The organism is Hydrocarboniphaga sp. (assembly GCF_965279055.1).
GTDB lineage: Bacteria > Pseudomonadota > Gammaproteobacteria > Nevskiales > Nevskiaceae > Hydrocarboniphaga.
In genome coordinates this window covers 2906299-2961561 of record NZ_OZ257125.1, presented here as the reverse complement: position 1 = coordinate 2961561, position 55263 = coordinate 2906299, and the positions used below count along the sequence as shown (strand labels likewise).

Here is a 55263-nt window from a genome sequence, read left to right as displayed (position 1 = left end):
CTCGGCGCGATCACGCTGCTGCTGGCCGGCTTCACCGCGCTGATGCAGACCGACATCAAGAAGATCCTGGCTTACTCGACGATGAGCCAGATCGGCTACATGTTCCTCGCCGAAGGCGCGGGCGCCTACCAGCCGGCGGTGTTTCACCTGATGACGCATGCCTTCTTCAAGGCGCTGCTGTTCCTGTCGTCGGGCTCGGTGATCCTGGCGATGCATCACGAGCAGGACATCTTCCGCATGGGCGGCCTGCGTAAAAAGATTCCGTTCGTGTTCGCGTGCATGCTGATCGGCACGCTGGCGCTGACCGCTTTCCCGTTCACGTCGGGCTATTACTCGAAGGACGAGATCCTGCATCAGGTCTATCTGAGCGGCCATCACGGCCTGTGGCTGGCCGGCCTGTTCGGCGCGTTTCTGACCGCGGTCTACAGCTTCCGCCTGATCTTCATCACCTTCTTCGGCCCGGAGCGTTGGCGCACGGCGAAGCCCCAGGGCCACGCACATGACGATCACGCCGCGCACGACGCACACGGCGGCGAGCCGCATGGCGCGCACACGCTGGATCATCACATTCCGCTGGCGGTGCTGATGGTTTTCGCGCTGATCGGCGGCTTCATCCATCTGCCGTTGGCGGGTGTTTTGCCGGAGGCGGCGATCCCGGAAGGCGATCATGGCCCGGCTTACATCGAGCATCTGCCCCTGGTGGTGTCGCTGCTCGGCATCTTCGTGTCCTGGCTGCTGTTCCTGAAACGGCCGCAGATTCCGGCGGCGCTGGCGCGCGGCGCGGCGACCGCCTGGATCGGCAAGCTGTGGAAGAACGCCTGGGGCTTCGATTGGCTGTACGACCTGCTGTTCACGCGGCCCTTCGTCTGGCTGGCCAGGGTCAACCGCAATGATTATGTCGACAGCTTCATCGGCCTGATCGCGGCCGCCCTGCGGGGTTCCAGCAGCGTGCTGACCGCGACGCAAACCGGCGGCCTGCGCTGGTACGCCGCGGTCGCCGGCGCCGGTATGTGCGCGCTGATCGCCGTTGTGGCGTTCCATTGATGCGCGCGGACACGGACTGCGTTTGCCTTCTCCCGTCGGGGGAAGGTGGCCCGAAGGGCCGGATGAGGGCGTCCGACTGCGGTGCGGGCTGCCAGGCCCTCACCCCTGGCCCCTCTCCCGAAGGGAGAGGGGAACAATTCGATAGGGCTTGCGCATGATTCTCGTCTGGTTGATTTTGATTCCCTTCATCGGCGGTCTGCTGAGCTGGCAGAGCGAGCGTTTTTCGACGCGCGTGCCGCGCTGGATCGCGCTGCTGACGATGCTCGGCGTGCTGGCCACCTCGATCTGGCTGTGGGCCACCGGCGACTACTCGATTACCGGCACCGGCTTCGCGGCAGTCGCCGGGCAGACGCCGAAGTGGACCGTGGAGTTCCAGGCGCAGTGGATTCCGAGCATAGGCGCGAGTATCCACCTCGGCCTCGACGGCCTGTCGCTGATGCTGGTGGTGCTGACCAACCTGATCGGCGTGCTGGCGATCACCTGCTCGTGGAAGGAAATCGAGCGCAACGTCGGCTTCTTCCATCTGAACCTGCTGTGGAACCTCGGCGGCGTCGTCGGCATCTTCGTCGCGCTCGACATGTTCCTGTTCTTCTTTTTCTGGGAAATGATGCTGGTGCCGATGTTCTTCCTGATCGCGCTGTGGGGGCACAACATCCCCGGCGGCAAGGGCAGGGTCTACGCGGCCATTAAATTCTTCATCTTCACCCAAGCTTCTGGTTTTCTAATGCTGATCAGCATCCTGGCGATGGTGTTCCTGCATCACCAGGCCACCGGCAAGCTGTCGTTCGACTATCACGACCTGCTGAACACGCCGATGAGCGCGCAGATCGAGTGGTGGCTGATGCTGGGCTTCTTCGGCGCGTTCGCGGTCAAGATGCCGATCGTGCCGTTCCACACCTGGCTGCCAGACGCGCACGGGCAGGCGCCGACCGCGGGCTCGGTCGATCTTGCCGGCATCCTGCTGAAGACCGCGGCTTACGGCCTGCTGCGTTTCGGCATTCCATTCTTCCCGCATGCCTCGGCCGCGTTCGCGCCGGTGGCAATGTGGCTGGGCGTGCTCGGCATCATCTACGGCGCCGTGGTCGCGTTCTCGCAGACCGACATCAAGCGCTTCGTCGCCTATACCAGCATCAGTCACATGGGCTTCGTCGTGATCGGCATTTACGCCGGCACCGAGCAGGCGCTGCAGGGCGTGGTGGTACAGATGATCGCGCACGGCCTGTCGGCCGGCGCGCTGTTCATCCTTTGCGGTGAAATCTACGAGCGTCTGCATACGCGCGACATCACCAAGATGGGCGGCCTGTGGTCGCGCTTCCCGAACCTGCCGCCGATTCTGATGTTCTTCAGCGCCGCCTCGCTGGGCCTGCCGGGACTGGGCAATTTCGTCGGTGAATTCCTGATTCTGGTCGGCAGTTTCGAAGCCGCGCCGCTGGTGACCATCGTCGCCGCCAGTGGCTTGATCCTGGCCGCGGTGTATTCGCTGTACCTGGTGCAGCGTGCGCTGCACGGCGCGCCGCAGCCGCTGCCGGAAGGCGCGCACCTGGACAAGCACGGCATGCTCAAGGATCTGTCGAAGCGTGAACTGGTGATGATGTTTTCGCTGATGGCACTGCTGCTGGGCCTGGGCCTGTATCCGCAGCTGGTGATCGACACCGCACATGCGCCGGTGCAGGCGGTGCACGCGATCTATCGCGGCGTCACCGAAACGAGCGCGATCGCCGCCACCGGAGTCGCGCCATGACCGGCACTCAACTCTGGGCGCTGCTGCCGCTGCTGCTGGCCACTGGCGCGATCGTCGCGACGATGCTGGCGATCGCGATCTATCGCCATCACCGCTTCTGCGCCAGCGTCACCGTCGTCGGCATGAACTTCGCGCTGCTTGCGGTGGCCTACGACATCTTCTTCGGCGGCAACCAGACCGTGGTCGTCACCGGCCTGATGACCATCGACGCCGCCGCGCGCCTCGGCATGGGCCTGGTGCTGGTCACCTCCCTTGGTGTGCTGACGCTGTGCCACGCCTATTTCGAGGGCTACAAGAAGAATCGCGAAGAGGTCTACCTGCTGATCGGCCTCGGCACGCTCGGCGCGCTGACGCTGGCCTGCGCGACGCATGCCGCGACGCTGCTGGTCGGCATCGAGCTGCTGACGCTGCCGATGATCGGCGGTGTCGCCTACGCGATGAACGAGCGTCGCTCGATCGAAGGCGGCATCAAGTATCTGATCCTGTCGGCTGGCGCATCGGCCGCGCTGTTCTTCGGCGTCGCGCTGATCTACGCCCAGGTCGGCGCGCTGGATATCGCCAGCCTGTCGAAGGCACTCGCGGTGGCCAGCGTCGATCAGCCGCTGGTGCTGGCTGGTGCGGCGATGATGCTGGCCGGACTGGGATTCAAGCTGTCGCTGGTGCCGTTCCACCAGTGGACGCCGGACGTCTACGAAGCCGCGCCGACGCCGATTACCGCGTTCCTGGCCACCGTGTCCAAGCTCGGTGTGTTCATCATCGTGCTGCGCCTGTTCCACTACGGCAGCAGCCCGGTGTCGCCGGTGATCCTGACCGCGGTGGTCGGCCTGTCGCTGGCGTCGATGCTGGTCGGCAGCCTGCTGGCGCTGCGCCAGAACAACCTCAAGCGCCTGCTCGCGTACTCGTCGATCGCACACTTCGGTTATCTGAGCATCGTGCTGGTGGTGCCCGGCGACGATGCGTTGCGCGCCGCCGGTGTCTACCTCGCGACCTACCTGGTGACGTCGCTGGGCGTGTTCGGCGTGATGGCGCTGGTGTCGAGCCCGATGGGCGAGCGCGACGCCGAGCATATCGACGACTATCGCGGCCTGTTCTGGCGCCGGCCTTACCTGACCTCGATCCTGACCGCGATGATGCTGTCGCTGGCCGGCATTCCGCTGACCGCCGGTTTCATCGGCAAATTCGCGATCATCGCGGCTGGCGTCGGCGACGCGCAGTGGCTGCTGGTCGGCGCGCTGATCGTCAGCAGTGCGATCAGCATCTACTACTACCTGCGCATCGTCGCGGCGCTGTTCGCCGCGGTTGCACAGGGCTCCGAGCGCGTCACCGAATCGCTGGGCTGGGCGCAGAGCTTCGGCGGCTTCATGCTGCTGTTCGCGATGATCGTGATGCTGTACCTGGGCGTGTATCCGCAGCCGCTGTATCTGCTCAGCGGACAGCTGGCGGTGCATTGATCAGCTTTCGACGCGTTGGCGCACCGCGCACACTCCGTTCGTCCCGAGTAGTCGCGCTAGCGGCGTATCGAGGGACCGGATCTCGGTCGGATCCCTCGATACGCCGGCAAGCCCGCTACTCGGGACGAACGGAGTTTCGTTGAAAGTTTTTCAGGGACGGGAATAAAGCATGGCCACCACCGCCGCCGCCCTCGAAGCCCGCGAGAACAGCGAGCTGTCGCGCATCCTGCACCAGTTCGACATCCCCGAATCGCTGCAGGTCTGGCTGGAGCCGGCGATCCGGCTGATGCTGGTGCTGGTGATCTGGTATCTGCTGCACAAGCTGGTCGGCCTGCTGGTGCGGCGCCTCGAAAAGCGGCTGCTCGACACCACCGATCTGACCACCGAATCGCAGTTCGACGCACGCAAGCGCGTCGGCACGCTGATCAGCCTGCTCAAGCAGGTGATCAACATCTTCCTGTTCGTGCTTCTGGCGTTGGTGCTGTTGACGCAGCTCGGCGTGCAGGTCGGCCCGCTGATCGCCGGCGCCGGCATCATCGGCGTCGCCGTCGGTTTCGGCGCGCAGTATCTGGTGCGCGACATCATCACCGGGTTCTTCATGGTGCTGGAGAACCAGATCCGCGTCGGCGACGTGGTCACGATCAACGGCACCGGCGGCCTGGTCGAGGTGCTGAGCCTGCGCACGATCGTGCTGCGCGACGGCACCGGCACCGTGCATGTGTTTCCCCACGGCAGCGTGACCACGCTGAGCAATTCCACCCGCGACTGGTCGGCCTACATCTTCAACGTGCAGATCGCGTACAAGGAAGATCCGGCCGCGGCGATCACCGCGATCCGCGAGGTGTTCGCCGAGCTGGGCAGGGACGAGTTGATCGGCGCCAAGATGATCGCCGACGTCGAGATCTGGGGCGTCGACAAGCTCGATGGCTCCGCAGCGACGATCCAGGGCCGCATCAAGACACGTCCCGGCCAGCAGGCCGACGTCGGTCGCGCCTTCCTGCGCCGCCTGCGCGAAGTGTTAACCGAGCGCGGCATCGACATGCCGACCACTGCTCCTGCGGTGCAGATCATCAACCCGACGCTGCAGCAACTCGAAGCGCCGAAGCCGTAGTCAGTTGGCCAAAGCCAGGTGCGCCAGCCCGAGCAGCGCCGGGTTCGGATGACGGATGCGGTACACCGGCACCGCGTTGATGTCGGCCGCTAGCGGCGACTTGTCTTCCATGCCCTTGCGGAATGCGGGCTCGTCCAGTGCCATGCCGAGCTGGTCGAGCACGCTGCCGATCAGGTACACGCCATTCCAGGCGCCGTAGGCCAGTACCAGATTGCCGACCGCGCGGCCCAGCCAGGTCGAAAACACGATCATCGTCTTGCGCGCCTGCGCTTCGCCGGCTTCGGCGCGCTCGGCGATGCTGGCGACCTCCACGTCCGGCACGCCGCTCAAAACTTCGTAGAGCCGTGCCAAGCCGCTGGCCGAGATCAGCGTTTCGATCGACAGCCGTCCCAGCGGCGCCAGACGATTCAGCCACTGTCGTTCGTCGGCACTGACCGCCGCCAGATCGAGTTGGCCGGCTTCGGTTTCGAGCAAGCTACCGTCGGCGGTCAGCACCGCGGCGCCGAGCGCGCGGTCGATGCCGATCACCAGGCGCACGCCGGCGCGCAGCGGCCGCGGTACGCCGATCGCGGCCAGCTCGTCGCCGCGCAGCAACGGCAGCGCGGCCGCAATGGCGGCCAGATCGTTGAGCAGGAATACGCGCGAGGCGCCGGTGGCTTCCTCCAGATCGCTCAGATCGATGGTCAGCGCTGACGAACTCATGCGCACCGATGTTCGCTCGGGCATGCGCAGCACGCGACCGGCGGCGGCAACCGCGCAGGCGCCGACCGAGTCCAGACCGGCATCGCGCAGATGCTCGCTGAGCGTGGCCTGCAGGCGTCCGTTCGGTGTCGCCTTGATGCGCAGCGGCTGTAGGTGAGGGCGGGCGTCGCCGTTGATCCAGGCGAGCGCCGCTTGTAGTTGCGAGCCGCCGACATCGGCGACCAGTGCGACGGATTGCGAAGCCTGCCGGGATGACGATTCCAAGTCCTTTTGTCCTGTCAGTCGTTCTGCTTCAGCGCATCGAGAAAACGCTTGCGCCAGTGGGCCACGTCTTCTTCGAGCAGGCCGCGCATCAGGGCCTGATGGCGGTTGCGACGTTCTTCGACCCCCATCGTGCGCCCGCGTTCCAGGGCGCCGGCGACTTCCTCGGTGTCGTAGGGATTCACCAGCAGCGCTTGCTTCATCTGCTGCGCGGCGCCGGCGAAGCGCGACAGTACCAGCACGCCCGGATCCTTTTCGTCCTGCGCGGCGACGTATTCCTTGGCGACCAGGTTCATGCCGTCGCGCATCGGCGTGACCAGGCCGATGCGGCTGGCGCGGTACAGGCCGGCCAGGCGGCGCCGCGGTATCGCCTCGTTGACGTAGCGGATCGGCACCCAGTCGACCTGGCCGAACTTGCCGTTGATGCCGGCCGCGTGCTGCTCGAGCTCGCGGCGGAAGTCCTGGTAAGCCACGACTTCGCCGCGCGAGATCGGCGCGATCTGCAGGTAGGTGATACGACCGTGCGCGTTGGCATGCGAATCCAGCAGCAGCTCGTAGGCGTTCATGCGCCGCACCAGACCCTTGGTGTAGTCGAGTCGGTCGACGCCGATGATCTGGTCACGCCCGCGCAGGAATTCGCGCAGCCGTATCCATTCGCGCTGGCCGTGCGAGGAGAACGCAAACTCGTGATAGCGCGCGGTGTCGATGCCGACCGGGAAGGCCTCGATGCGCAGGCGCTTGCCGAAAGCCTCCATCCAGCCCGGACCGACCTTGCCGCCGAGGTCCTGCTCGACATAGGCGGCGAGGCGCTTGACGTCGTCCTCGATCTGGAAACCGACCAGGTCGTAATCGAACAGCGCCCGTACCAGGGTTTCGTGCTGCGGCAAGGTCGTCAGCAACTCGCGCGGCGGAAACGGGATGTGCAGATAGAACCCGAGCCGCTGCTTCGCGCCGAGCTTGCGCAGCGCGCTGCCCAGCGGGAACAGATGATAGTCATGCACCCAGATCAGGTCGTCGTCGCGCAGCAGCGGCAGCAGACAGCGCGCAAAGCGCGTGTTGACGCGCTGATAGGCCTCGAAGTGCCCGCGGTCGTAGCCGGTCAGGTCGAGCCGGAAGTGGAACAACGGCCACAGCCCTCGATTGGCGAAGCCCGAGTAATAGGCCTCGTGATCGTCATGGCTCAGGTCGACCGTGGCGAGCGTGACCTCGCCTTCCTGCGTGACGGTGGGGATCTCCGAGGTCTCGGCTACGGTCTTGCCGCTCCAGCCGAACCACAGGCCCTGGTTCTCGCGCAGCGCGTCGACCAGGGCTACCGCGAGGCCGCCGGCCAGCGGTGCGCTGCGGATCGAGCTGACCCGGTTGGATACCGCAACCAGCCGGCTCATGCCGCCGCTCGCAAATGATCGACGCTGGCCTGCAGCCAGCGATGCACCGCGGCGACATCGGCGAGCCGGTGGCACGCGGCCGAATGACCGTCGCCGACGCGAATGCCGACGCCACCCAGCGCCTGCGCCACCAGGATCGCGTCCTCGTCGGTGGTGTCGTCCCCGGCGAACACCGGCCGGCGGCCGGCGAACGGCCGGACTTCGTCGAGACGATGCAGGCCGACGCCCTTGTTGATGCCGCGCGGCCGCGCCTCGATCACCGCGTGGCCGTTGACCACGTCGAGCCCATGGGCCGCCGCCAGCCGTCGCATCAGCGCGCTGCATTCCTCGCTGCGCTCCGGCGCCAGCCGGAAATGCAGCGCGACGGTGCCGACCTTGTCCTCGACCAGGATGCGCGAGTCGCCGCCATAAGTGGCGCGCAGTTCGGCGACCAGTCGGGCGACTTCGGCGATGGAACCGGCCTCGGCCAGCTGATCCGGCTTCAGGCGCATCTGCGCGCCGTGCAGGCCGGCGCCGCACAGCTGCAATGGCGCCAGCCAGCGGTCGACCGACTCCAGCCGGCGGCCGGTAATGATCGCCAGCGCCCCGCCGAGCAGCCCCTGCAACTCGGTCAGCAGCGCCATCAGGCCGGGTGCCGGGCTCAGCGCGTCCGGCGTCGGCGCAAGGTCCACCAGGGTGCCGTCGAAATCCAGATACAGGGCGCTATCCCGGCTCAGCAGCGGCGGTTGCGTCTGGGGAGTCACATCGGCGGCCGGGGTCTCCCCGGTCGCGACCATCCTGTCGTCTAAGCAGTCCATTGCCCTGACTGTAACGTCGGTCAGCCGGCCCGGGCATGAATCCGCAGGCCTCGGGCGAAGGCCCGAACGCCGTCGATTCCGACATCGCAGCCTGCGCGGCTTGAGCTTTGACAGGGCATTACCTAGAATGCGCGGCTCTGAGCAGACCTTAGTGGCTGGCTCATGTCGCCCAGCCGGGGGTCCGGCGGGTCCAATGGAGAGAGCAGCATCGCGCAAGAACGTGAAGATCGACGCAACGACCAGATTTCGGCGCTGCGGGTTCGAGTGATCGACGAGAACGGCGAACAGGCCGGCATCATGCTGACGCGTGACGCCATTGCCCGTGCCGAGGAACTCTCGATGGATCTGGTGGAGGTCTCCCCGAATGCGGAGCCGCCGGTCTGCAAGATCATGGACTACGGCAAGTACGTCTACCAGAAGGACAAGGCTCAGCACGCTGCGAAGAAAAAGCAGAAGCAGATCCAGGTCAAGGAAATCAAATTCCGACCGACCACCGAGAAGGGCGACTACGAGACCAAGTTGCGTTTCATGCACGAGTTCATCGAGGAAGGCGACAAGGTCAAAGTCACGGTGCGCTATCGCGGTCGCGAAATGGCTCACCAGGAACTCGGCATGGCACTGATGGACCGCGTGCGCAAGGATCTGGAAGAGGTCGCGCTCGTCGAGCAGTACCCCAAGATGGAAGGTCGGCAGGCCGTCATGGTCCTGTCGGGCAAGAAGCGCTAGGCGTAAAGCCTGGACGCGAACCGGCCTGGTTGGCCGGTTCCATAAGAAGTCCCACTTAAGTTTTTTAGGTGGGCCCGGTCAGCTCGGGTGGTTCCGATGTGAAGCCGGCAATATCAAAACTGGAGTTATCAATGCCCAAGATGAAAACCAACAAGGGCGCGGCGAAGCGTTTTTCCAAGACTGGAAAAGGCGGCTTCAAGCGCAGCCACGCTTTCAAGCGTCATATCCTGACCAAGAAGAGCCCGAAGACGATCCGCCAGCTGCGCGGTGAGACCCAGGTGCATTCCTCGGACGTTAAAGAAGTGAAGCAACTGCTTCCCTACGCCTAAGGAGACTGACTAATGGCTCGTGTAAAACGTGGTGTGACCGCTCGCGCTCGTCACAAGAAAGTCCTCAACAAGGCCAAGGGTTACTACGGCGCACGCTCACGCGTGTTCCGGGCTGCCAAGCAGCAGGTCATCAAGTCAGGCCAGTACGCCTACCGCGATCGTCGCGTCAAGAAGCGTGAGTTCCGCGCTCTGTGGATCCAGCGCATCGGCGCCGGCACCCGCGAGCATGGCCTGTCGTACAGCCTGTTCATCAACGGTCTGAACAAGGCCGGCATCGCGCTGGACCGCAAGGTTCTGGCCGATCTGGCGGTTAACGACAAGCCGGGTTTTGCGGCGCTCGTGGCGCAGGCCAAGGCCCAGCTGGCGTAAGCAACCCGAGAGGCGGGATCGCGGCGATCGAGAGATCGCGCGATCATGCCGAGTAACAGAAAGGGGAGCGCCGCAAGGCTGCTCCCCTTCTTTTTTGGCGGTGGGGAACACAATGAGTGATTCGCTGGACGATCTGCAGGCCCAGGCCCTGCGCGACATCGAGGGCACGAGCGATGCGCGCGTGCTCGAGCAGCTGCGCGTCGATTACCTCGGCAAGAAAGGCCGCATCACCGAGCGCCTGAAGCAGCTCGGCACGATGTCGCCGGAAGATCGCAAGTCCTTCGGCGACCTGGTCAACAAGGTCAAGGACGCGGTCTGGCGCGCGATGGAAGCGCGTGCGGTGCTGCTCGCGGAAGCCGCGATGCAGGCGCAGCTCGCTGCCGAAACCATCGACGTCAGCCTGCCCGGCCGCGGCGATGGCGCCGGCGGCATTCATCCGATCACGCGCACCATCCGCCGCATCGAGCAGCTGTTCGGCGAGCTCGGTTTCGAGAGCGTGGAAGGCCCGGAGATCGAGGATGATTTCCACAACTTCGGCGCGCTGAACATTCCCGAAGCGCATCCGGCGCGCGCGATGCAGGACACGTTCTACGTCAAGAACGGCGAATACGTTTTGCGCACGCACACGTCTCCGGTGCAGATCCGCACGATGGAGCGTTATGCGCGGGCCGGTATCAAGCCGCCGATCCGCATCATCTGCCCCGGCCGTGTATATCGCGTCGATTCCGATCGCACGCACAGCCCGATGTTCCATCAGGTAGAGGGCCTCTACGTCGCCGAGAACGTCGCCTTCAGCGATCTGAAGTACGACCTGATGACTTTCCTGTCGCGCTTCTTCGAGCGCGACGCCGAGGTGCTGTTCCGGCCGAGCTATTTCCCGTTCGTCGAGCCCGGCGCCGACGTGCACATGAAGCTCGAAGGCCGCTGGCTGGAGCTGCTCGGCTGCGGCATGGTGCATCCGAAAGTGTTCGAAGCCGTCGGCCTCGATCCGGAGCGTTACAGCGGCTATGCCTTCGGCATGGGTGTCGAGCGCCTGGCGATGCTGCGTTATGGCATCAACGATCTGCGCCAGTTCTTCGAGAACGACCTGCGCTTTCTCGAAGCCTTCAAGTAGGGGCACACGCAATCATGAAAGTTTCCGAAAACTGGCTGCGCGAGTGGGTCAACCCGCAGGCCACGACGCAGCAGATCGCCGAGAAATTGGTGATGGGCGGCCTCGAACTCGAGATCGAGCCGGCGGTGGCCGAGCCCTCGCACAACGTCGTCGTCGGCCGCATCGTGTCGATCGCGCCGCATCCGAATGCGGAGCGTCTGCGCGTGTGCACGGTCGACGCCGGCGCCGCCGGTGCGCCGACCATCGTCTGTGGCGCGGCGAACGCGCGCGTCGGCTTGCTCGCGCCGGTGGCGTTGCCGGGTGCGAAATTGCCGGGCGGTGTCGAGATCAATGTCGGCGAGCTGCGCGGTGTCGAATCCCAGGGCATGCTGTGCTCGGCCAAGGAACTCGGCCTTGCCGAAAAGTCCGACGGCCTGATGGAGCTGGATAACGACGCCCGCGTCGGTCAGAGCATCGAGCAGTACCTCGCGCTCAACGACAACATTCTCAATCTGGAACTGACGCCGAACCGCGGCGACTGCCTTTCCGTGCAGGGCCTGGCGCGCGAAATTGCCGCGCTGTACGGCCTGCAGCTGACGCGGCCGCGGATCAAGCCGGCGGTGGTCGTCGGCGAGCGTCGCTTCATGGTCGAGATCGAGAATCTGGCGGACTGCAGCAACTTCGCCGGCCGCGTCATCACCGGGCTGAATCCCAAAGCGCGCACGCCGGACTGGATGCGCGAGCGCCTGCGTCGCAGCGGCATTCGCGCGATCCATCCGCTGGTCGACATCACCAACTACGTGATGATCGAACTCGGCCAGCCGATGCACGCCTACGACGCCGACAAGCTCAGCGGCGCGGTGCGCGTGCGTCGCGCGAAAGCCGGCGAAAAGCTCGTGCTGTTGAACGAGCAGGAAGTCACGCTCGAAAAAGCCGAACTGCTGGTGGCCGACGACCAGGGGCCGCTGGGCCTGGCGGGTGCGATGGGCGGCGCCGCGTCCGCGGTCAGCGGCACCACGACCAAGGTGTTCTTCGAAGCCGCGTGCTTCGGCATGCAGGCCGTTGCCGGTGTCGGCCGCCGCCACAAGCTCAGCTCGGACGCGCTGTACCGCTTCGAGCGCGGCGTCGATCCGGAGCTGCAGCGCATGGCGATCGAGCGCGCCACCGAACTGGCGACGCAGATCTGCGGCGGCGACGTCGGCCCGATCACGCATGTCGGCCGCACCCAGCCGGAGCCGGTCAGCGTGCGGCTGCGCCGCGCGCGCCTGGTGCAGCTGACCGGCCAGGACATCCAGCCGCGCGAGATCGAGTCGTTGCTGTCGCGCCTGAGCATCACGCTGGTGCACGGCGACGTCGGCACCTGGACCGCGAAAGTGCCGAGCTATCGCTACGATCTACGCATCGAGGCCGACCTGATCGAGGAAGTCGCACGCCTGTACGGCTATGACCGGATTCCGGCCAGGCCCTACGCGGCGCAGCTGGCGCCGTCGAAGCCCTCGGAGACCCGGCGCAGCCGCATGCGCGTGATGGACGCGCTGGTGGCCCGGGGCTGGCAGGAAGTGGTCAATCTGGCGTTCGAAGAACGGCGCCTGCACGAGGCGCTGACGCCGCATCTGAGCGCGATCCCGCTGGACAATCCCATCGCCGAAACCCATTCGCTGATGCGCAGCACGCTGTGGAGCGGCCTGATCGCGAGTTGGCTGCACAACCGCGCGCGCCAGGTCACGCGCGTGCGGCTGTTCGAGTCCGGCGTGTGTTTCAGCGAAGTCGATGGCAAGGTGGTCGAGAACGCGCGCCTGTCCGGCATCGCCGCCGGCACGCTTGCCAGCCGCCAGTGGGGCCAGAGCGCTCGCGCCGTCGATTTCTTCGACATCAAGGCCGACGTCGCCGCGCTGCTCGACGGCTGTGGCGGCGACCTGCGCTTTGAGGCAGCAGAGCATCCGGCGCTGCATCCCGGGCAGAGCGCGCGCCTGCTGCTCGACGGCCAGCCGGCCGGCTGGCTCGGCCGCTTGCATCCGCGCGTCGCCAAGGCGCTGGATCTGGCCGAGCAACCGATCCTGTTCGAGCTCGAGTGGTCGGCGCTGCTGCAGGCGAAGATGCCGGTGCTGGCGCAGCTCAGCGAGTTCCCGTCGTCGCGACGCGACCTGTCGCTGACGATGCCGAGCAGCGTCGCCGCGCAGGCGCTGTGCGATGTCGCGCAGGCTTCGGCCGGCGCGCATCTGCAGCGCGTCAACGTGTTCGACGTCTACCGCGCGGCCGATGCCGAGGCAACGACCAAGAGTGTCAGCCTGGAGTTGCATTTTCAGGACGCCTCACGCACCCTAACCATCGAGGAAGTGGATGCCTCGATTGCAGAAATTGCGCGGTCTTTGCAGGAACGTTTGGGGGCGGTCGTCAGGGCCTGATGGGTTCATCTGACGGGCCGGAGCGGGCAGGGGAGAGTGGATCGTGGCGTTGACCAAAGCGGAACTCGCGGAGGCTCTCTTTGACGAGTTGGGCCTGAACAAGCGTGAGGCCAAGGAGTTCGTCGACCTGTTCTTCGAGGAAATTCGCGGCCGTCTCGAAAGTGGCAAGGAAGTGAAGCTGTCGGGTTTCGGCAACTTCGAGCTGCGAAACAAAAATCAGCGTCCGGGACGCAACCCCAAGACCGGCGAAGAGATCCCGATCTCAGCGCGCCGCGTGGTGACGTTCCGTCCCGGGCAAAAACTGCGGTTGAGGGTAGAACTTGATGCGACCGGCTGAGCTCAAGCTTGAGCTGCCAGAGATTCCACGCAAACGTTATTTCGCGATCGGCGAAGTCAGCGAGCTGTGTGATGTAAAACCGCATGTGCTGCGTTACTGGGAGCAGGAGTTCCCGCAGCTCAAGCCGATCAAGCGGCGCGGCAACCGCCGCTACTACCAGCAGGACGATGTGCTGATGGTGCGCCGTATCCGCAGCCTGCTGTACGAGCAGGGCTTCACCATCGGCGGCGCGCGGCTGCGCCTGAAAGAAAATCCCAAAGGTCTGGTCGAGGCCGTGGTGCGTCCGACTGCGGCAGTGGCCGTGGCCGAGCAGCCGATCGCGCGCGCGCCGGCTGCGCCGCCGGCGCCTCGCCGCAACTCCGAGATCAAGAACCTGCGCACCGAACTCGAGTCGCTGCTGAAGCTGCTGCCGGAACGCTAGCCCGCTCCCGCGCTGTACCGGCCGGCCGGCTTCGGCTAACATGCGCGGCCTTGCAGGCACCCGGTGCGGCCACCTCCAACCGCAGTAGTACCGGCGCCATATCGCAAGTCAGCAGCATCCGGTCGGGGCGTAGCGCAGCCTGGTAGCGCATTTGCCTGGGGGGCAAAGGGTCGCAGGTTCAAATCCTGTCGCCCCGACCAATTCTTCTCGCGATAATCCGGTGACGACACGGCTTGCGGCGCGCCCGCAGCCCAACAGCTCGGCCACACAGGACCTATGAAACTCGCAAACTGGCTCTCGATCCTAGGCCTGGTCATCACCGCGGCTGGCCTGCTGGTGAACCTGGGCAATCTTCGCGGCTGGTTCGCGCAGGCCGATCGCGTGACGATGCTGACGACTCTGACCGCAACCGGCGCGATCCCGGCGAACGCGGCGGCATTCCCCGAGATCCTGGCAGCTTTTCCGCCGCCGGCACGTTTCGATCTGAGCAAGCTCAGCGGGCTGCAGATGCCGATCGGCATCGCCAGCGACGACGCATCGACGACCGTCCCGCCGCTGCAGTACCGCTTCGCCAATGGTTTCACCGAGCCGGCGATGTCGTTCGAGCAACTGCAGGTCTGGTCGGGCATACAGGGCCATGCGCTGCTGTCGCTGCTGATCGGTTTCAGCGGCTTGCTGATCACGCTGGTCGGCGTGTTGTCCAGTGCCAAGAGCGCACGCGCCGGCTGAAAAGCAAGGTTGCCGTAGCCCGGATTTCCTTCGTTGATTCCGCGGCGAGCGTCGTATATTTCCGCACCGTCGATAGCTCGGGGCAGCGCTTGAACACTCGTATTGCCGTGATGCTCAGTGCAATGCTGCTGGCGAGCGTCGACTGCCCCGCTGTCGCCGGCCACACGGTGTACGGCGTCGGCAGCAAGAGCTGCGAAGAGTGGACCGCGATGCGCAAGCTGCCTGGCCAGACCTTGCTGTTCGAGTCCTGGCTGTCGGGTTATGTATCCGGCGCCAACGGCGCCGGTTTCGACATGGCGCCGAGCGAGGTTCGCGAAATGGTCGAGTTCGTCGACCAGCGTTGCCGCTCGCATCCGCTCGACATGATCTACGAGGCGGCGGCAACTCTGATCGAAACGCTACGCGCCGTTCCGGCGGCGCCGACGCAGTAAGCGCCCGCGCAGCGCGAATCAATTACGGTGATCCGATCTCGGCGAGCTTGGCGATGCTCCAGCCTTCGGCTTCCGGATGCGCGCGGCATTCGATCTGGCGCGTGACCACCCCGGTTTCGTTGCGCGCGCGTACCGCGATCTTGAAGCTGTAGTCGCCGTTGTCTTCGGCGACGAAAGGCGTGGCGTCGAGTTCTTCGACGAACTCGGCGGTGGCCGGATCTTTCAGGCTCTGCATGACGCCGACGCGGCAGGCCGACGCGGCCTTGCGACGATCGAACGCAACTTTGTCTTCCGCGCTGGCCGGTGCCGGTTCTTCGACGACCACGGCGCCCGCCTCGTTCTTTTCGACCTTGATACCGCGTGGCCAGAAGACGATCGCCAGAAACGCGAGCACCAGCAGCACTGCAATACCGATCAGTAATTTCTTTCCGCCGCTCATGATGAACTCCCTTTCGTTCCAGGCGTTGTCGTTGGCCGACACGTTATTAGCCGCAACCAACCCGCAACTGAACACCGCGCGGATGTCTCAGCCATCGCCCGGCGATTTCATGATTTCGCTGACGCGCGTCGCCAGCGTGCTCATGGCGAACGGCTTGGTCATCAGCTGCATCCCCGGCGCCAGAAAGCCGCTGGAAACCGCGGCATTCTCCGCATAGCCGGTCATGAACAACACTTTCAGGCCGGGACGTTTTCCGCGAGCGGCATCGGCGACCAGGTGGCCGTTCATGCCGGGCAGGCCGATGTCGGTCAGCAGCAGATCGATGCGTATTTCGCCGTCGATCAGTTTCAGTGCCGAAGGCCCGTCGGCGGCCTCCAGCACGCGATAGCCGAGATCGCTGAGCACTTCGACGACCAGATTGCGCACCACGCGCTCGTCCTCGACGACCAGGATCGTGCGCCCCGGCGCGGCCGATACCTGCGCGTCGGCGACCGGCTCGGCGGCGGCGGCGCCGGCTTCGCCGAGAAAGCGCGGCAGATACAGCTTCACCGTCGTGCCCTGGCCGGCGTCGCTGTAGATCCTGGCGTAGCCGTCGGACTGGCGCGTGAAGCCGTAAATCATCGACAGGCCCAGGCCGGTACCCTGGCCGATCGGCTTGGTGGTGAAGAACGGATCGAAAGCGCGCTCGGCCACGTCTGGTGCCATGCCGATGCCGGTGTCGCTGACGCAGATGCAGACGTACTGCCCCGGCGCCACGTCGCGCTGCCGCGCGAGATGGGCCTGGTCCAGATGCGTGTTGCAGGTTTCGATGGTCAGGCGTCCGCCCTGCGGCATCGCGTCGCGCGCATTGATCGCCAGATTCAGAATCGCGTTCTCGAGCTGGTTGGCGTCGCAGCGCGTCATCCACAAACCGCCGGCGAGCACCATCTCCAGCTCGATCGCCACGCCCAGCGAGCGCCGCAGCAGATCGTCCATCGACGCGATCAGCTGGTTGACCCCGATCGGCTTCGGATCCAGTGGCTGACGCCGCGCGAACGCGAGCAGGCGATGGGTCAGCGCAGCAGCGCGATTGGCCGAGCTCATCGCGCTGTGCACGAAGCGGTCGGCCTCGGTGGCGCGGCCGCGCGCGATATAGGTCTGCACCAGATCCAGCGAGCCGACGATGCCCTGCAGCAGATTGTTGAAGTCGTGCGCGATGCCGCCGGTGAGCTGGCCGACTGCTTCCATTTTCTTTGCCTGGCGCAGTGCATCTTCGGCGCGCGAACGTTCGGCGATTTCGCTGGCGACGCGCTGCTCCAGCGTGTCGGCGAGCACGCGCAGTTCGTCTTCGATGCGCTTGCGATCGGTGATGTCGAAGCAGGCGCCGACATAGCGTTCGGACGCGCCCTGGGCGCTGCGCAGCACTTCGCCGCGGCGTGCGATCCAGCGCGACTCACCGGTATCGGCGCGGCTCACGCGGTACTCGGTGTAGTCCAGCGGGTTGCCCTCGGCGAGGCGGTACGGGCCGGTCTTGTCGCGATCCTCGCTGTGGACCAGATCCACCAGCAGCGTGTCGGTGACGTCGATATCCGCGGGCAAGCCCCACAGCTGGCGGAATTCGTCGGACACCGTGAGCTTGCCGGTCTGCGGATACCACTCGAAAGTGCCGATACCGCCGGCGCGCTGCGCGATCTGCAGGCGCTCTTCGGCGGCGCTGCGATCGGTGACGTCGGTGCCTTCGACGAAGATGCTGACGATCTCGCCGCTGCGGTTGCGGATCGGCTGATAGACGAAATCGAGCAGGCGCTCATGTGCACCGGATTCGGTCTGCAGCAGCACCGGCATCTTGCGGCCGATGAAGGCCTCTCCGGTGGCATAGACCTGATCGAGCAGATCGGCATAGCCCTGGTCGCGAATCTCCGGCAGGGCCTGTAACAGCGGCTGGCCGATCACGTCGCGGCCGCCAACCAGCCGGCGGTACGGCTCGTTGACCAGTGCGAAAACATGATCCGGCCCGCGCAGCACGGCCATGAAGCTGGGCGCGTTCTGGAACAGCTCGCGCAGCGACTCGGTTTCGGCCGCGAGTTGCCGGTTGGCGGCGCGCACTGCCTCGCGTTCGACGGCCAGGCTGTCGGCCAATTCGCGCAGTTCGTCTTCGTTCTGCCGCTGGCGGCGTTCGCTCAGCACCCGTTGTGTGATTTCTATCACGGTGCACAACACGGCCCAGACCTGCTGCTGTTCGTCGCGTACCGGCGTGTAATAGAGGTCGAACCAGACCTCCTCCTCGACGCCGCTGCGCCTGACCTGCATGCGCTGGTCGGTATGCGACACCACCTCGCCGCGAAAGCCGGCCTCGATGATGCCGCGGTTCCAGTTGTCCCAGATTTCCGGCCAGATGTCCGGCACGGTGCCGCCGAGCGCCTGCGGATGCCGCGGACCGGCGATCAGCGAGTAGGCGTCGTTGTAGATCATCACGTGATCGGGTCCGCACATCAGCACCATCGCGATCGGTGAGTGGAGCACGATGTCGACCGCGGTGCGCCGGCTTTGCGGCCAGCTCCGGATCGCGCCCAGGCTGGTCTGGGCCCAGTCGAATTCGCGCACCAGTTGCGGGGTTTCACCCGGGCCCTGCGGCCATCCCTTGCTGTTCATTTCAGTCGCTGGTGTGGGGGCAGCCACGGCGTCGTCGCGGCGGGTTAGCGGGCAGGCTGCATGATGCCAAAAAGCCGTTCCTGTCGCGCCGGCATGGCCGTCGTATCATGCTCGGTACTCAGACGGCCTGCGCAGACAGCGGCCGCATCCACGCGACACAGGGAGCGCTGTGAAATCGATCCGCGTCCTTCTGGCCGACCCGCAGCCGCTGGTCCGTGCCGGCTTGCGAATGCTGATGGAGCAGTTCCGCGGCGTCAGCGTCGTCGACGAGATCGGTTCCGGCCCGGAGTTGCTGGAGATTCTGGCCGAGCGTCCCCCGGACATCGTCGTCACCGAGATGACCCTGCAGGGCGGCACCGCGCTCGACATCGCGCGGCGCATCAACCGTCATCTGCCACAGGTGAAAGTGCTGTTGCTGTCGGCGCAGATCGACAACGCCCAGGTCCAGGCCGGGTTGCGCGCCGGCGTGCTCGGCTTCGTCTCCAAGGCCGCCGAGCCTGCCGAACTGGAGATCGCGCTGCGCGCGGTCGCGGTAGGCAACCCGTACCTGAGCCCGCAGCTGGCACGGTTTGCGATCGATCGCCGGCGTAGTAGACAAGACGAACCCAGCGTCATTCTTCCGACGCGCCAGCGCGAAGTGCTGCAACTGCTGGGCCGCGGCAAATCGACCAAGGAGATCGCGGCGCTGATGGGGCTGTCGGTAAAGACCGTGGAGACCCATCGCTCGCGCTTGATGCAGGCGCTGGAGCTGAGCAATATCAATGCCTTGCTGCATTACGCAGTGCGCCATGAGCTGCAGGCGGGAGAGCGCTGAGCGCGTTTGTAAAGAACGGTGTCCAAACTTGTAACCGGCTGTTTCTGACGTAAGGTTTAACCTTACAAGACGTCAGGCATACTCCGATGGGCCGCCCTGGCGATCGCAGCGAGTATGGCTTCCATTAGAGGCCGTCTGGTCTCGGTGTGGAGGAGTTGCCATGAAAAATCTGAAGCCTCAGATGAAGATCCAGGTCGGGCAGTCCCAGGTGATGACGCAGCAGCTGCTGCAGTCGATCCGGCTGCTGCAGCTGACCTCGCAGGAGCTGGAGATGGAAGTCCGCCAGGCCTTGGACTCCAACCTGATGCTCGAGGCCGAGGAAGTCGACGACATGGAGTCCGACAGCGACTTCGTCGTCGGCGAAACCCAGGCCCCGGCCGCCGCCGAAGTCGAGCCGGCGGCGCTGGAAGTCAGCGGTGCCGACGCCGGCGCCCACGAGCAGGTCGAGGCCGATTTCGACTGGTCCAGCAGCGAAAGCTGGACCGGCGGCGAGCCGATGGACGAGGACGGCGAATCCGCCGCCTCGCGCGTGCCGGACGTGCTGCCGACCGATCCGCGGCTGATGGCTCTGTCGCAGTTGCAGCTGGTGGTCAGCGACGCGCGCACTGCCGAGCTGGTCGCCGCGATCATCGACGCGGTCGACGACAGCGGCTATTTGAGCGAAACGCTGGAGTCGCTGCTGGAAAAGCTGCCCCCCGAGGCTGGCTACACGCTGGCCGAACTCGAAGCCGCGCTGACCCTGGTGCAGAGCGTCGAGCCGACCGGCTTCGCCGCGCGAAACCTGAGCGAATGCCTGTGCCTGCAGCTGCAGGCGCTGCCACGGCAGACGCCGGGCCGCAGCCTGGCCCTGCGCATCGTCGCCGACTACCTGCCGCAACTGGGCGAGCTCACCGAACACGCGCTGGCCGAAGTCGTCGATCACCGCGTCGCGCAGGTACACCAGGCGCTGGGCCTGATCAGGGCGCTGGATCCAAAGCCCGGCGCGGCCGGGGCGATGCCGGCGCAGGCGGTGGTGCCGGAAGTGATCGTGACCGGCCAGCGCGGCGCCTGGCGCGTCGAACTCAACCCGGGCACGCTGCCGCGCGTGCGCGTCAATCGCGGCTACGAGAAGGCCATCGGCGGCGCCGGCCAGCATCGCGCGCTGCGCGACCAGCTCAACGAGGCTCGCTGGCTGGTGCGCGGCCTGGAAATGCGCCAGGAAACCTTGCTGAGAACCGCGCAGGTGGTGTTCCAGCGCCAGGCCGGTTTCCTGAAAAACGGCGAAGAGGCGATGGCGCCGCTGAACCTGATGGACGTTGCGGAGGCCATCGGCGTGCACGAATCGACCGTTAGTCGCGTGGTTGCCAACAAGTACGCTTTGACGCCTTGGGGTGTATACCCATTGAAGGCATTCTTCCCGGTGCAGATCGCGGGACGCGATGCGGACACCTCGGGCACCGCGGTCCGCGCGATGATCCGCAAGATCATCGACGGCGAAAATCGGATGAACCCTTTGTCAGATGGCGATATCGCCGCACTGCTGGCGCGCCGCGGTGTAAACGTTGCGCGCAGAACGGTGGCAAAGTATCGGGAAGGGATGCGGATCGCCGCAGCGCCAGCTAGGGCGCAGCGGGTTCAGGCCGTGGCGGGTTGAATGATTACGGCGACGTCGCGCAGCGACGTGAGCCACTTGAGGGACGGAAGAGGGATATGAAATTGCGCACTTTGCTCGTCGACGATAACCAGGCATTTTTGGCTTTGTCCAAGCACCTGTTGGCGCCGATGGCGACGGTCGAAGTAGTTGGCTTCGGCTACGACGGTTTCGACGCGGTGCGTCTGGCGGAAGAACTCCACCCCGATCTGATCATCATGGATCTGGTCATGCCCGGCATGGGCGGCCTGCAGGCGACGCGGCTGATCAAGGCGCAGGAGCGCGCACCGCACATCGTCATCGCCAGCTACTACGACGACGCCGAACATCGCGAGCACGCGGCCGCCGCCGGCGCCGACGGCTTCGTTGGAAAGAACGCTTACGAGCATCAGATCGCGCAATTCCTGGCGGCACACAGCGGCAAGGCGGCCGGCTAGCTCAAGCCAAGCTAATATCCCGTCATGTCCGAATCGCGTGTACTGATCATTGACAGCGACGCCGAACGCTCGGCCGCGCACGCCGCCATCCTGCAATTTATCGATTACCGCCCGGTCGAAGTCGCCAGCGCCGCCGAGATCCGCCTTAGCGAGCATCGGCCGCAGGACTGGATTGCGGTCATCATCGGCAGCGAGCCGGAGTTCGAAACGCTGGAGCGCTTCGTCGACTGGCTCAAGCGCGATCGCTATCACCCGCCGCTGCTGGTGCTGCAACCTTATTTCGAGCGTGCGCGCGAGCGTTTCGGCCTCGACGAATCCGCGCTGTTGCCGGTGGAAGCACCGGTCAAATACACCCAGCTCAACGAACTGCTGCGCCGTGCCGGCCTGCTGCGCATGGATCGCGAAGCCGCGGCGGTGCGCCGTTCCGGCCCGACCGGAAACTCGGCGCCGATGCGCCGCGTGCGTCAGATGATCGCGCAGGTCGCGCCCTTCGATTCCACCGTGATGGTGACCGGCGAATCCGGCACCGGCAAGGAAGTCGCCGCGCGCGCGGTGCACGATCAGTCGGCGCGCCGCGACCATCCTTTCGTCGCGGTCAACTGCGGCGCGATTCCGTCCGAGCTGCTCGAATCCGAACTGTTCGGCCACGAAAAAGGCGCGTTCACCGGCGCCATCACCGCGCGCAAGGGCCGCTTCGAAATGGCCGACGGCGGTACGCTGTTTCTCGACGAGATCGGCGACATGGCGCTGTCGATGCAGGTGAAGATTCTGCGCGTGCTGCAGGAGCGCACCTTCGAGCGCGTCGGCGGCACGCGCAGCCAGCGCTGCGACGTGCGCATCATCGCCGCGACGCATCGCAACCTCGAAGAATCGATCATCAAGGGCAGCTTCCGCGAGGATCTGTACTACCGTCTCAACGTGTTCCCGATCGAGATGCCGCCGCTGCGCGAGCGGCTCGAAGATCTGCCGCTGCTGATGGACGATCTGACCAAGGTCATGGAGCGCAACGGCCACGGCCAGGCGCGCCTGCTGCCGGACGCGATCCACGCGCTGCGCTCCTACCACTGGCCTGGCAACGTGCGTGAGCTGTCCAACCTGTTCGAGCGCCTGGCGGTGCTGCATCCGGGCCGCGAGGTCAGCGCCGCGGATCTGCCGCGCCAGTATCGCGGCACCGTCAGCGCCGTCGCAGCGCCGCCTTCGGGAACGCGCGACGAGGCGCGTCAGTCGCAGCCGGCCAACGCGAACGCCGAACTAAGCGCGCTGCAGGCGTCGCGCGCCGCCTCGCTGACCGAGCTGCCGCCGGAGGGCATGAACCTGAAGGATCACATCGAGGCCATCGAGATGACGCTGATCCGCCAGGCGCTGGAGAAATCCGACGGCGTCGTCGCGCATGCGGCCAAGCTGCTCAACACGCGCCGCACGACGTTGGTCGAGAAGCTGCGCAAGTACGGGCTGTCGCGCGATCTCGGCGACGAAGTAGTCGCGATCGACCCCGCCGGCGACACCTCCGAACGCGTCGGCCGCATCCGCAACAACTGAGCGCCGGCGCGACGAAGCAGCAGCGCGTCGTCCGGCGAAACTCGATTCAATCGCGTTCGTCGCGCGCGACAAAGCCCGCGCCGATCATCGGCCCGCGCTCGCCGAATTATCAGAAAGAGTCGCGGCGCAAACCAACGGCCGATGCCTTTCAGCGCGAAGTGGCGCTGCGCGCGCGCTGCACCAGTGCGACCATCGCCTTGCGCACGTCGGTCGGTGTCTGCACCGGAGAGTCGAAGGCGATGCGCGCGACGCGGTGGCCGAGCATCAGGTCGAAGCCTTCGCCGTCGATCGCCGACAGGCGCGGCGTCTGCGCGCCGACATCGATATCGAACAGCCTGCAGTAGGCGAGCATCGCATCGGCATGATCGCGGTTCATGTGGTCGATCATGCCGGCTTCGTCCTGCTCGCTGAAAGGATTCGGTGCGTTCAGTGCCGCGCCTTCGACCCAGTGGATGCGGCCGAAGCCGCCGATATAGCGGCCGCGCAGCGCCTGGATTCGATAGAACGAGAAGTCGTGCGCGCGGTGATAGTCGGTTGCGTGCGGGAAGCGCCGGTAGTAGCGCGCGGCGGCTTCGTCGATTTCGCTGTCGGGCACCCGCGACGCGTCGCCGATGATGGTCAGCCGCGCTTCGGCCTGGCTGTCGTTGCCGCCTTCGGTCAAGGTCAGCGACACGCGCGCATCGGCTTTGATGTTGCGCGTGTGTTCGGCGATCGCGCTGATCAGGATCAGCGGGCGGTTGTCGCGGTCCGGGGCGAACGTGGCCACCGAGCCGAACGGATAGCCGGGCATGGCCAGCGACATCGTCGACAGGATGCCCTGATGGCGGTGCGCGTAAAAATCACGGGCCTGCGCGGCCGAGGTTTCGTTATTGGCCATGACGATGTCTGCGAGATCGATTGAGCGGCAAGGATAGCGCGGCGCCGCCGGATCGCCGGGCCAGTGCCGGATCCTGAGCCGGTGACGGCCTTCCGACACCGCTGGCCGAAACCGGCCGCCGGCGCCGCGACGGAAACACGACGGCCCGGCGTGGCGCTGCGCGCAACGCCGGGCACAGCGCTTGCCTGAAGGGCCCGTCCACCTCGCTTTCGGGCATCGCAGATGAGCAGCATCGACGTCAACAGCGTGCTTTCGCAGATTCGCAGTCTCAGCCAGCAGGCGGGCGTGCGGCCGGCCGTGTTGCCGCCGATGGCATTGGGCACCGAAGTCGCCGGCACCCAGGCCACGAACGCCTCGCAGGGCTTTGGCTCGATGATCAGGCAGGGCATCGCCAGCGTCGCCGACACGCAGAACGCCGCCGGCAAGCTGCAGCAGAAGTTCGAACTCGGCGATCCCGACACCGACTTGGCGACGGTGATGGTGGCCTCGGCCAAGGCCCAGGTGTCGTTCCGCGCGATGGTCGAGGTGCGCAACCGCGTCGTCAGCGCCTATCAGGACGTGATGAACATGCCGCTCTGAGCGCGCCTTTCATCCAAAACCAAAACCACATTGATGAATAACGACAAGCGAGCAATCGAGCATGGCTGAGCTCACCCAATCCGGCGGCGCGATGGCCAGCTTCCGGCAGATGCAGGGCCTGAAGGACATCCCGCTGCTGCGTCAGCTGGCGGTGTTCGGCGGCATCGCGATCGCGGTCGCGCTGGGCCTGACGATGTTCAACTGGTCGCAGAAGCCGGAATACGTCGCGCTCTACGCCGGCCTGTCCGACAAGGACTCGAGCGAACTCGCCGACGCGCTGCGCGCCGCCAACATCGAATACAAGCTCGATGCCGGCAGCGGTGCGGTCACCGTCGCGCCGGATCAGGTGCACACCGCGCGCATGCGCGCGGCTTCCCTGGGACTGCCGAAAGGCGGCGCCCAGGGCTTCGAGATGATCCAGGGCGAGCAGGGCTTCGGCGTGTCGCAGTTCATCGAGAACGCGCGCTATCAGCTGGCGCTGGAAACCGAGCTGGCGCGCACCGTGTCCAGCCTGCAGCCGGTCAGCAGCGCGCGCGTGCATCTGGCAGTGCCCAAGCCCAGCGCGTTTACCGGTGGCAATCGCGGCAATGCCTCGGCTTCGGTGGTCGTCGAACTCAAGGCCGGTCGCCAGTTCGAAGCCAATCAGGTCGAGTCGATACAACACATCGTCGCCTCCAGCGTGCCCAACATGGCGCCCGGCGCGGTCACCGTGATCGACCAGTTCGGCCGTCTGCTCGGCAGCGACAAGAGCAACGATGAGTTCGCCGAAAGCGGCGAGCAGTACCAGTTCACGCGCCGCGCCGAAGCCGACTACGTGCGCCGCATCGAGTCGCTGATCGCGCCAATGGTCGGTGCCAACCGGCTCAGCGCCCAGGTCGCCGCCGACTACGATTTCTCGGTCACCGAAGAAGCGCGCGAAAGCTACAACCCGCAGAACTCCGTGGTGCGCAGCGAGCAGACCAACGAGAGCCAGCGCCGCGACGGCAGCAGCAGCGAAGCTTCCGGGGTGCCGGGCGCGACCAGCAACCAGCCGCCGGCCTCGGTGCCGCCGAACGCACAGGCCGATGCCAAGGCCGCCGCTGCATCGAGCACCGCGACGCCGACGACGCCACCGAGCCAGAGCACGCGCTCTGAAACGCGCAATTACGAGCTCGACCGCACCTTGAGCCACACGCGTCAGTCGAAGGGCCGGCTGAAGCGCCTGTCGATCGCGGTGCTGGTCGACAACCTCACGCGCGTCGGCGCCGACGGCAAGACCACGAGCGTCGCGCTGACCGCCGAAGAACTTGCCAAGGTCGAAGCGCTCGCCAAGCAGGCCGTCGGCTTCGACGCCGCGCGCGGCGACACCGTCACCGTGCAGAACGCGCCCTTCATTGCCGAGGCCATCGAGCCGCAGCCCGAGCAGCCGATATGGCAGCGCAGCGACGTGCGCGAATACGCACGCCTGGGTGCCGGTGCCATCGCGGTGCTGGCGCTGATCCAGTTCGTGCTGCGGCCGATGCTGCGCATGCTGATCAGCGGTCGTCCGCGGGATCAGCAGACGCAGCGCAACAGCGGCGGCGAATATCAGCCGCAGGGCGCGATCACTGGCGAGCATCTGGCTGCCGATCAGCTGTCGATTTCGGCGCAGCAGAGAATCGAGGCGCATGCGCAGCAGCAGGCCGCGTTGCCGCCGTCGAGCTACGACTCGCACATCGACGCGGCGCGCAGCGCGGTCAGTCAGGATCCGAAGCGTGTTGCTCAAGTCATGAAAACCTGGTTGAACGAAGATGGCTGATGCCAAGACTGCAGACGCCGGCAAGATCGCCGGCCCGGAGCGCGCCGCGATCCTGCTGATGTCGCTCGGCGAGAACGAGGCTGCGCAGGTGCTCAAGCACATGGGCGCCAAGGACGTGCAGCGTGTCGGACAGGCGATGGCCTCGCTGGCCAACGTCTCGCGCGACCGCGTCGAGACCGTGGTCACGCGCTTCGTCACCGAACTCGACACGCAGACCTCGATCGGCGTCGGCTCCGACGACTACGTGCGCCGCGTGCTGGTCGGCGCGCTCGGTGAAGACAAGGCCGGCAGCCTGATCGACCGCATCCTGCTCGGCCGCAACAGCAAGGGCCTTGAAGCCCTGAAGTGGATGGAGACGCGGGCGGTCGCCGACCTGGTGCGCAACGAGCATCCGCAGATCGTGGCGATCGTGCTCGCCTACCTGGATTCCGACCAGGCAGCCGAAGTGCTGATGCTGTTGCCGGAGCGCATGAAAAGCGACGTGCTGATGCGCATCGCGCGCCTCGATGGCATTCAGCCGCAGGCGCTGCGCGAGCTCGATGAAATCATGGAGAAGCAGTTCTCCGGCGGCACCAATCTGAAGTCGTCGAGCGTTGGCGGTATCAAGGTCGCTGCGAACATTCTGAATCTGATGGACTCGACTGCCGAGTCCGCGATCATCGACAAGATCGGCGAGATGGACAGTGACCTGTCGCAGCGTATCCAGGACCTGATGTTCGTGTTCGACGATCTCGGCGAAGTCGACGATCGCGGCATCCAGGCGCTGCTGCGCGAAGTCAACGGCGATATGCTGACGGTGGCGCTGAAAGGCGCCGACAGCCGCGTCAAGGACAAGGTGCTGAAGAACATGTCCAAGCGCGCGGCCGACATGCTGGTGGAAGACATGGCGGCCAAAGGCCCGGTACGCCTGGCCGATGTCGAGGCCGCGCAGAAGGAAATCCTGCTGGTCGCGCGGCGCCTGTCCGAGGCTGGCGAAATTCAGTTAGGCGGCAAGGGTGACGACTTTGTCTGAAGCCACCAGCAACTCGTCCGACACGATACTTGCCGGCGATCGCGCCGCCAGCGCGCGCCTTTGGGAAATGCCGCTGCTCAGCTTCAGCCAGGACACGCAAGCGCAGCAGCAGCCGCTGACCGCCGAGGCGCTGGAAGCCATCGAAGCCGCGGCGCATGCCGAAGGCTATCAGCGCGGCCTCGGCGAAGGCCTCGCCGAAGGCCGCAGCCTCGGCGCGCAAGCCGTGCGCGACGAAGCGCAGCGCCTGCGCGATCTGGTCGCGCATCTGTCGCGGCCGCTGGCCGATCTCGACGCCGAGGTCGAACGCACCCTGATCGCGCTGACCATCGAAGTCGCGCGTCGCCTGGTCGATGAACAATTGCAGCTCGATCCGGCCCTCGTCGCGAGCGCGGTGCGCGACGCCGTCGCCTCGCTGACGCCGCCGCCGCGCGATGTGCGCGTGCATCTGCACGCCGAAGACGCCGCCATCCTGCAGAACATGCCGGTGCCCCCGGACGTGGTCAGCTGGCGCCTGGTCGCGGACAACACGCTGCGCCGCGGCGACGTGCGCCTGGTCACCGAAAGCGCGACGGTCGATGCGCTGCTCGATACGCGGCAGGCGGGCATTGCACGCTCGCTGCTCGGGGAGCACGAGTGATGTCGGATTTCGCCGTCGCGGTTGCCCCTCTCCCGCGTGCGGGAGAGGGTGGCGCGCAGCGCCGGGAGAGGGCCGTCGCCAGCAAAAGCGTCCTCTCTTGCCCCTTCGGGGCACTCTCTCCCGCACGCGGGAGAGAGGAAGCGCCGCAATGACCGCCAGCAGCTTCCAGATTCAGCGCGACCGCAAGCTCGGCGCGGCGCTGAAAGGCGCGCGCAGCCGCGTTGCCGAATCTCACACCGTCGTCGTCGAAGGCATGCTCAAGCGCGTCACCGGCCTGACCTTGGAAGCGGTCGGTTGCCAGGTGCGCATGGGCAGCAGGGTCAGCGTGCTCAATGCCGACGGCGGCGCGGTCGAGGCCGAAGTGGTCGGCTTCAATGGTGACCGCACTTATCTGATGCCGATCGGCGATCTGCGCGGCGTGCAGGCCAATGCGCGCGTCGTGCCGCTGGCGAAGACGGCGACGGTGCCGGTCGGCGACGGTTTACTGGGCCGCGTGCTCGACGGTGAAGGCCGGCCGCTGGACGACATCGGTCGCCTGGTCTGCGATCGCGCCAGTGTCGGCAATGCGGTGATCAATCCGCTGTCGCGCGAACCGATACGCGATGTGTTGGATACCGGTGTGCGCGCGATCAACGCGCTGCTGACCGTCGGCCGCGGCCAGCGTCTCGGCCTGTTCGCCGGCACCGGCGTCGGTAAATCGACCTTGCTCGGCATGATGACGCGCTATACCAACGCCGATGTCATCGTCGTCGGCCTGGTCGGCGAACGTGGCCGCGAAGTGCGCGATTTTCTCGACCACAGTCTGGGCGAGGAAGGTCGTCGCCGCGCGGTCGTCGTGGCGACGCCGGCAGACCGCTCGCCGATGCAGCGCCTGCGCGGTGCCTGGCTGGCCACCTCGATCGCCGAGAGCTTCCGTGATCGCGGCAAGAATGTTTTGTTGTTGATGGATTCGCTGACGCGCGTCGCCCAGGCGCAGCGCGAGATCGGCCTGGCGATCGGCGAGCCGCCGACCACGCGCGGCTATCCGCCCAGCGTGTTCGCGCTGATTCCGAAAATGGTCGAGCGCGCCGGCAACGGCAGCAAGGGCGGCGGATCGATCACCGCGTTCTACACCGTGCTGACCGAAGGCGACGATCCGAATGATCCGATCGCCGACACCGCGCGCGGCGTGCTCGATGGCCACATCCTGCTGTCGCGGCAGATCGCCGAGTCCGGCATTTTCCCGGCGATCGATGTCGAAGCTTCGATCTCGCGCGTGATGCAGAGCATCGTCGCACCGGAACATCAGCAGCTGGCGCGGCGGTTCCGCGCCGCGGTTTCCACTTACCAGCGCAATCGCGACCTGATCGCGATCGGCGCCTACCAGCGCGGCTCCGATCCGCGTGTCGACGAGGCTTTGGCGCTGTGGCCGCGCATCGAGGCCTTCCTTCGCCAGGACGTCGACGAAGGCAGCGACGCGGCCACCAGCCGCAAGGCGCTTGCCGGCATCTTCAATCTCTAAAGGACTGCGCACATGCTTGAGCAGAAGCGTCTGGTACCGATTCAGGAACTCGCCGAGAAACGCGAAGACGAAGCGGCGCGCGATCTGAACGAGGCGCGCAAGAGCCTGGCTCTGCGCGAGAACCAGTTGCGCGAACTGGAGAACTACCGCGAGCCGCCGTCGACCACCGCCAGCGTCGAGATGCTGCGCAATCGCGAGGCTTTCCGGCTGAAGCTGGCCGAGGCGATCATCCAGCAGCGCCGCGCGGTCGATCTCGCCCGGCGCAACGTCGAGACGCAGCGCCAGCGCTGGATCGCGACGCATCGCCAGACCGAGCTGTACGACAAGCTGATTGACCGCGCGCGCATTCACGAACAGGCGCAGCAGGACAAGCGCGAACAACGCGATCTGGACGAGCTGGCGCTGCGCATGGCCGCGGCGCGGGGCCAGTCTTGAATCTCGCCGCCGACGTATCGCTGCCCGCGGTCGCCACGCCGACGCGCAGCACCGCAAGCGCTGCGGCCAACAGGATCGCCGCCGCCCACGACGCCAAGCAAGCCGCGAACGACGGCGACCGTTTCGGCGACTGCCTGAAGGCGAGCAGCGACGCCGCCGCTGATGCGGAGCAGGCCAGCGCCGAGGCGGCTCAGCCGGACAAAACCACGAACCAGACCAAGGATGAGCGCAGCGCGGACGAGTCCGAAAGCGACAACGCAGACTCGACGCAGGGCCTGGGTCTGGTCGCGAGCCTGCTGCAGACGATACTGGCGATGCCGCCGAAAACCGATCGCAGCGCGCCGCTCGACGAAGCGGCTCCATCAGCAAGCAGCGGACTGCCTGGCATCGGCGGCGATGTCGCGACCACTGGCCGCAGTGCGCAAGCCGATCCGCTTCTGTTGCCGCATCAGCCCGGCGGCGGCGGCGTCGATGACGCGCTGCCGACACCGGCGACGCAGACCGACGTCACCGCGCTGCCGGCCGCACACGACACCGTCGCCGACGCGCTGCTGGTGCTGCTGCATGCACCGGCCGCCGCGCTCACCGGCACCGATCGCGCGGCGGCGGTGGCAACGCCGGCGCCGTCACAGCCGGTACCGCACGGCGAGCTCGCCGAGCCGCTGGCCGAGCGTATCGTCTGGATGAGCGACACCGCGCGCGCGCATGGCGGCGCCTTGCAGGAGGCGCGCATCAGCCTGCATCCGGCCGAACTCGGCAGCCTGCAGATCAAGGTCGAGCTGAGTCACGACGGCAGCACCAAAGTCAGCTTCGACGTGCAGACCGTGCAGGCGCGCCAGGCGATCGAAGCCAGCCTGCCGCAGCTGCGCGAGCTGCTGGCACCGAACCTGGTCAACGCCGCCACCGCGAGCTTCCAGCTCAGCGGTGGCTTGTCGCAGCAGCAACAGCAGGCGTCGTCGCAATCGCAGGCGACGCGCAGCGGTGGAAGCCAGCGTGATGGCGACGCAACAGAATCGCAGAGCGTGACGCCGGTGGCGACGCGTCGCCGCGTCGGGCTGCTGGATCAGTTCGCCTGAGGCTGAGGTGGTCAAGCCCGCGCGGGCGGGCGGCGAGCGCTAGCGCTGGCGCTCCTCGTCGCGCACCGACTCCGGCAGCGTCTGGGTATCGATCAGCAGATCGCGCCAGCGGCCGAGTTGCAGCTTCATGTCCTGCGCCGGCGCGGCGATCTGGGCGGCGGCGTCGGCCAGGCCGGTCAGGCTGATGCTGTAGCTGCGCGGCGTGTAGAGACGTTGCTGGCAGCTGTCGGTGCAGGCCCAGTAATTGTTCACCTGCTGGTAGCGGGTGACACCCAGGTTCAACGAGGACTCGGCGCTCTCCAGCCAGCGCTGGCCGGGGCGGCTGCCACCGAAAGGCAGGCTCAGGCTCAGGCCGATGCTGTCGATGCCATCGCTGTCGTAGTTGCTCGAGGCATCGGCGGCCAACACGGACGGGCAGGCTGCCAGGCAGCTGACGATCAGGGTCGTGGCCAGTGTCTTCCGCATGCCTGCGCCTCCAGGTGATGGGGCCGGGTGATCCCGGTTGGGAGGAGTCTTGCAAAACCACTGCCACACCATGCCTGCTGGCAGGACAGCCGGCGACCAGAAACGGATAGCCGGGTTGGCCGCGCCGGCTTCGCGGGTGCACACGACTTAGACGGCGGCGAGGCAGTTCGGCGCGACGCATTTCCGTCGGCCGCGTGGCGAGCCAGCAAGCGAACGCCACGTCAATTTCCCGTCGGCCGATCCGAACGAGGCGTCGCGAGCCCTGGCACAGCGCTTGTACCTGGGGCTCGTCACCACCGGAGTTCTCGTATGGCCAGCGCCCCCACCGCCGATCAGGTTCCTGTCGCCGCATCCAAGAAAAAGGGCGGACTGCTGCCGCTGCTGCTGTGCACCGTCGTCGGTGCGGCGGCGGCAGGCGGCGGCGTCTATTTCGTCACCAAGCCGGCCGCTTCGTCGAAGGGCGCCAGCAGCGGCGAGCACGGCGCCGCGGCCGAGAGCCATGAGGCCGCGGCCGAGTCGCATGGCGACGAACACGGCGGCGGCGAGCACGAAGGCGCCAAGGCCGGCGCCGCGCAGTATCTGCCGATTTCGCCGGCGATCGTGGTCAACCTCAACGACAACGTCAACATGCGCTATCTGTCGGTGGACATGGAGCTGATGTCGCGCAGCAACGGCGGCGTCGAAGCCGCCAAGACCCACATGCCGCGCATCCGCAACACGCTGATGATGCTGTTCACGCAGCAGAAGTACGACGACATCGTCGATCGCCAGGGCAAGGAGACGCTGCAGAAGCAGGCGCTGGCCGCGGTGCAGGGAGTGCTCAAGGAAGAGACCGGCGAAACCCAGGTGCAGGGTCTGTTCTTTACCAATTTCGTGATGCAGTAATGAGCTCACGCGAGCTGCTATCCCAGGACGAGATCGACGCGCTGCTGCACGGCGTCGACAGCGGCGTGGTCGACACCACGCCGCCACCGGCTGCGCCGGGCGAGGCGCGGCACTATGACTTCGCCACCCAGGACCGCCTGGTGCGCGGCCGGCTGCCGACGCTGGAGATGATCAACGAGCGCTTTGCGCGCCTGTTCCGCATCTCGCTGTTCAACATGCTGCGGCGCACGCCGGAGCTGACCGTGATCGGCATCGAGATGCAGAAGTTCGCCGAATACACGCACAGCCTGTACGTGCCGACCAGTCTCAACGTGGTCAAGATCAAGCCGCTGCGCGGCAGCGCGCTGTTTATCTTCGAGCCCAAGCTGGTGTTTACCGTCGTCGATAATTTTTTCGGCGGCGACGGCCGCAACGCGATCAAGATCGAAGGCCGTGAATTCACGCCGACCGAGAATCGCGTGATCCAGTTGCTGCTGCGCCAGGTGTTCGCCGACCTGCGCGAAGCCTGGTCGCCGGTACTGGATCTGGATTTCGAATATCAGCAGTCCGAGGTCAACCCGCATTTCGCCAACATCGTCAGCCCCTCGGATATCGTCGTCGTGTCGCGCTTCAAGATCGATCTGGAAGGCGGCTCCGGCCATCTGCACGTGACCATTCCGTATTCCATGATCGAGCCGATCCGCGAGCAGCTCGACGCTGGCCTGCAGTCGGACCGCGCCGAGCGCGACGAGCGCTGGACGCAGGCACTGGAGCAGCAGATCAAGGACACCGAAGTCGCCGTCGAGAGTCAGCTCGCGACCGCGACGATCAGCCTGCGCCAGCTGATGAATTTGAAAGCCGGCGACGTGGTGCCGATCACCATGGGCAAGACCGTGGATCTGTACGTCGAGGACATGCCGGTTTTCCGCGGTACTTTCGGCGTCGCCAACGGCCGCAACGCGGTGCGTGTCACCAACGTCATTCATAGAACTCCCCCCCAGAAACTCGCCATCGGACCCCGCCAGTGACCAACCCCTTAAGTGCAGGCGCGCAGGAACTGCCGCGCGCCAGTTTCCAGAACCTCTCCAACGATGCCAACGCGGCGCGTGGCCCCGACAGCGAGCAGGGCCTGGACGTGATCCTCGACGTCTCGGTGACCTTGTCGATGGAAGTCGGCCGCGCGCGCATCCCGATCCGCAACCTGTTGCAGCTCAACCCCGGCTCGGTGGTCGAGCTGGAGCGCGCTGCCGGCGAACCGCTGGACATCTACGTCAACGGCACCCTGATCGCGCATGGCGAAGTGGTGGTGATCAACGATCGCTTCGGCGTGCGCCTGACCGACGTGGTCAGCCCCACCGAGCGCATCCGCAAGCTGCGCTGAGCGAGATCGAACCCAGGTGGAAACCACGAGCCTGATGCAGTCGCTGTTGAGCCTGCTGCTGGTGGTCGGTGCGATTTTCGCGCTGGCCTGGATACTGCGCCGCGTGCAGAACCTGCGGCCCAAGGGCAGCGGCGCGCTGCGCCTGCATAGCGGCCTGTCGGTCGGCAACCGCGAGCGCGTGCTGTGGATCGAGGCCGGCGGCAAACACCTGCTGATCGGCGTTGCGCCAGGGCGCGTCAGTACGCTGCATGTGTTCGACACCGTCCCGGAATTGCTGGAAGTGGCGCCGGTCGCAGCGGCGACGCAGGCACCGAATTTCGGCGATCTGCTGAAGAAGGCGCTGGGGAAGTCGGAATGAGCACTGCGCTGCGTCGCAAGCTGTGCGTGGCTGCGGGACTGCTGCTGTTGCCGGTCGCGGTGTGCGCGGCGCCGGGCCTGCCGGCGGTCAACGTCGTCCCCGCCGCCGGCGGTGGCCAGACTTATTCCTTGAGCATCCAGACGCTGATCCTGATGACCGGGATCACGCTGCTGCCGGCGGCGCTGCTGATGATGAGCTCGTTCACGCGCATCATCGTCGTGCTGGGTCTGCTCAGACAGGCGCTGGGCACCGGCAATACGCCGTCGAATCAGATCCTGGTCGGCCTGTCGCTGTTCCTGACGCTGTTCATCATGAGCCCGACGCTGGACGCGATGTACACCACCGCGGCCAAGCCGTATCTCGACGGCCAGATGGAGTTCGAGCCGGCGCTGCAGACCGGCATCAAGCCGCTGCGCGAGTTCATGCTGACGCAGACGCGCGAAGCCGATCTGATGACGTTCACGCGCATCGCCGGCCTGGATTCCTTCGACAAGCCCGAGGACGTGCCTTTCCGCATTCTCGCGCCGGCGTTCATGACCAGCGAGCTGACGACCGCGTTCGAGATCGGCTTTCTGCTGTTCATTCCCTTCATCATCATCGATCTGATTGTTTCCAGCGTGCTGATGAGCATGGGCATGATGATGCTGTCGCCGATGCTGATTTCATTGCCGTTCAAACTGATGCTGTTTGTGCTGGTCGATGGCTGGAGCCTGGTGATGGGCTCGCTGGCCGGGAGCTTCATCAAATGACGCCGGAAGAAGTCATGAACCAGGGCCAGCAGGCGCTGCAGCTGGCGCTGATGATTGGGGCGCCAATGCTGCTGGTGGCGCTGGCGATCGGCCTGCTGGTGGGCATGTTCCAGGCGGCGACGCAGATCAACGAGGCAACACTGTCGTTCATCCCCAAGGTCATCGCGATGGCCGCGGTGCTGGTGTTCATGGGGCCGTGGATGCTGCGACTGCTGACCGAATTCACGCGCCGGCTGATCGAAGGCATCCCGGGCCTGGTTCACTGATGCTAATGCCGACGCGCCATCGCATCCCCTCTCCCTTCGGGAGAGGGGCAGGGGTGAGGGCCTCGACGGACGCGCATACTTCAACACCCTCATCCGTCGCTTCGCGACACCTTCTCCCGGAGGGAGAAGGGAACTCCGCATGAATATCACCGACGCACAACTGCAGGCCTGGATCCAGGCCGCACTGTTTCCGCTGGCGCGCATCGGCGGTCTGCTGATCAGCGCGCCGGTGATCGGCGACAAATCCTCGCCGGCGCGCGTGCGGTTGATGTTCGCGCTGGCGCTGACCCTGATCGTCGCGCCGCTGCTGCCGGCAACGCCGCCGCTGGCCGCATTCACCGCGGTGTGGTGGCTGCGCATGGCGCAGGAGACCTTGCTCGGCATCATGCTCGGCTTCGTGTTGAAACTGGTGTTCGAAGCGGTGGTGCTCGGCGGCGAACTGATAGGCAGCAGCATGGGCCTGGGTTTCGCGCGCATGGCCGACCCGGTGCGCGGCACCGACGCGCCGGTGATCGGCCAGTTCCTGCACCTGATCGCGATGCTGCTGTTCCTGACGCTCGATGGGCATCTGCGGCTGATCGAATTGCTGGCGACCAGCTTCCAGGTCGCGCCCGATGCCAGCACGGTGATCGGCGCGCGCAGCTTCGAGGCGATGGCGAATAGCGGCGTGACGATGTTCGGCGCCGCGGTATCGCTGGCGCTGCCGACGATGGCGGCGCTGCTGCTGGTGAATCTCGCGTTCGGCGTGATGAGCCGCAGCGCGCCGACGCTCAACGGCCTGTCGGTCGGCTTTCCGCTGTCGCTGGCCGCAGGCCTGTTGCTGCTTCGTATCGATCTGCCGAGCCTGCGCCACGTGTTCACGCATCAGCTCGACCAGGCCTGGAGCTTCATGGCCGGCCTGATCGGTGTCGTCGGGGCCGCGCCGTGAGCGGCGACAGCACGCAAGATAAAACAGAAAAAGCCACACCCAAGCGGGAGCGCGAAGCCCGCAAGAAAGGCAATGTCGCGCGCTCGCGCGAGCTGTCGACGGCGTTGACGGTCGGCGTGTCGATGATCGGCATCATCAGCCTCGGCCACAAGCTGGCCGGGCAGGGCCTCGCGCTGATGCGCGAAAGCCTGCGCTTCGATGCCGCCTTGCTGGAAGATCCGACGCGTGTGATCGGCATGCTGTTCCTGCGCCTGTCGGACGCACTGATCGCGATCGCGCCGCTGCTCGGCGCGAGCCTGCTCGCCGCGCTGATCGCGCCGGCGCTGATCGGCGGCTGGAACTTCAGCGCACAGGCGTTTCAGCCGCAGTTTTCGCGAATCAATCCACTAAAAGGCCTGGCGCGAATGGTGTCGTCGACCGCGCTGGTCGAGCTCGGCAAGAGCCTGCTGAAATTCAGCGTGATCGGCGCGGTCGGCTGGCTCTACATCTGGGGCCATCGCAACGACCTGATGGAGCTGGCGCGCATCGATACCGCGAGTGCCATCGCGCAGGCGCTGTCGCTGTCGCTGTGGTGCCTGGTGTGGATGACCGGCGGACTGATGCTGGTGGCGGCGGTCGACGCGCCGTACCAGTGGTGGAAGCACAGCAAGGAAATGCGCATGACCAAGAAGGAAGTGCGCGACGAGATGAAAGAGTCGGACGGCCGGCCCGAAGTAAAAGCCAAGATCCGGCAGTTGCAGCACCAGATGGCGCGCGCGCGGATGATGGAGAAAGTTGCCGGCGCCGACGTCGTCATCACCAACCCGACGCACTACGCGGTCGCGATCAAGTACAGCGCCGGCAAGATGCGCGCGCCGATGGTCGTCGCCAAAGGTGCCGGCGTGATCGCCGCCGCGATTCGCGAACTCGCGACTCAGCACAAGGTCGCGCTGGTGTCCGCGCCGCCGCTGGCGCGCGCGCTGTATCGCAGCGTCGAGCTCGACAAGGAGATCCCGAGCCAGCTGTACCAGGCGGTTGCCGCGGTGCTGACCTACCTGTACCAGCTGAAGGCCGGCGCGGCGCGCACGACGCCGGATTTCACGGCGCCGGTGCCGGGCGGCGAGCCCGATCCCGACGCGTAGTGAAACCGGGAGTTCCACAGACCAGGTTAATACGAATTACGAATTCGTAATCTGTGTGACATATCGATGACTTAGTGTCCTGACGACTGATCTGATTCAGCGTCGCGACTCTATCCATGATCGAAAAAATCAAAGCCCCGGCACCCGCGATTCGGACTGCAACTCGAGCACCGCGACAGACTTGTGCACGGTGCGGGAAGAAGCGCGTGTCCTTCGCTCTCACGTCCGCCGATGGAATGCTGTGCCGCCACTGCACTCGTATCGAGGGTGATCAGTCCGGCCAGGCTTCCCGGCTTCACTTCTGGGAGGTGCGCCTGCGTCGCAGCGCGGTGCCGATCGCATCGGCACTCACCCAGGCCTGGACCCGCCACCTCTACGAGCAGTTCATCGAGGCAGAGATCCAACGTGGCGCGGTCCGTCGAGCCATCGACCGCCTGGAGGACGACGGCTCGATCTTCCAACTCCTTGACGAGCGATTCGAGGGAAGTGAAACCCTGTCGGCAGGAACGATTCTCCGACGACTTCGGCCTGAGGAAATCCGTCGATCGAAGACGGTGATGCTGTTCCTTCGCCAGTGTCAGGTGGAAATTCCTAGCCCGATGCTCCTTTCGCAACGAGACAAGCTGCAAGCGACGCGCAGGCTCCTCTCAGAAGCAACGCCCGCTCACGCGGGCCTCGTGCAGCGCTATTTCGAACACCTGCTGGAGAGCGGCTGGAAAGCCGGTTCGATCGAAAAGCCGGTGCGCCTGGTGTTGCGGATGCTCGGCGCCCGCCCGATAGCCGAGATCACCGAGGAATTCGTCGAGAACTCGGAGCTGTCTGCCTCCGGGCGCCGCCTGATGCAGTCGTTCATCCGATTCGTTCGTGCCAATGACAGGGTCGACCCGGAGCTTGCCGGGTCACCTGCACGCGCGCCGACGGTCGCGCCGCCGCTAGCCTGTCGAGGAGCCCCCATGCGTGACCGGCCTGGCGCTGCGCGCCTGCATGGATCGCCGGGATCATCCGGCTTGAGTGGGGCGGCCGCCTCCTAGAGGCTGGCCTGCCGAGCCGTCACGAAATGCTCATTAAGCTGAAATAGAGAAACGTCACACTGGCTGCACGGTGTGGCAGTCACCAGAAACTCTGGCCAGCCCAAAAGCCAGCCCAAAAGACTTAGACGTCGTTATTCGATGGCAAGGGGATTTGCGATGAAGAACATCAAGCGCGGTCGGCTGCCTGCGCAGCTGACGACTCTGGCGATGCTCGCCGTGTTGACCGCTTGCGCGGCTCAGCCCTTGGCCAAGCCCTCACAGGACGTCGCGAATAAGGCAGCGGCGCCGGCGGCAACACTGCCGCCAGCGGCCGACCTGGCTTTCTCGGACTTCTACAAAATGCCGATCGGCGCGTATGGGCTTGAACCCACGCCGCGCCTGTTGAGCCTGCAGGGACAGCGCGTGCGTATCCGCGGCCTGATGGTTCACGACGACGAGCCGATGCCGGGCTTCTTCATGCTGGCGCCGGTCCGCGTGGGTCTCGGTGAGCATGCCGACGGTCCAGCCGACGACTTGCCGGCATCCACGGTATTCGTGCGGCTGCCCAAGGAGCTTGATACGCATAACACCGCCTACGTTGCATCGCCGGTTGAAGTCACCGGTGTGCTGGATATCGGCGGCAAGACCGAGCCGGATGGCCGCGTCTCCTACGTGCGATTGCAGTTGGATTCAATGGACGCCGCGATCACCGCGGCAGCCGTGCCGAAACCCTCCGCTCACGGCAGCTAGGCGTCTTCAAACCCGGTGCGGAAGTCGGGCAAGAAGCTCGCTCCGCATCCTTACCCCAGCCGATGGTTCGACGGCCTCCGCCACCGTCGGCTGCTGCATGTCCGCAAGGTTTTCCCGCCGCACAACCACGCCACATCCGAGGAGTTCCAGCTCATGTCCACCCGCAAAATTTTACTTCGCAGCGTCTGGAGCATCGCTCTGGCCAGTGCGTTCTGCAGCCAGGCCCACGCCCTCAGCGTGTCGCGCCTGACGCCTCCGAGCGTGTTGTTCGCCAGCGCCGGCGGCGAAAGCAGCCCGGTGATCGCGCGCTTCGTCCCCGGCCAGCGCTTCGATCTGCAGGCCACCGTGCAACCCGATGCTGGCCAGACGATTAGCCGCGCCGAATTCTTCGTCGATGGCGCATCCGTCGGCGTCGTGACGCCCTCCAGCGGCGGCGTGACCTCGCTGGTGACCACCGGCCTGAATGCCGGCCTGGCAGCCAATACCGCGGTTGCCTCGTACCGCGCCTACACCAACGCGACGCCGGGCGAGCACGTGTTGACCTTCAGCGCCACGCAGAGCAACGGAGCCACCGTCACCGCCGACGGCAACTTCGAGATTGTCGACCTGTTCGCTGGCACTGCCACGGTCAAGAACGTGATCATTCTGCTCGGCGACGGCATGGGCACCGGCCATCGCGCCGCGGCCCGCATCGTCCAGGAAGGCATCGTCATGGGCAAGGCGAAAACGCCGCTGGCGATGGACACCTTCGAGAACACCGCGATGATCAAGACCTCGTCGCTGAACTCGATCGTCACCGACTCTGCGCCGGGTATGCAGAACTACGTGACGGGCAACAAGGCCGCCAACAACCAGGAAGGCGTGTTCCCCGACGACACCGCGGCCGCGTTCGATAATCCGCGTGTGGAATACCTGTCGGAATTCCTGCATCGCACGACCGGCAAGTCGCTTGGCATCGTCACCACCGCCGACGTGTTCGATGCGACGCCGGCGTCGATGGCGGCGCACACTTCGAACCGCGGTGCCGGCTCCGGCATCGTCGACCAGTTCTTCGACGACCGCGCCACCACCGGTCTGAAAGTGCTGATGGGCGGCGGCCGCAAGTGGTTCCTGCCCAACCCGACCACCTGCACCGGCAGCGAGCCGAACTGCGGCAACGCCGGCGCCAGCGCCAACTTCAACGGCTCCGGCCGCACCGCGGCGCTGGACTACGTGCTGCCCGCCGACATCGTCGCCGGCTGGGGCGTTGCACCTGGCGCTGCGGACCCGGCGCGCAACCTGATCGGCGAATTTCAGAGTGCCGGCTGGAGCTATGCGTCCGACAAGTCGAGCATGGATTCCGCGAAGAACAAATTCCCGCTGCTGGGCCTGTTCGCGCTGTCGAACATGAACGTCAGCTACGACAAGATCGGCAAGCGCCGCGGCACCTCGACGATCGTCGACGACTACGGTTTCCCGGACCAGCCTCTGCTGCCCGAGATGACCGACAAGGCGATCAGCGTGCTCAACAACGACAACGATGCCGGCTTCGTGCTGCTGGTGGAAGGCGCATCGATCGACAAGCAGGCGCACAACATGGACACCGACCGCTTCGTTCACGACACCATCGAGTTCGACAAGGCGATCCGCGTCGCCAAGGATTTCTCCGACAAGGCACCGGGCAAGACCCTGGTCATCGTGACGGCCGACCACGAGTGCGCCGGTGCATCGATCATCGGTGCCTCCAAGGTCACCAATGCCGACCTGCTGACGCGTTCGCAGTCGGGCGGCGGCACGGGCTCCACGGGTCCGCGCGCGGCCGTCGGCACCTACGACGCCGCGGGCTTTCCCAAGTACAGCATCGAAGCCGACGGCTATCCGACGACGATGAATCCGGACTTCAAGATGTTGATCGGCTACGGCGCCAACGCGGATCGCTACGAAGATTTTCTCGCCAACGACAAGCCACTGAAGGATAGCCAGCAGCCCGGCATCGCCGTCGCCCCGCTCAGCACCTATCCCGGCTTGCCGATCAACCAGGACACCGCGGGCGGCCTGCTGATCACGGGCCAGGTTCCCGACACGACCGCCGTCCACACCGCCAACGATGTCCCGTTGAACGCGACCGGCCGAGGCTATTCGCTGTTCCACGGCACCATGGACAACACCGACGTGTTCTTCCAGCTGGTGCAGGCGACGACGATGGGTACGAAGAAATAAATCGCGAGTGAAACCTGCTGAAAAAAAGCCACCGGAGCGTGCTCCGGTGGCTTTTTGATTGGACCTGCGCTGATCGTTCGGAGCGGTCAGTGCTTGTGCGGACGCAGCTTCACCAGCGAGGGCCCTGGCACCGGCACCGTGTGCACGTGTCCGTGGTGTACGCCGCGTTCGGCGATCAGCAGTTGAGCCTCCTTGATCACTTGCTGGCTCGGCCCACGCAGCACCGAAACCTCCATGCATTGGGAATGATCCAGGTGCACGTGCAGCGTCGATACCGTGAGATCGTGGTGCTCGTGCTGCTTGTCTGCCAGCCGCCGGCTCAGGTCGCGTTCGTGGTGATCGTAGACATAGGTCACCGCGGCGATGCAGTGGCTGTTCTTGCCGGCCTGCAGCGTTTCGGCGCCGAGGCGATCGCGCAACAGGTCGCGGATCGCCTCCGAGCGATTCTCGTAGCCGTGTTGCTCGGACCATGCCTCGAAGCGGTCGGCGAGTTCATCCTCGATCGAAATCGTGTAGCGGCGCACGCATCACTCCAAAAAGTGGCATTTCAACGCGACTTCTAGCACGCCCCGCAGCGGCCTGCATCCGATGCGGGATCCGTTGCGTAAGCACATTCTTTATATCGTCATACAAGCCGGCTACTTTCGGCGTTTAGCCAGGGGAAAAGCATGCGCAGTCTGGGGACGCGTACGATCGCGACCATCGTGGTGTTGTGCTGCATCAACGCGCTGTCGACTGCCCACGCCGGCGGCGTGCCGGTCGAACTCGACCCGGTGACGGTCACCGGCGAGCAGACCCTGCAGGACGAGTCGTCCTCATCCACCCAGGGCTACGTGACCGCCGATCAGCTGGCCGAGCGGCCGATCTCGCGCGCCGGCGAACTGCTGGAATTCGTGCCCGGCCTGATGGTCACGCAGCACAGTGGCGAGGGCAAGGCGAACCAGTATTTCCTGCGTGGTTTCAACCTCGACCACGGCACCGACTTCTACACCGAGGTCGACGGACTGCCGGTCAACATGCGCACGCATGGGCATGGCCAGGGTTATGCCGACATCAATTTCATCATCCCCGAGCTGATCGGCTCGCTGGACTATCGCAAGGGCCCGTACTACGCGGATGTCGGCGACTTCGCCTCCGCCGGCTCGGCGAACCTGCGCTATGTCGACGAGCTGCCGCAGAACATCGCCAAGGTCACCATCGGCGAGTTCGACTACCGCAGCCTGCTGCTCGCCGGCACGCCGACGGTGCTCGGCGGCAAGTTGCTGCTCGGCGCCGAAGCGACGCGCTACGGCGGACCGTTCGATCTCGACGAGAACGTGCGCAAGTATGCGACCGTTGCGCGCTACAACCGCGGCAGCGAGCTGGAGGGCATGACGGCCTCCTTGATGACCTACAACATCCACTATCTCGCGCCGGACCAGATTCCGCAGCGCGCGGTCGACAGTGGCGACATCGACCGGCTCGGCTTCATCGATCCTACCGATGGCGGCAACGTGCATCGCTATAGCGCCAATGTCGAATTCCGTGGACTCGCCGACGGCGGCAACTGGCGTGCGCAGGCTTACGCGCTGAAATACAAAATGCAGCTGTACTCGGATTTCAGCTACTTCCTCAGCGATCCGAGCGATGCCGACGACCAGCCGGACGACCAATTCAACCAGTTCGACGACCGCATGGTTTATGGCCTCAACGCGCGCCGCTACTGGTTGCTGCCGACCGCAATCCCGATCGACTTCACCGTCGGCCTGCAGGGCCGGTATGACGACATCGACCCGGTCGGCCTGGCGCTGACGACGGCGCGCGTACGCACGGACACCGTGCGTCAGGACCAGGTCAAGGAAGGCAGCGCCGGCCTCTACGCCAGCAGCACACAGAAGTGGACGCACTGGTTCCGTTCGCAGCTCGGCCTGCGTGGTGACTTTTATTCGTTCGATGTCGACAGCGACAACGATGACAACTCCAGCAAGGATCACGACTCGATTCTGAGCCCGAAAGTCGCGCTGATCTTCGGTCCCTGGGATCGCACCCAGTTCTATGTGAACTACGGCCAGGGTTTTCACAGCAACGATGCGCGCGGCGTCACCACGACAGTCGATCCGGTCGACGGCGTCACGCCGCAGGACAAGGTCGATGCGCTGGTGAAGTCGCGTGGCAGCGAAATCGGTGTGTCCAGCGGCATCATTCCCGACGTCACGCTGGCCGCCTCGCTGTGGCAGCTCGACTTCGATTCCGAGCTGGTCTACGTCGGCGACGCCGGCGGCAACGAGCCCAGCGGATCGAGCAAGCGTCGCGGTGTCGAGCTGTCGGTGTACTACTCGATACTGCCGTGGCTGGTGGTCGATGCGGACTACGCCTATGCCCACGCACGGCTCGATTCGGAAGACGGCGACCGCATTCCGAACTCGATCGAAAACACGTTCGCGCTGGGTATCACGGTGCCCGAGACCCACGGCATCAGCGCCGGCATTCGCCTGCGCCACCTCGGAGCAGGACCGCTGGTCGAAGACAACAGCAAGCGGTCCAATTCGACGACGGTCGTCAACGCCCAGGTCGGCTATCGATTCCTGGATCGCTACACGGCCAACCTGCAGGTGCTGAACCTGCTCGACAGCCACGATCACGACATCACCTACTACTACGAATCGCGGCTTCCGGGCGAACCTGCCGAGGGCGTGTCCGACTACCACTTTCATCCGGTGGAACCGCGTTCGGTTCGACTCACGGCCGGTGTTGCTTTTTAAAAAAGCGGTCGGTCGTATCGTCGCCTCGGCTGAGGCGACGCAAGTCCTGAAACGGTGATTCGCGAATGCCCAGCATCGGCCTCAGCCCCAAGTCCTTGACCGGTTTCATGACATTCACGCCCGGCGAATGGGCGCGTTTATCCGGGATATACGGCGTGGTTGCCGTCTTGCACTTGCTGGGCTGGGGGCTGTATCTGCACTTCGCTGCGATGTACCCGGCGCTGATTGGTCTGGGCTTCGTCGCCTATATGCTTGGCATTCGGCATGCCTTCGATGCCGACCACATTGCCGCCGTCGATGACTCCGTCCGCTTCATGCTGCAGAAGGGGAAGAGACCGCTCGGTACCGGCCTTTTTTTTGCGCTCGGGCACTCGTCGGTGGTGCTGATTCTTTCGATCGTCATCGCGTTCGCCGGCGTGGTGGTCAAGCAACAACTGCCCGGCATGCAGGATGTCGGGAAGATCATCGGCACCGCGGTCTCCGGCAGCTTCCTGCTGATCATCGGCGTTCTGAATTTGCTGGTGCTGATGGATATTCTGAAGCTGTGGGAGAAGGCCAGGACCGGCGCGCATAGCCACGCGCATCTCGATCAATTGCTCTCCCAACGAGGGCTGCTGAACCGGCTGTTCGGCACGCGGCTGCAGAAGGTGTTGAATCACAGCTGGCAGATGTACCCGCTGGGCCTGCTGTTCGGCCTAGGCTTCGATACGGCATCGGAAGTGGCGTTTCTCGGCATGACAGCCGGTGCCTCGGCTGGCGACTTGCCGATCGGGGCAGTGTTGTCGCTGCCCCTGCTGTTTGCCGCTGGCATGGCGATCATGGACACCACCGACGGCGTGCTGATGTCGAAGGCTTACGACTGGGCTTTCCTCAATCCAGTGCGAAAGATTTTCTACAACGCGGCGACCACCGGTCTGTCGGTTACGGTCGCTCTGGTCATCGGCTCGATCGAGCTGTCGCAGGTCTTGATAGCCCAGCTGGGCCTTCACGGTCGCCTGTCCGACTTCATCGCTTCGTTGGACTTCGGGGTGCTCGGCTATCTGATCGTCGGCCTGTTCCTTTTGGCCTGGTGCCTGTCGGTAGCGGTCTGGAAGTTCGGCCGCATCGGTCAACGATTCAAACTGGATGCGCACGACGAAAATCTTTACCAACGCGGTTGAAGCCTGCTGAGCAAGCGATCGTAGGGTGAATGTCGACGCCTGCTAGACGTTAGCGAAGCGGAAGTGCAATACGTCGCCTTCCTTGACGATGTAGTCCTTGCCCTCCAGCCGCCAGCGGCCCGCTTCCTTGGCACCGGCTTCGCCCTTGTACTGGATGAAGTCCGCGTACGAAATCGTCTCCGCCCGAATGAAGCCCTTCTCGAAATCGGTGTGGATTACGCCGGCTGCCTGCGGCGCGGTGGCGCCGACTTTCACGGTCCACGCGCGCACTTCCTGCACGCCGGCGGTGAAGTAGGTCTGCAGGCCGAGCAGGTTGTAGGCGGCGCGGATCACGCGGTTCAGGCCGGGCTCTTCCAGGCCGAGGTCTTTCAGGAACTCGAGCTTGTCGGCCTCGTCGAGCTGGCCGATTTCGGCTTCGATCGCGGCGCACACCGGCACCACGTCGGCGTGCTCGGCTGCTGCGAGTTCGCGCACCGCTTTCAGGTATTCGTTTTCGACCGACAGGCCGGCTTCGTCGACGTTGGCGATGTACAGCAGCGGCTTGGCGGTGATCAGGTTCAGGTCGCGGATCGCGGCTTTCTGATCGGCGTCGAGTGCCAGTGCGCGCACTGGCAGCGCCTGGTCGAGCTGGGCGATGCACAGTTTCAGCACGTCGACGCGCGCGATCGCCGCCTTGTCGCCGGTCTTGGCGACCTTGGCGGCGCGGTCGTGCGCGCGCGAGCAGGCATCGAGATCGGCCAGCGCGAGTTCGGTGTTGATGATGCCGATGTCGCGGATCGGGTCGACGCCGCCGGCGACGTGGATGATGTCGTCATTGGCGAAGCAGCGCGTCACGTGGGTGATCGCGTCGGTGTCGCGGATATGCTGCAGAAACTGGTTACCCAGGCCTTCGCCCTTGCTCGCGCCGGCGACCAGCCCGGCGATGTCGACGAACTCGACCGCGGCCGGCAGGATCTTGTTCGGCTTGACGATCTCGGCCAGCGCGGCGAGGCGCGGGTCGGGCACGCCGACGATGCCGACGTTGGGCTCGATCGTGCAGAACGGATAATTTTCCGCCGGGATCTGCGCCTTGGTCAGCGCATTGAAGAGAGTGGACTTGCCGACGTTAGGCAGGCCGACGATGCCGCATTTGATACCCAAGGGGATGATTCCTGTCAGTTGATTACGACTCGCGGCGGGTGTTAAACAGGTTCTCGAAATAGCCCGATAAGAACATCTCAGGAGAACCCCATGGAACAGCCTGCAGCGACAGCGGCCGCCATTATCCTCGTTTTTGCGCGTCGGTTCGGTCTGGCGCTGCTGCTGTCGGTGCTGGCCAGCGGTGCGGCGCGCGCCCAGGGCGGCTACAGCCTGCGCATGAGCCTGGATTACCAGGGCAAAACCTACAACGTCGCGCCGACCACGGTGCCCAGCGACCAGCGCACCGAGCTGACCGTAAGCCCGGTCGGCGCGCTGCGCGCCTACGTGCGCGCGATCGGTCTGCCGGGCGTCGCCGGCCAGGCGCTGCTCGACGTGCAGATCTACGAGCCGCGCGGCGCCACGCAGTCGCAGCTCAGCTCGTTCACGATGCCGGTGTATCTGGGCACCGACAATTCCAGCCAGATGAAGACCGTCTATGGCGATCTGCTGGTCCGCGCCTATGTCGACAGCGCCAGTGCCGGAGCGGGCGGCGCGACGACGCCGGCCAATGCAATGCCGCCACCGCCACCGCCGCGTGCGACGCAGACGCCGCTGAACATGGGCGAGCCGGTGCGTCCGCAGGCGCTGCCGGCGCCGCTGCCTTCCCCGTTGCCGCCGCCCGGCGGCTGAGGCGGCCGCGCTGAGGTCGGTTCAGGCCGACGTATGCAATTGCTGCGTGGCCTTGTCCCAGGTCGTCGACAGCCAGGTTTCGACGGCATCGGCGGAGCGCGCCAGGCCGTTGAAGATCGCCTCTTCGTCGGCTTTTGACGGCCGGCCGAGCACGTAGTCCAGCACCAGGTTCTTGTCGCCGGGATGGCCGATGCCGACGCGCAGGCGCCGGTAATCCGGCCCCTGTGATTTGTGGATGTCGCGCAGGCCGTTGTGGCCGCCGTGGCCGCCGCCGATCTTCAGCTTCATCGCGCCGGCGGGCAGATCCAGCTCGTCGTGCGCGACCAGCAGCTGGTCCGGCGTCAGCTTGTAGAAATTGACCAGCGCGGCGACAGCCTGGCCGCTCTTGTTCATGAAGGTCGTGGGCTTGAGCAGCAGCACGTCGGTGCCGGCGATCTTCACCCGCGCGGTCGCGCCGAAGAATTTCGACTCGCTGCGAAAGTCCGCGCGGAAGCGGTCCGCGATCAAATCCGCGAACCAGAAGCCGGCGTTATGGCGGGTACGCTGGTATTCGGCGCCGGGATTGCCGAGGCCGACGATGGCGATGATTTTCTTGTCTTCGGGCATGGGACTTACACGCTAACAAAAACACTAACAAAAAAGCCCCGCCGGTGAAGGCGGGGCTCTTGGACGACGATGCGGCTCGTCGCGGTGCGGCTTACTTCTTCTTCGCCGGAGCCGCCGGCTTGGCGCCAGCGGCGGCCTTCGGATCGGCAGCCTTCTGGTTCGCGGCCGGGACTTCGGTGGCAGCGGCTTCGACGACCGGCTCTTCTTCAACCGCGCGCGGCACGTGGATGGCGACGATGGCGAGGTCGTTGTCGTGCTTGAGTTCGACCAGCTCGACGCCTTCCGGCAGCTTGATCTGCGACAGATGGATCGACTCGTTGAGGTTCAGCGCGGACACGTCGATGTCGAACGGCTCCGGGATGTTCGCCGGCAGACACTCGACTTCGACGTCGTTCAGCAGGTGCTCGACCACGCCGCCGCCGACCTTGACGCCCGGGGCGACGTCGCCGCCCTTGAAGTGCAGCGGCACGCGCACGCGCAGCAGCACGTCGGCGAGCACGCGCTGCAGATCCATGTGCAGCACGGCTTCACGCACCGGATGGCGGTGCAGATCCTTGAGCACGACCTGCTCGGACTCGCCGCCGATCTTCAGCGTGACGATCGCGGAGTAGAAGGTCTCGTGCTTGAGATTCTTCCACAGCTCGTTGTGGTTGACGCTGATCATCTTCGGCTCGGACTTGCCGCCGTAGACGATCGCCGGGACCCGACCCGCGTGGCGCAGACGGCGGCTCGCACCCGTTCCCTGCTCCGTACGCGCTTCGGCTTCAATCGTGAATTTCTGTCTCATGGGATTCTCTGTAGTGATGCTGCGAACGCAGCGTTTCGACGACCCGCCGACCGCGACCAGCCAGCGAGGGGCGCGCATTGTAGCGGCGAGGCGGTCAAATTGCGACCAGATCGCGTCCCCTGGCCCGCGTATCGAGGCACCCGACCGGCCTCGCAGGCGTCCCTCGATACGCCGCGTTGCGGCCACTCGGGAGGAACGGGGCGCGGTTCAAGCGGTCCGTGCAGCCTTGACCTTTGGCGCCGAGCCGGCAGGCTATGCGCCTTCCCCGAACCCGGCCGACCGCCCTTGCGCATCCTGCTGACCGAAGACGACGCGATGATAGGCGAGGGCCTGCGCCTGGACCTGCGCCGGCGCGGCCACGTGATCGACTGGGTGCGCAGCGCGCCCGACGCACTGACCGCGGCCCTCGCCCAGGACTACGAGCTGCTGCTGCTCGACCTCGGCCTGCCCGGCGGCGACGGCCTGGACGTGCTGCGCCAGCTGCGCGAGCGCGGATCGAGGACGCCGGTGCTGATCCTGACCGCGCGCGATGCGGTGATGACCAAGGTCGCCTGCCTGGACGCCGGCGCCGACGACTACCTGGTCAAGCCTTTCGACCCGGACGAGCTGGCCGCGCGCATCCGCGTGCTGCAGCGGCGTCGCGCCGGCAGCGCCGCGGCGCTGATCGAGCACCGCGACCTGGCGCTGGACCCGGCCTCGCGCCGCGTCACCCGCGAAGGCGTCGAGCTGAACCTGTCGCCGCGCGAATTCGCGATCCTGCAGGCGCTGCTGGAGCGCCCCGGCCAGGTGCTGTCGCGCGGCCAGATCGAAGACCGGCTCTACGGCTGGGGAGAAGAAGTGGAAAGCAATGCGGTCGAGGTGCACCTCAGCGGGCTGCGCAAGAAGCTCAGCCCCGGCACGATCCAGAACGTGCGCGGCATCGGCTGGCGGCTGGCGCCATGATGCCGCCCTGGTCGCTGCGCACGCGGCTGCTGTTGCTGCTGATGCTGGCGCTGCTGCTGACCGGCGCGATCGTCGGCGTCGGTCTGTACCAGCGCGCGCTGGCCGAGGCCGACCGCGTGTTCGACGAGCAGCTGCACGAAACCGCGCTGGCGCTGCGCGACCGCAGTTTTCTGCCGACCTCGCCGGCCTACGGCGAGCGCGAGGCCGCGGCCGATCTGGTGGTGCAGGTGTGGAGCCTGACCGGCGTGCGCGTGTACTCATCGCAGCGGCACGCCAGCATGCCCGGCCTGACCCGGTTCGGCTTCTCCGACGTGCAGACGCCGGACGCGCGCTGGCGTGTCTACGGCCTGCAGACGCCGTTCAACGTGATCCAGGTGGCGCAGCCGATGCGCGTGCGCGAGCAGCGCGCGGCGCGACTCGCGGCCAGCCTGCTGGCGCCGCTGGCGCTGACCCTGCCGCTGCTCGGCCTGCTGATCTGGATCACCGTCGGCCGCGCGCTGCGGCCGCTGCGCAGCTTGGCGCGCGAAGTCGAGGCTCGCCCGGCCGGCGAGGGCGCGCCGCTGCCGACGCAGCAGCTGCCGGCCGAAGTGCGGCCGCTGGTTTCGGCACTCAATGACCTGCTGTCGCGGTTGTCGGCACTGCGCGATCGCGAGCGCCGTTTCATCGCCGACGCCGCGCACGAGCTGCGCACGCCGCTGACTGCGCTGCGCCTGCAGCTGCGCGCGCTCGACGGCGCCAGCGACAGCGAGCGCCACGAGTCCATCGCTGCGCTGAACGCCGGCATCGACCGCGCCGCGCGGCTGGTCGAGCAGATGCTGGCACTGGCGCGGCAGGACGCGCCGGAAGCGCAGGCGCATGTGAATGCGCCGGTGGTGCTGGCGGATCTGGCGCGCGACGTTGTCGCCGACCTGCTGCCGGCGGCCGATGCGCGGCACATCGATCTGGGTCTGGACGCACGCGATCCCGGCGCGGTGCGCGGCGATGCCGAAGGCCTGCGCGCGCTGCTGCGCAACCTGGTCGACAACGCGCTGCGGTATGCGCCCGAACACAGTCGCGTCGACGTGCAGGTGGAGCGCATCGATGGCGCGCTGCGACTGCGCGTCACCGACGAGGGGCCTGGCATTCCCCCGGCCGAACGCGGCCGCGTGTTCGACCGTTTCTATCGCGTCGCCGGCAACAGCGCCGGCGGCAGCGGGCTCGGCCTGGCGATCGTGCGCAGCATCGCCGACGCGCACGGCGCGGTGGTGAGCCTGGATGATGGCCTTGCCGGCCGCGGACTCAGTGTGACGGTGCGCTTTCCCTGATGTTCCGACGACGCTCCATTCGTCCCGAGTAGCCTCGCTTGCGAGGCGTATCGAGGGATCGGATCGCGGTCGGATCCCTCGATACGCGGGCCATGCCCGCTACTCGGGACGAGCGGGGTGTCGTGATGCCGTCGTTACGCATCGTTTCACAGCCGCCGGTGCGTCTTAACTCTTTCTTAAGTCTCGGCCCTCAATCTCCAGCTCAGACAAGGGCGGTTTCGCCCTGCAAAGCCACACTGGAGATCAACGATGTCGCTGAAATTCGTCCGCAACCCGTTTGCCGCCGCGCTGCTGGGCGCGGCCGTCGTTGGCCTGCCGGCCACGATCTTCGCGATGGGCCACGAGGCGACACCGGTGGTGCCGGTGGCGGCGCCGGTGCCGCAGGCCAGTGGCGTGGTCGGCCGCGCCGCGCTGCCGGATTTTTCCGCGATGGTGCGCGCCTACGGCCCGGCGGTGGTCAACATCACCACCAAGGGCACGGTCAAAACCTCGAACCGCAGCGGCGGCCAGCTGCGCGGTTTCCCGGGCTTTGGCGACGATGACGACAACAGCCCCTTCGGCCAGTTTTTCCGCCAGTTTCCGCAGCAGCAGATTCCGGATTCGGCGGTGCGCGGTGAAGGCTCGGGCTTCATCCTCGGCGCCGACGGCGTGATCCTGACCAATGCCCACGTCGTCGCCGATGCCAAGGAAGTGACGGTCAAGCTGACCGACAAGCGCGAGTTCACCGCCAAGGTCATCGGCCAGGACACCAAGAGCGATATCGCGGTGCTGAAGATCGACGCGCACGATCTGCCGACGGTCAAGGTCGGCGATCCGGCACAGCTGCAGGTCGGCGAGTGGGTGGTCGCGATCGGCAGCCCGTTCGGCTTCGAAAACAGCGTCACCCAGGGCATCGTCAGCGCCAAGGGCCGCACCCTGCCGGACGGCTCCTACGTGCCGTTCCTGCAGACCGATGTGGCGATCAACCCCGGCAATTCCGGCGGCCCGCTGTTCAATCTCGACGGCGAAGTGGTCGGCATCAATTCGCAGATCTACACGCGCAGCGGCGGCTTCCAGGGCGTCAGCTTCTCGATTCCGATCGATGTCGCGATGAACGTCGGCAAGCAGCTGCAGGCCACCGGCAAGGTGTCGCGCGGCAAGCTCGGCGTGACCATCCAGGCGGTGACCCAGGATCTGGCCAAGAGCTTCGGCCTGGACAAGCCTTACGGCGCGCTGGTGTCGAATGTCGAGAAGGACAGCCCGGCGCAGCGCGCCGGCATCGAGGCCGGCGACGTCATCTTGAAGCTCGACGGCCAGACCATCGAGGACAACGCGCAGCTGCCGGCTCAGGTCGCCGCGAAAAGCCCCGGCGACAAGATCAAGCTGACGGTGTGGCGCGACGGCCGCGAGAAAGAGCTGAGCGCCAAGCTGGACGAGATGACCGACAAGCAGCTCGCCAGTGCCGACGACGCCGACGACAACGTGGCGGCCTCGGGCAAGCTTGGCCTGGCGGTGCGCCCGCTGACCAGCGACGAGCAGAAACAGGTCGAGGTCAAGGGCGGCCTGCTGGTGCAGAACGTCGCCGGCGCCGCCGCGGATTCCGGCATCCGCCCGGGCGACATCGTGCTGTCGGCCAACGGCAAGAGCATCGACAGCGTCAAGCAGTTGCGCGACATCACCGCCAAGGCCGATCGGCACATCGCGCTGCTGATCCAGCGCGGCGACGCGCGGATCTTCGTGCCGGTGGACCTCGGTTAAAAAACAACGGCGGCGCCCGTGGGGACGGCACTCCTCCACGGGCTACCGCCTTGATGTGGCAGGGCGGGTGTGACCCGCTGTTGTATCGAGTAGCCCGGGTGAAACCCGGGATCGACCGGTGATGGAGACCGCAATCCCCCGGGTTTCACCCGGGCTACGGCTTTACTGGATTCGTGCGTGCGCGGGAATGACGGGCTAGTCCAGATACAGCGAGCTGACCGACTCTTCCGCACTGACGCGGCGGATGGTCTCGGCGAGCAGGCCGCCGATCGACAGCTGGCGGATCTTCGGGCAGGCCGCGGCTTCCGGCGACAGCGGGATGGTGTCGGTGACCACCAGCTTGTCGATGCGCGAGTTGTTGATGTTGCTGATCGCGGCGCCAGACAGCACCGGGTGCGTGACGTAGGCGACGACGGCAATGGCGCCGGCGTCCTTGAGCGCACCGGCTGCCTGGCCCAGCGTTCCGGCGGTATCGACGAGGTCGTCGACCAGCACGCAGGTCTTGCCGCGCACGTCGCCGATGATGTTCATCACCTTGGCTTCGTTGGGGCGCGGACGGCGCTTGTCGATGATCGCCAGGTCCGCGTCGTCCAGGCGCTTGGCCACGGCGCGTGCGCGCACCACGCCACCGACATCGGGGCTGACGACGATCAGGTTCTCGTACTTCTGACGCCAGATGTCGCCGAGCAGCACCGGTGAGGCGTAGACGTTGTCCACCGGAATGTCGAAGAAGCCCTGGATCTGGTCGGCGTGCAGGTCGACGGTGAGCACGCGGTTGGCACCGCATTCACCGATCATGTCGGCGCAGACCTTGGCGCTGATCGGCACTCGAGCCGAACGTGGGCGGCGATCCTGGCGGGCGTAGCCGAAGTAGGGCACGACCGCGGTGATGCGCTGCGCCGACGCGCGCTTGAGCGCGTCGAGCATCATCACCAGCTCCATGAAGTTGTCGTTGGTCGGCGCGCAGGTCGGCTGGATCACGAACACGTCCTTGCCGCGGACGTTTTCGAGAATTTCGACCTGGACTTCGCCGTCCGAGAAACGGCTCACCGCGGCCTTGCCCAGCGGGATGCGCATGTAGTTGGCAATTTCGCGGGCGAGCTGCGGATTTGCATTGCCCGTGAATAGCATCAACTGACTGTCGGACATGGTGCGATCTCGTGGCTAGGCGCTGCGGAAAGGACGACAAGGACGACAACGAGAAACTGGCTGGGGCGGATGGATTCGAACCACCGAATGACGGGATCAAAACCCGCTGCCTTACCACTTGGCTACGCCCCAAAAACTTTGAAACCGGCTGAGCCGAGCTCAGAGGCCGCGCATTATATCCGCGAGCGGCGAGCGATTCAGCCCGCGCGCGACAAATGCCCGCCATTCGGTGGGCACCTCGTGACGAACGCGCTCGGCCTGCTTGAGCGTGTCGAAAGCGAGAAAGCAGGCGGCGCCGGTGCCGGACATGCGCGCGATGCCATGCTGGGCCAGCCAGTCGAGCACGGCGCCGACCGGCGGATGCAGCGCGCGCGTCACCGGCTCACAGTCGTTGCCGACGGCTCCGGTGCGGAACTGCTGCAGATCCACCAGCGGCGTGTCGCGGCGCAGCTCCTTGGAGCCAAACACTTCCGCGGTCGACACCGACACCGGTGGCGTCACCACCAGATACCAGGGCTCGGCCAGCTCGATCGGCCACAGCCGTTCGCCGACGCCTTCGGCCCAGGCCGCATGCGCGCGCACGAACACCGGCACGTCGGCGCCCAGGCGCAGGCCGAGTTCGGCGATCTCATCAAACGGCAGGCCGAGGTTCCAGATGCGATTCAATGCGACCAGGGTCGTCGCCGCATTGCTCGATCCGCCGCCGAGACCGCCGCCGATCGGGATGCGCTTGATCACGCGGATGTCGGCGCCCAGCCCGGCGCCGCTGACTTCGCTGAGCAGTCGCGCCGCGCGCACCACCAGGTCTCGATCCGCCGGGATTTCCTCGGGCCCTTCGACGCGCTGGCAGACGCCGTCGCCGCGCGGCGTGAAATACAGCGAGTCGCCGTAGTCCAGAAACTGGAACACCGTCTGCAGTTCGTGATAGCCGTCGCGGCGGCGGCCGGTGACGTGCAGAAACAGGTTGAGCTTGGCCGGAGACGGCCAGGCGTGATCCACCGAGAACGGGTGGGTCAGGGTGTCTGAAGTGGAGTGGGCAGCTCGTCCCATGTGTCGATCAGTAGTTTGAGTGTGACGCGGCCGTTGTTGGCCTCGAAGCGGCGCGGCAGATCGTAACCGTTCTGCGCGCGGTACTCGGTATAGCGCAGCAGCCAGCCGTTCTGGGTCAATGTGTCGAGACGGCCGTCGGCGTCGAGTTGGTGCTGCGACGGCGCCTGCGGGATCGGCAGGCCCAGCGCCCAGTAGCGCAGGCCGGCGATCGGCAGCGTCCAGCCGTAGCGTGCGCGGATCCAGGCTTCCGGGTCCCGGGTGTACTGCACGCCGTCGGAGTTGCGCACTTCCACACCCTGCGCGTCACCGCGCAGCTCGACCGCGCCGGCGCCGAAAGGCCCGGCCAGGCGCAGCTCGAAGTGGCCGTCGGCGCCCTGGTTCCAGCGCAGGTCGGCGCGCAGCGCGAGTTCGGCGCTGGTGACGCGACCATTCATCAGGAAGTGATCGATCGCGACCAGCGAATTCTGGTGCAGGCGCCAGGCCGCTTCGCGCGCGGCCGGCGAGTCCTCGCGCTGCGGCGCCAGCGGTGCGCCGACGCAGCCGGCGAGCAGCGTCAGCAGCGTCGTCGCGGCGACCAGCGCCGCGGCGCACGATCTCATGGATTGAGGCGCTGCATGGTCTCGACGACGGTCTTGTGGCCGGGGCTGTCACTGAGCGCGCGCGTCCACACGCTGCGCGCCTGGTCGCGCTGTCCGAGCACCCACAGCACCTCGCCCAGGTGCGCGGCGATTTCCGGGTCCGGGGTCTTGTCGTAGGCCTTCTGCAGGTAGCCGCGCGCGTCCTCGTTCTGGCCGAGCTTGTATTTGACCCAGCCCATGCTGTCGATGATCGCGGAATCGTCGGGATCCAGCGTCAGCGCCTTGCCGATCAGGTCCTGAGCCTCGGACAGGCGCTCGGGCTTGCCGTTGACGGTCAGCAGATAGCCCAGCGCATTGAGCGCGCGCGCGTCGTCGGGCTTGGCCTTGATGATGGCGCGCAGGTCGGCTTCGGACGCGGCCTGGTCGCCGGTGCGGTCGTAGACCAGCGAGCGGCCGTACAGCAGGTCGGCGTCGTTCGGCGCCTCGCGCAGCGCGTCGTTGTAGGCGGCGAGCGCTTCCTCAGGCTTGTTGGCTTCCAGCAGGATTTCGCCTTCGGCCATGCGCAGGCGCTGCGCCAGCGGCGGGAACTGCGT

56 protein-coding genes and 2 tRNA genes (2 of these 58 cut by a window edge) are annotated in these 55263 nt (G+C 65.9%); 42 read left to right on the top strand and 16 right to left on the bottom strand.

What is annotated here, in order from left to right:
• From nuoL to ACQZF9_RS13385, 4 genes are all read left to right on the top strand, one after another.
• Positions 1 to 1044, top strand: partial view of an NADH-quinone oxidoreductase subunit L gene (gene nuoL, locus ACQZF9_RS13400; RefSeq protein ID WP_428313429.1) — the 3' portion only. Its footprint begins 864 nt before the window's first position; 1044 of the gene's 1908 nt are visible here — the last part of the coding sequence; its start codon lies off the left edge, out of view; it ends in the stop codon at positions 1042 to 1044.
• Positions 1045 to 1198: 154 nt separating this feature from the next.
• On the top strand, positions 1199 to 2785 hold the full coding sequence (nuoM, locus tag ACQZF9_RS13395; RefSeq protein WP_428309467.1) for an NADH-quinone oxidoreductase subunit M: 1587 nt from the start codon (positions 1199 to 1201) through the stop codon (positions 2783 to 2785).
• Complete coding sequence (gene nuoN, locus ACQZF9_RS13390; protein WP_428309466.1) at positions 2782 to 4236, top strand: NADH-quinone oxidoreductase subunit NuoN; 1455 nt, start codon at positions 2782 to 2784, stop codon at positions 4234 to 4236. The genes nuoM and nuoN overlap by 4 nt, the downstream gene beginning before the upstream one ends.
• A 169-nt stretch (positions 4237 to 4405) precedes the next feature.
• Positions 4406 to 5347, top strand: a complete 942-nt coding sequence (locus ACQZF9_RS13385; protein WP_428309465.1) for a mechanosensitive ion channel family protein — start codon at positions 4406 to 4408, stop codon at positions 5345 to 5347.
• On the opposite strand, the gene ACQZF9_RS13380 is transcribed toward ACQZF9_RS13385, so the two are convergent.
• From ACQZF9_RS13380 to otsB, 3 genes are read right to left on the bottom strand one after another with little or no spacing between them, the layout of a single operon-like run.
• Positions 5348 to 6313, bottom strand: coding sequence for a glucokinase (locus ACQZF9_RS13380; RefSeq protein ID WP_428309464.1), 966 nt, complete (start codon positions 6311 to 6313; stop codon positions 5348 to 5350).
• A 14-nt stretch (positions 6314 to 6327) separates the two neighbouring features.
• A complete protein-coding gene (locus ACQZF9_RS13375) occupies positions 6328 to 7695 on the bottom strand; it encodes an alpha,alpha-trehalose-phosphate synthase (UDP-forming) (RefSeq protein WP_428309463.1) in 1368 nt (455 codons plus the stop codon).
• On the bottom strand, positions 7692 to 8438 hold the full coding sequence (gene otsB / locus ACQZF9_RS13370) for a trehalose-phosphatase (protein ID WP_428309462.1): 747 nt from the start codon (positions 8436 to 8438) through the stop codon (positions 7692 to 7694). The genes ACQZF9_RS13375 and otsB overlap by 4 nt, the downstream gene beginning before the upstream one ends.
• 216 nt (positions 8439 to 8654) lie before the next feature.
• On the opposite strand from otsB, the gene infC reads away from it, so the two are divergent.
• The 10 genes from infC to ACQZF9_RS13320 all read left to right on the top strand — a co-directional run bounded on the left by infC (position 8655) and on the right by ACQZF9_RS13320 (position 15332).
• Positions 8655 to 9218, top strand: coding sequence for a translation initiation factor IF-3 (gene infC / locus ACQZF9_RS13365; RefSeq protein ID WP_428309461.1), 564 nt, complete (start codon positions 8655 to 8657; stop codon positions 9216 to 9218).
• Between the two features lie 131 nt (positions 9219 to 9349).
• The gene (gene rpmI / locus ACQZF9_RS13360) at positions 9350 to 9547 is read left to right on the top strand and encodes a 50S ribosomal protein L35 (protein WP_299691814.1); all 198 of its coding nucleotides are present in this window, start codon (positions 9350 to 9352) and stop codon (positions 9545 to 9547) included.
• Between the two features lie 12 nt (positions 9548 to 9559).
• Entirely contained in the window at positions 9560 to 9916 is a 357-nt protein-coding gene (gene rplT / locus ACQZF9_RS13355) for a 50S ribosomal protein L20 (RefSeq protein ID WP_428309460.1), read from the top strand.
• Between the two features lie 112 nt (positions 9917 to 10028).
• Complete coding sequence (gene pheS / locus ACQZF9_RS13350) at positions 10029 to 11030, top strand: phenylalanine--tRNA ligase subunit alpha (RefSeq protein ID WP_428309459.1); 1002 nt, start codon at positions 10029 to 10031, stop codon at positions 11028 to 11030.
• A gap of 14 nt (positions 11031 to 11044) precedes the next feature.
• Positions 11045 to 13414, top strand: a complete 2370-nt coding sequence (pheT, locus tag ACQZF9_RS13345) for a phenylalanine--tRNA ligase subunit beta (RefSeq protein ID WP_428309458.1) — start codon at positions 11045 to 11047, stop codon at positions 13412 to 13414.
• A 43-nt stretch (positions 13415 to 13457) separates the two neighbouring features.
• Positions 13458 to 13751 carry an integration host factor subunit alpha gene (locus ACQZF9_RS13340; RefSeq protein WP_366919466.1) on the top strand — a complete coding sequence of 98 codons (294 nt, stop codon included), beginning with the start codon at positions 13458 to 13460 and terminating at the stop codon, positions 13749 to 13751.
• Positions 13738 to 14172, top strand: coding sequence for a MerR family transcriptional regulator (locus ACQZF9_RS13335; RefSeq protein WP_428313428.1), 435 nt, complete (start codon positions 13738 to 13740; stop codon positions 14170 to 14172). Before ACQZF9_RS13340 ends, ACQZF9_RS13335 begins: the two co-directional genes overlap by 14 nt.
• Before the next feature lie 123 nt (positions 14173 to 14295).
• Positions 14296 to 14372, top strand: a tRNA-Pro gene (locus ACQZF9_RS13330).
• Between the two features lie 76 nt (positions 14373 to 14448).
• Entirely contained in the window at positions 14449 to 14901 is a 453-nt protein-coding gene (locus tag ACQZF9_RS13325) for a hypothetical protein (protein ID WP_428309457.1), read from the top strand.
• A gap of 89 nt (positions 14902 to 14990) precedes the next feature.
• The gene (locus tag ACQZF9_RS13320; RefSeq protein WP_428309456.1) at positions 14991 to 15332 is read left to right on the top strand and encodes a hypothetical protein; all 342 of its coding nucleotides are present in this window, start codon (positions 14991 to 14993) and stop codon (positions 15330 to 15332) included.
• A 22-nt stretch (positions 15333 to 15354) separates the two neighbouring features.
• Here ACQZF9_RS13320 and ACQZF9_RS13315 read toward each other — a convergent pair whose 3' ends face one another.
• Together ACQZF9_RS13315 and ACQZF9_RS13310 are read right to left on the bottom strand one after the other, a co-directional pair.
• A complete protein-coding gene (locus ACQZF9_RS13315) occupies positions 15355 to 15771 on the bottom strand; it encodes a hypothetical protein (RefSeq protein WP_428309455.1) in 417 nt (138 codons plus the stop codon).
• An 87-nt stretch (positions 15772 to 15858) separates the two neighbouring features.
• Positions 15859 to 18402 (bottom strand): PAS domain S-box protein, encoded by a 2544-nt coding sequence (locus tag ACQZF9_RS13310; RefSeq protein ID WP_428309454.1) that lies wholly within the window; start codon positions 18400 to 18402, stop codon positions 15859 to 15861.
• A 169-nt stretch (positions 18403 to 18571) separates the two neighbouring features.
• Between ACQZF9_RS13310 and ACQZF9_RS13305 the strand changes: the two genes are divergently transcribed.
• The 4 genes from ACQZF9_RS13305 (at position 18572) to ACQZF9_RS13290 (ending at position 22822) form a co-directional block, all read left to right on the top strand.
• The gene (locus ACQZF9_RS13305; RefSeq protein ID WP_428309453.1) at positions 18572 to 19216 is read left to right on the top strand and encodes a response regulator; all 645 of its coding nucleotides are present in this window, start codon (positions 18572 to 18574) and stop codon (positions 19214 to 19216) included.
• A 160-nt stretch (positions 19217 to 19376) separates the two neighbouring features.
• Complete coding sequence (rpoN, locus tag ACQZF9_RS13300) at positions 19377 to 20849, top strand: RNA polymerase factor sigma-54 (RefSeq protein WP_428309452.1); 1473 nt, start codon at positions 19377 to 19379, stop codon at positions 20847 to 20849.
• A gap of 56 nt (positions 20850 to 20905) precedes the next feature.
• Positions 20906 to 21283, top strand: coding sequence for a response regulator (locus tag ACQZF9_RS13295; protein WP_428309451.1), 378 nt, complete (start codon positions 20906 to 20908; stop codon positions 21281 to 21283).
• A gap of 24 nt (positions 21284 to 21307) precedes the next feature.
• Positions 21308 to 22822 carry a sigma-54 dependent transcriptional regulator gene (locus ACQZF9_RS13290; protein ID WP_428309450.1) on the top strand — a complete coding sequence of 505 codons (1515 nt, stop codon included), beginning with the start codon at positions 21308 to 21310 and terminating at the stop codon, positions 22820 to 22822.
• Positions 22823 to 22970: 148 nt separating this feature from the next.
• On the opposite strand, the gene ACQZF9_RS13285 is transcribed toward ACQZF9_RS13290, so the two are convergent.
• On the bottom strand, positions 22971 to 23699 hold the full coding sequence (locus ACQZF9_RS13285; protein ID WP_428309449.1) for a HugZ family protein: 729 nt from the start codon (positions 23697 to 23699) through the stop codon (positions 22971 to 22973).
• A 222-nt stretch (positions 23700 to 23921) separates the two neighbouring features.
• Between ACQZF9_RS13285 and fliE the strand changes: the two genes are divergently transcribed.
• The 7 genes from fliE to ACQZF9_RS13250 all read left to right on the top strand — a co-directional run bounded on the left by fliE (position 23922) and on the right by ACQZF9_RS13250 (position 30716).
• Positions 23922 to 24278, top strand: coding sequence for a flagellar hook-basal body complex protein FliE (fliE, locus tag ACQZF9_RS13280; RefSeq protein WP_428309448.1), 357 nt, complete (start codon positions 23922 to 23924; stop codon positions 24276 to 24278).
• Between the two features lie 61 nt (positions 24279 to 24339).
• Positions 24340 to 26055, top strand: coding sequence for a flagellar basal-body MS-ring/collar protein FliF (gene fliF / locus ACQZF9_RS13275; protein WP_428309447.1), 1716 nt, complete (start codon positions 24340 to 24342; stop codon positions 26053 to 26055).
• A gap of 25 nt (positions 26056 to 26080) precedes the next feature.
• A complete protein-coding gene (gene fliG, locus ACQZF9_RS13270) occupies positions 26081 to 27067 on the top strand; it encodes a flagellar motor switch protein FliG (protein ID WP_428313427.1) in 987 nt (328 codons plus the stop codon).
• Entirely contained in the window at positions 27051 to 27704 is a 654-nt protein-coding gene (locus ACQZF9_RS13265) for a FliH/SctL family protein (RefSeq protein ID WP_428309446.1), read from the top strand. The genes fliG and ACQZF9_RS13265 overlap by 17 nt, the downstream gene beginning before the upstream one ends.
• Positions 27705 to 27852: 148 nt before the next feature.
• A complete protein-coding gene (gene fliI, locus ACQZF9_RS13260) occupies positions 27853 to 29205 on the top strand; it encodes a flagellar protein export ATPase FliI (RefSeq protein ID WP_428309445.1) in 1353 nt (450 codons plus the stop codon).
• A 12-nt stretch (positions 29206 to 29217) separates the two neighbouring features.
• Positions 29218 to 29640, top strand: coding sequence for a flagellar export protein FliJ (gene fliJ, locus ACQZF9_RS13255; RefSeq protein WP_428309444.1), 423 nt, complete (start codon positions 29218 to 29220; stop codon positions 29638 to 29640).
• Positions 29637 to 30716 (top strand): flagellar hook-length control protein FliK, encoded by a 1080-nt coding sequence (locus ACQZF9_RS13250; protein WP_428309443.1) that lies wholly within the window; start codon positions 29637 to 29639, stop codon positions 30714 to 30716. The genes fliJ and ACQZF9_RS13250 overlap by 4 nt, the downstream gene beginning before the upstream one ends.
• A 39-nt stretch (positions 30717 to 30755) precedes the next feature.
• Here the strand turns inward: ACQZF9_RS13250 and ACQZF9_RS13245 are convergent, their stop codons facing one another.
• Positions 30756 to 31181 (bottom strand): hypothetical protein, encoded by a 426-nt coding sequence (locus tag ACQZF9_RS13245; RefSeq protein WP_428309442.1) that lies wholly within the window; start codon positions 31179 to 31181, stop codon positions 30756 to 30758.
• A 309-nt stretch (positions 31182 to 31490) separates the two neighbouring features.
• Between ACQZF9_RS13245 and ACQZF9_RS13240 the strand changes: the two genes are divergently transcribed.
• The 11 genes from ACQZF9_RS13240 to ACQZF9_RS13190 all read left to right on the top strand — a co-directional run bounded on the left by ACQZF9_RS13240 (position 31491) and on the right by ACQZF9_RS13190 (position 40807).
• Positions 31491 to 32066 carry a flagellar basal body-associated FliL family protein gene (locus tag ACQZF9_RS13240; RefSeq protein WP_428309441.1) on the top strand — a complete coding sequence of 192 codons (576 nt, stop codon included), beginning with the start codon at positions 31491 to 31493 and terminating at the stop codon, positions 32064 to 32066.
• Positions 32066 to 33073, top strand: coding sequence for a flagellar motor switch protein FliM (gene fliM / locus ACQZF9_RS13235; protein ID WP_428309440.1), 1008 nt, complete (start codon positions 32066 to 32068; stop codon positions 33071 to 33073). The genes ACQZF9_RS13240 and fliM overlap by 1 nt, the downstream gene beginning before the upstream one ends.
• Before the next feature lie 29 nt (positions 33074 to 33102).
• A complete protein-coding gene (gene fliN / locus ACQZF9_RS13230; RefSeq protein WP_428313426.1) occupies positions 33103 to 33426 on the top strand; it encodes a flagellar motor switch protein FliN in 324 nt (107 codons plus the stop codon).
• A 16-nt stretch (positions 33427 to 33442) separates the two neighbouring features.
• Complete coding sequence (gene fliO, locus ACQZF9_RS13225) at positions 33443 to 33784, top strand: flagellar biosynthetic protein FliO (protein ID WP_428309439.1); 342 nt, start codon at positions 33443 to 33445, stop codon at positions 33782 to 33784.
• Complete coding sequence (gene fliP, locus ACQZF9_RS13220; protein ID WP_428309438.1) at positions 33781 to 34533, top strand: flagellar type III secretion system pore protein FliP; 753 nt, start codon at positions 33781 to 33783, stop codon at positions 34531 to 34533. Before fliO ends, fliP begins: the two co-directional genes overlap by 4 nt.
• Positions 34530 to 34799, top strand: a complete 270-nt coding sequence (gene fliQ, locus ACQZF9_RS13215) for a flagellar biosynthesis protein FliQ (RefSeq protein ID WP_428309437.1) — start codon at positions 34530 to 34532, stop codon at positions 34797 to 34799. The genes fliP and fliQ overlap by 4 nt, the downstream gene beginning before the upstream one ends.
• A gap of 139 nt (positions 34800 to 34938) precedes the next feature.
• A complete protein-coding gene (fliR, locus tag ACQZF9_RS13210) occupies positions 34939 to 35727 on the top strand; it encodes a flagellar biosynthetic protein FliR (RefSeq protein WP_428309436.1) in 789 nt (262 codons plus the stop codon).
• The gene (flhB, locus tag ACQZF9_RS13205; protein WP_428309435.1) at positions 35724 to 36848 is read left to right on the top strand and encodes a flagellar biosynthesis protein FlhB; all 1125 of its coding nucleotides are present in this window, start codon (positions 35724 to 35726) and stop codon (positions 36846 to 36848) included. Before fliR ends, flhB begins: the two co-directional genes overlap by 4 nt.
• 206 nt (positions 36849 to 37054) lie before the next feature.
• Positions 37055 to 37879: a hypothetical protein gene (locus ACQZF9_RS13200; protein WP_428309434.1), complete on the top strand. Its 825-nt coding sequence runs from the start codon at positions 37055 to 37057 to the stop codon at positions 37877 to 37879.
• Between the two features lie 156 nt (positions 37880 to 38035).
• Complete coding sequence (locus ACQZF9_RS13195) at positions 38036 to 38608, top strand: hypothetical protein (RefSeq protein WP_428309433.1); 573 nt, start codon at positions 38036 to 38038, stop codon at positions 38606 to 38608.
• A gap of 153 nt (positions 38609 to 38761) precedes the next feature.
• Positions 38762 to 40807, top strand: a complete 2046-nt coding sequence (locus tag ACQZF9_RS13190) for an alkaline phosphatase (RefSeq protein WP_428309432.1) — start codon at positions 38762 to 38764, stop codon at positions 40805 to 40807.
• An 86-nt stretch (positions 40808 to 40893) separates the two neighbouring features.
• On the opposite strand, the gene nikR is transcribed toward ACQZF9_RS13190, so the two are convergent.
• Positions 40894 to 41331, bottom strand: coding sequence for a nickel-responsive transcriptional regulator NikR (gene nikR / locus ACQZF9_RS13185; RefSeq protein ID WP_428309431.1), 438 nt, complete (start codon positions 41329 to 41331; stop codon positions 40894 to 40896).
• Positions 41332 to 41475: 144 nt separating this feature from the next.
• On the opposite strand from nikR, the gene ACQZF9_RS13180 reads away from it, so the two are divergent.
• A complete protein-coding gene (locus tag ACQZF9_RS13180; RefSeq protein WP_428309430.1) occupies positions 41476 to 43548 on the top strand; it encodes a TonB-dependent receptor in 2073 nt (690 codons plus the stop codon).
• Between the two features lie 65 nt (positions 43549 to 43613).
• Entirely contained in the window at positions 43614 to 44708 is a 1095-nt protein-coding gene (locus tag ACQZF9_RS13175) for a HoxN/HupN/NixA family nickel/cobalt transporter (RefSeq protein ID WP_428309429.1), read from the top strand.
• 42 nt (positions 44709 to 44750) lie between these two features.
• Here ACQZF9_RS13175 and ychF read toward each other — a convergent pair whose 3' ends face one another.
• The gene (gene ychF / locus ACQZF9_RS13170) at positions 44751 to 45848 is read right to left on the bottom strand and encodes a redox-regulated ATPase YchF (protein WP_428309428.1); all 1098 of its coding nucleotides are present in this window, start codon (positions 45846 to 45848) and stop codon (positions 44751 to 44753) included.
• Positions 45849 to 45938: 90 nt separating this feature from the next.
• Here ychF and ACQZF9_RS13165 point away from each other — a divergent pair, with 90 nt between their 5' ends.
• Positions 45939 to 46517 (top strand): hypothetical protein, encoded by a 579-nt coding sequence (locus ACQZF9_RS13165; RefSeq protein WP_428309427.1) that lies wholly within the window; start codon positions 45939 to 45941, stop codon positions 46515 to 46517.
• Between the two features lie 21 nt (positions 46518 to 46538).
• Here the strand turns inward: ACQZF9_RS13165 and pth are convergent, their stop codons facing one another.
• Together pth and ACQZF9_RS13155 are read right to left on the bottom strand one after the other, a co-directional pair.
• Entirely contained in the window at positions 46539 to 47123 is a 585-nt protein-coding gene (gene pth, locus ACQZF9_RS13160; RefSeq protein ID WP_428309426.1) for an aminoacyl-tRNA hydrolase, read from the bottom strand.
• 91 nt (positions 47124 to 47214) lie between these two features.
• Entirely contained in the window at positions 47215 to 47910 is a 696-nt protein-coding gene (locus tag ACQZF9_RS13155) for a 50S ribosomal protein L25/general stress protein Ctc (RefSeq protein ID WP_428309425.1), read from the bottom strand.
• A gap of 285 nt (positions 47911 to 48195) precedes the next feature.
• Here ACQZF9_RS13155 and ACQZF9_RS13150 point away from each other — a divergent pair, with 285 nt between their 5' ends.
• From ACQZF9_RS13150 to ACQZF9_RS13140, 3 genes are all read left to right on the top strand, one after another.
• Complete coding sequence (locus ACQZF9_RS13150) at positions 48196 to 48852, top strand: response regulator (RefSeq protein ID WP_428309424.1); 657 nt, start codon at positions 48196 to 48198, stop codon at positions 48850 to 48852.
• Complete coding sequence (locus ACQZF9_RS13145; protein ID WP_428309423.1) at positions 48849 to 50156, top strand: ATP-binding protein; 1308 nt, start codon at positions 48849 to 48851, stop codon at positions 50154 to 50156. The genes ACQZF9_RS13150 and ACQZF9_RS13145 overlap by 4 nt, the downstream gene beginning before the upstream one ends.
• A gap of 249 nt (positions 50157 to 50405) precedes the next feature.
• Positions 50406 to 51893 (top strand): DegQ family serine endoprotease, encoded by a 1488-nt coding sequence (locus tag ACQZF9_RS13140; protein WP_428309422.1) that lies wholly within the window; start codon positions 50406 to 50408, stop codon positions 51891 to 51893.
• A gap of 195 nt (positions 51894 to 52088) precedes the next feature.
• Here the strand turns inward: ACQZF9_RS13140 and ACQZF9_RS13135 are convergent, their stop codons facing one another.
• The 5 genes from ACQZF9_RS13135 to ACQZF9_RS13115 form a co-directional block, all read right to left on the bottom strand.
• Positions 52089 to 53042, bottom strand: a complete 954-nt coding sequence (locus ACQZF9_RS13135; protein ID WP_428309421.1) for a ribose-phosphate diphosphokinase — start codon at positions 53040 to 53042, stop codon at positions 52089 to 52091.
• Positions 53043 to 53099: 57 nt separating this feature from the next.
• A tRNA-Gln gene (locus ACQZF9_RS13130) sits at positions 53100 to 53174 on the bottom strand.
• Positions 53175 to 53201: 27 nt separating this feature from the next.
• Positions 53202 to 54092 (bottom strand): 4-(cytidine 5'-diphospho)-2-C-methyl-D-erythritol kinase, encoded by an 891-nt coding sequence (gene ispE, locus ACQZF9_RS13125; RefSeq protein WP_428309420.1) that lies wholly within the window; start codon positions 54090 to 54092, stop codon positions 53202 to 53204.
• Entirely contained in the window at positions 54056 to 54691 is a 636-nt protein-coding gene (gene lolB / locus ACQZF9_RS13120) for a lipoprotein insertase outer membrane protein LolB (protein WP_428309419.1), read from the bottom strand. The genes ispE and lolB overlap by 37 nt, the downstream gene beginning before the upstream one ends.
• Positions 54688 to 55263, bottom strand: the 3' portion of a protein-coding gene (locus tag ACQZF9_RS13115; RefSeq protein WP_428309418.1) for a tetratricopeptide repeat protein. It continues 1164 nt past the right edge of the window; the window shows 576 of its 1740 coding nt (coding positions 1165-1740); its start codon lies off the right edge, out of view; the stop codon is at positions 54688 to 54690. Before ACQZF9_RS13115 ends, lolB begins: the two co-directional genes overlap by 4 nt.

What these genes read in the sequence shown, in the direction of transcription:
- nuoM (WP_428309467.1), top strand. Translation starts at nt 1,199, where the DNA reads ATGATTCTCGTCTGGTTGATTTTGATTCCCTTCATCGGCGGTCTGCTG.
- nuoN (WP_428309466.1), top strand. Translation starts at nt 2,782, where the DNA reads ATGACCGGCACTCAACTCTGGGCGCTGCTGCCGCTGCTGCTGGCCACT.
- ACQZF9_RS13385 (WP_428309465.1), top strand. Translation starts at nt 4,406, where the DNA reads ATGGCCACCACCGCCGCCGCCCTCGAAGCCCGCGAGAACAGCGAGCTG.
- ACQZF9_RS13375 (WP_428309463.1), bottom strand. Translation starts at nt 7,695, where the DNA reads ATGAGCCGGCTGGTTGCGGTATCCAACCGGGTCAGCTCGATCCGCAGC.
- infC (WP_428309461.1), top strand. Translation starts at nt 8,655, where the DNA reads ATGTCGCCCAGCCGGGGGTCCGGCGGGTCCAATGGAGAGAGCAGCATC.
- rpmI (WP_299691814.1), top strand. Translation starts at nt 9,350, where the DNA reads ATGCCCAAGATGAAAACCAACAAGGGCGCGGCGAAGCGTTTTTCCAAG.
- rplT (WP_428309460.1), top strand. Translation starts at nt 9,560, where the DNA reads ATGGCTCGTGTAAAACGTGGTGTGACCGCTCGCGCTCGTCACAAGAAA.
- pheS (WP_428309459.1), top strand. Translation starts at nt 10,029, where the DNA reads ATGAGTGATTCGCTGGACGATCTGCAGGCCCAGGCCCTGCGCGACATC.
- pheT (WP_428309458.1), top strand. Translation starts at nt 11,045, where the DNA reads ATGAAAGTTTCCGAAAACTGGCTGCGCGAGTGGGTCAACCCGCAGGCC.
- ACQZF9_RS13335 (WP_428313428.1), top strand. Translation starts at nt 13,738, where the DNA reads ATGCGACCGGCTGAGCTCAAGCTTGAGCTGCCAGAGATTCCACGCAAA.
- ACQZF9_RS13325 (WP_428309457.1), top strand. Translation starts at nt 14,449, where the DNA reads ATGAAACTCGCAAACTGGCTCTCGATCCTAGGCCTGGTCATCACCGCG.
- ACQZF9_RS13315 (WP_428309455.1), bottom strand. Translation starts at nt 15,771, where the DNA reads ATGAGCGGCGGAAAGAAATTACTGATCGGTATTGCAGTGCTGCTGGTG.
- ACQZF9_RS13310 (WP_428309454.1), bottom strand. Translation starts at nt 18,402, where the DNA reads ATGAACAGCAAGGGATGGCCGCAGGGCCCGGGTGAAACCCCGCAACTG.
- rpoN (WP_428309452.1), top strand. Translation starts at nt 19,377, where the DNA reads ATGAAAAATCTGAAGCCTCAGATGAAGATCCAGGTCGGGCAGTCCCAG.
- ACQZF9_RS13295 (WP_428309451.1), top strand. Translation starts at nt 20,906, where the DNA reads ATGAAATTGCGCACTTTGCTCGTCGACGATAACCAGGCATTTTTGGCT.
- ACQZF9_RS13290 (WP_428309450.1), top strand. Translation starts at nt 21,308, where the DNA reads ATGTCCGAATCGCGTGTACTGATCATTGACAGCGACGCCGAACGCTCG.
- ACQZF9_RS13285 (WP_428309449.1), bottom strand. Translation starts at nt 23,699, where the DNA reads ATGGCCAATAACGAAACCTCGGCCGCGCAGGCCCGTGATTTTTACGCG.
- fliE (WP_428309448.1), top strand. Translation starts at nt 23,922, where the DNA reads ATGAGCAGCATCGACGTCAACAGCGTGCTTTCGCAGATTCGCAGTCTC.
- fliF (WP_428309447.1), top strand. Translation starts at nt 24,340, where the DNA reads ATGGCTGAGCTCACCCAATCCGGCGGCGCGATGGCCAGCTTCCGGCAG.
- fliI (WP_428309445.1), top strand. Translation starts at nt 27,853, where the DNA reads ATGACCGCCAGCAGCTTCCAGATTCAGCGCGACCGCAAGCTCGGCGCG.
- fliJ (WP_428309444.1), top strand. Translation starts at nt 29,218, where the DNA reads ATGCTTGAGCAGAAGCGTCTGGTACCGATTCAGGAACTCGCCGAGAAA.
- ACQZF9_RS13245 (WP_428309442.1), bottom strand. Translation starts at nt 31,181, where the DNA reads ATGCGGAAGACACTGGCCACGACCCTGATCGTCAGCTGCCTGGCAGCC.
- ACQZF9_RS13240 (WP_428309441.1), top strand. Translation starts at nt 31,491, where the DNA reads ATGGCCAGCGCCCCCACCGCCGATCAGGTTCCTGTCGCCGCATCCAAG.
- fliM (WP_428309440.1), top strand. Translation starts at nt 32,066, where the DNA reads ATGAGCTCACGCGAGCTGCTATCCCAGGACGAGATCGACGCGCTGCTG.
- fliP (WP_428309438.1), top strand. Translation starts at nt 33,781, where the DNA reads ATGAGCACTGCGCTGCGTCGCAAGCTGTGCGTGGCTGCGGGACTGCTG.
- fliQ (WP_428309437.1), top strand. Translation starts at nt 34,530, where the DNA reads ATGACGCCGGAAGAAGTCATGAACCAGGGCCAGCAGGCGCTGCAGCTG.
- fliR (WP_428309436.1), top strand. Translation starts at nt 34,939, where the DNA reads ATGAATATCACCGACGCACAACTGCAGGCCTGGATCCAGGCCGCACTG.
- ACQZF9_RS13195 (WP_428309433.1), top strand. Translation starts at nt 38,036, where the DNA reads ATGAAGAACATCAAGCGCGGTCGGCTGCCTGCGCAGCTGACGACTCTG.
- ACQZF9_RS13190 (WP_428309432.1), top strand. Translation starts at nt 38,762, where the DNA reads ATGTCCACCCGCAAAATTTTACTTCGCAGCGTCTGGAGCATCGCTCTG.
- ACQZF9_RS13180 (WP_428309430.1), top strand. Translation starts at nt 41,476, where the DNA reads ATGCGCAGTCTGGGGACGCGTACGATCGCGACCATCGTGGTGTTGTGC.
- ACQZF9_RS13175 (WP_428309429.1), top strand. Translation starts at nt 43,614, where the DNA reads ATGCCCAGCATCGGCCTCAGCCCCAAGTCCTTGACCGGTTTCATGACA.
- ACQZF9_RS13165 (WP_428309427.1), top strand. Translation starts at nt 45,939, where the DNA reads ATGGAACAGCCTGCAGCGACAGCGGCCGCCATTATCCTCGTTTTTGCG.
- pth (WP_428309426.1), bottom strand. Translation starts at nt 47,123, where the DNA reads ATGCCCGAAGACAAGAAAATCATCGCCATCGTCGGCCTCGGCAATCCC.
- ACQZF9_RS13155 (WP_428309425.1), bottom strand. Translation starts at nt 47,910, where the DNA reads ATGAGACAGAAATTCACGATTGAAGCCGAAGCGCGTACGGAGCAGGGA.
- ACQZF9_RS13145 (WP_428309423.1), top strand. Translation starts at nt 48,849, where the DNA reads ATGATGCCGCCCTGGTCGCTGCGCACGCGGCTGCTGTTGCTGCTGATG.
- ACQZF9_RS13140 (WP_428309422.1), top strand. Translation starts at nt 50,406, where the DNA reads ATGTCGCTGAAATTCGTCCGCAACCCGTTTGCCGCCGCGCTGCTGGGC.
- ACQZF9_RS13135 (WP_428309421.1), bottom strand. Translation starts at nt 53,042, where the DNA reads ATGTCCGACAGTCAGTTGATGCTATTCACGGGCAATGCAAATCCGCAG.
- ispE (WP_428309420.1), bottom strand. Translation starts at nt 54,092, where the DNA reads ATGGGACGAGCTGCCCACTCCACTTCAGACACCCTGACCCACCCGTTC.
- lolB (WP_428309419.1), bottom strand. Translation starts at nt 54,691, where the DNA reads ATGAGATCGTGCGCCGCGGCGCTGGTCGCCGCGACGACGCTGCTGACG.